A 55373-nucleotide genomic window follows, 5' to 3' on the forward strand; every position below is an offset into this window, starting at 1 on the left:
GCGGCGCGGGCTATATCAACGAGTACCCGGTGGAGCGCTTCTACCGCGACGTGCGCCTGCTGCGCCTGTACGAAGGCACGACCCAGATCCAGCAGCTGGTCATCGGTCGGCAGATGCTGCGCGCCGCGTCCTGAGTGCGGCCCGGACGCCGGGAGCCGCCGGCGCTCAGGGCTTGTTCCAGCGCGACGGTGGGCAGCCGTACTGCTGGCTGAACCAGCGCGAGAACACGCTGACCTGCGCGAAGCCGAGCAGCTCCGCGACCTGCGACACCGAGTGGACCTCCCCCGCGAGGTAGCGCACCGCCAGGTCGCGCCGCACCTCGTTCACCACCGACAGGAAGCTCACCCCTTCCTGCTCCATCTGCCGCTGCAGCGTGCGCGCGCTCAGCCCCAGCGACTGTGCGACCAGGTCGACCGTGCAACGGCCCCGGGGCAGCTGCACATGCACGGCGCGGCGCACCTCGTGCGCGACGCTGCGGGCCTTGCGCGGCTGCAGATCCACGAAGTCCTTCGCGTAGCCGGCCATGCGCGCATCGCACAGGGGGTTGACCTTGTCCAGCTCGCCGGCGGCCAGCACCAGGCCGTCGAACTCCGAGCCGAACTCGAGCTGCCCGCCGAACATGCGCCGGTGGATCTGCGTGCCCTGCGGCGCGGCATGCGTGAAGTGCACCGACCGCGGCATCCACTGCTGTCCGAGCTGGTGGCGGCACAGGGACAGCAGCACGCCCATCGCCAGCTCCATCGGCTGCCGGCCCGGGTAGGCCCGGCCGGTGACCAGCGCCAGGCGCACCACCGACACGGTGGGGAAATCGCTCACGTCCACCACCACCGAGTCGCTGAGCAGGTGGCGGTAGTGCCTGAGCTCCTGCAGGGCCTGGCGCAGGGTCGGCTGGTGCTGCAGCAGCAGGCTGATCACGCCGAAATCGGACAGCCGCCAGGACTCGCCCACCAGCAGGCCCAGCGAGGCGCAGGAGGCCGCCCGGGCCGAGGCATCCAGCACCTCGGCCAGCGAGGCCTCGGGCACCCGCAGGTCCGGCGTGACCAGGCATGACCGGTCCAGGCCCGCATGGCTGACCATGCGTACCGGGTCGATGCCCAGGCCGCGGGCAACGGCCGAGTACTTCGCGAAGGTGGCGCTTCGGACCAGGGGCGTCATGACGCAAGCGTAAGCGAATCAGCGCCCGGCTGGCGCTGGCGATCGCTGGAATCCGGTTGGTTTGTCATGGATCGTCAAGCGCTGGCGTGCAATGTCAAGCGCCCGCTCTGGCCGATCCGAAGAATGCCCCCTGCTGCATTTCAACGAGGGACACGACATGCGAGTCGAACAGCTCACCAAGACCATCGGCGCCGAGATTTCCGGCGTCCACCTGGGGGATGCCGCGCGCTCCCCGGACCTGTTTGCCGAGATCAAGGCGCTGTTGCTGAAGCACCGCGTGCTGTTCCTGCGCGACCAGGACATCACCCGCGCCGAGCATGTCGCGTTCGCGCGGCGCTTCGGCGAGCTGGAGGATCACCCCGTCGCCGGCAGCGACCCCGACCATCCGGGCCTGGTGCAGATCTACCGCAACGACAAGCGCGAGAACTACGAGAACAACTACCACTCGGACGGCCTGTGGCGCCAGACGCCGGCCATGGGCTGCGTGCTGCGCAGCATCGAGGTGCCGCCGGTGGGCGGCGACACGATCTGGGTGAACATGGTCGAGGCCTACCGCCAGCTGCCCGACGACATCAAGAAGCGCATCGACGGCCTGCGCGCCCGCAGCAGCATCGAGCATTCCTTCGGCGCCGTCATGAGCCAGGAAGCCCGCACGAAGCTGGCCCTGGAGAACCCGCCGGCCGAACACCCCGTGGTCCGCACCCACCCCGAGACCGGCGAGAAGGTGCTGAACGTGTGCAGCTTCACCACCCACTTCGTGAACTACCACACGCCCGGGAACGTGCGCTTCGGCCTCGACAAGACGCCGGGCGCCAGCCACCTGCTGAATTACCTGATCAGCCAGGCCACCATCCCCGAATACCAGGTGCGCTTCCGCTGGAAGCCCAACAGCGTGGCCATCTGGGACAACCGCAGCACCCAGCACTACGCGGTCATGGACTACTGGCCCGAGCCCCGCAAGATGGAGCGCGCCGCCATCATCGGCGACCGGCCGTACTGATCCCCTCCCCTCATCATCGCCCCCGACCATGAACTTCCTCGACGGCCACCTCTTCCCCGAAAACCAGCAGCCGCTGATCATCACCGCCGCCCCCTATGCCCCGGGCTGGCTGCCCTCCGACTTCCCCGAAGACATTCCGGTCACGATGGAGGCGCAGATCCAGAAGGCGGTGGACTGCTACAACGCCGGCGCCACCGTGCTGCACCTGCATGTGCGCGAACTCGATGGCAAGGGCAGCAAGCGCCTGTCCAAGTTCAACGAGCTGATCGCGGGCGTGCGCAAGGCGGTGCCGGAGATGATCATCCAGGTCGGCGGCTCGATCTCGTTCGCCCCGGAAAGCGAGGGCGAAGCGGCCAGGTGGCTGTCGGACGACACCCGCCACATGCTCGCCGAGCTCGACCCGGTACCCGACCAGGTGACCGTGACCGTCAATACCTCGCAGATGAACGTGACCGACCACATGGAGGACGGTGACGTGATCGGCACCTCGCGCGAGAACCCCAAGCTCTTCGACACCTACAAGGACATGGTCGTCCCGGCCAATCCCCTTTGGGTGGAGGAGCATGTGCGCCGCCTGAGCGCAGCGGGCATCCAGAGCGCCTTCCAGTGCTACAACACCAACAGCTTCGAGTCGGTCGAGCGCCTGATCCGCCGCGGCTTCTACAAGGGCCCGCTGGTGATGAACTGGGTCGCCATCGGTGGCGGCATGGACACGCCCAACGTCTACAGCCTGGGCAACTTCCTGCGCGGCGTTCCCGACGGCGCCGTGGTCACCGTGGAGAGCAACGTGCGCAACGTGCTGCCGGTCAATATGATGGGCATCGCCATGGGACTGCATGTGCGCTGCGGCACCGAGGACGTGCTCTGGAACCAGAAGCGCACCGCCCGGCAGAGCTCGGTCCGGCAGATCGAGCAGCTGGTGCGCATCTCGCACGAGTTCGGCCGCGAGATCGCCACCGCCAAGGAGGCCCGCGAGATCTGCCGCATCGGCGTGTTCTACGACACGGCCGAGGAGGCCCTGCAGGCCAACGGCTTCGCGCCGAACCGCAAGGGCGGCAACCAGGGCTACCTGCACAAGTCGCGCTGAACCCGGGCCGCCCGCGCGGCGGCCCCCCCCCGTACAAGAATCAACAGGAGACACCCCATGAACGGCTTCGGACTTGCGCTGCGGCGCCTGCGAACCTGGACAGTGGCCGCGGCGGCCGCGGTCGCCAGCCTCGGCGCCCTGGCACAGGACTGGCCCGCCCGGCCGGTACGCATCGTCGTCGGTGGCCCGGCCGGCGGCACGGCGGACGCCCTGGCCCGGCTCGTCGCGGAAGGACTCGCCCCGGCCATCGGCAAGCCGGTGATCGTCGACGCCAAGCCGGGCGCGGCGGGCGCGATCGCGGTCGCCGACCTTCTCAAGGCTCCGCACGACGGCCACACCCTGCTGCTGATTCAGGGCGGCATCGTGAGCGAGACCCCGCAGGCCTACAAGGTCGCGTTCCAGCCGTTCCGGGACCTCAAGCCGCTGGTGCAGGTCAGCCGCCAGGGCCTGATCCTGGTGGCCAACAACCAGCTGCCGGCCCGCAACCTCAAGGAGCTGGTCACGCACATCAAGTCCCAGGGAGGCCGCATGAGCTATGCCTCCTACGCGAGCGGCATGCGGGCCCATACGTCCGGCGTGCTGTTCGGCCGCCTGGCTGGGGTGGACCTCAGCCACGTCGGCTACAAGGGGTCGCCCCCGGCGCTGCAGGACGTCATGGGGGGCCATGTGCCGCTGATGTTCGACGCGCCGGCCACCTCGCTGCCCCTGATCAAGGCGGGCAAGCTGAAGGCCTACGCGGTGAACTTCCCGACGCGGCTCACGGCGCTGCCGGAGGTGCCCACGTTCACCGAGCTCGGGTTCCCGGCGCTGAACGACGTCGGCTGGATGGGCCTGTGGTCCACGCCCGACCTGCCCGCTGGCATCCAGGCCCGGGTGCGCGAGATCACGCTGCAGTACCTGAAGCAGCCGGCCGTGCGCCAGCGCATCGAGGCCATGGGCATGGAGACGGGGCTGCCCCTGACGAGCGAGGAGCTGGCGAAGGACCTGCGCGCCGCCTACGACCAGCAGGGGGAGATCCTGCGCTCGATCCAGTACAAGCCGGAATGACGCGCCGGCGGCCGGGGTCTCAGCCCTGGCCCAGCGCCCGCGCGATCCGGTCGCGCTTGACCGTCGGCTTCGGGCACAGGCCCTTGGGCAGCTCGAACCAGGCACGCACGTCCTGCTCCAGGCCGATGCCGTGCATGAAGTTGTAGATCGCCTTCTTCAGGCCGCGACCGAGCAGGTCGTGGTCGACCCCGCGGGGCATGGGCGTGGGGTCGATGAAGCCGATGTCGTTCTTCGCGAAACGGCCCTCGGGCAGCGGCACCAGGCGCACGCCATAGGCCTGCGGGTCCTGCCCCACCGGCGAGTGCACGGTGCAGGTGAAGCGGTGGAAGAAGCCGCTGTGGATGCAGCCGTTCTCGAACAGCTGGCGCACGTACTCCAGCGCGTCCACCGTGTCCTGCAGGGTCTGCGTGGGGAAGCCGTACATCAGGTAGGCGTGGACCAGGATGCCGGCATCGGCCATGCCCCGCGTGACGCGCGCCACCTGGTCCACCGTCACGCCCTTCTTCATCAGGGCCAGCAGGCGGTCGGAGGCCACCTCCAGGCCGCCCGACATCGCGATGCAGCCGCTTTGCGCGAGCAGCTCGCTCAGCTCGGGGGTGAAGGTCTTCTCGAAGCGGATGTTGCCCCACCAGGAGATCGGCAGGTCGCGGCGAATCAGCTCCTCGGCGAGCGCGCGCAGCGCCTTGGGCGGCGCGGCCTCGTCGACGAAGTGGAAGCCGGTCTGCCCAGTCTCCTCGACGATGCGCTCGATCCGGTCCGCCAGCGTGCTCGCGGCGGCGGTCTCGTAGCGGCTGATGTAGTCCAGGCTCACGTCGCAGAAGCTGCACTTCTTCCAGTAGCAGCCATGGGCCACGGTCAGCTTGTTCCAGCGCCCGTCGCTCCAGAGGCGGTGCATCGGGTTGAGCATGTCCAGCAGGCTCAGGTAGTCGTGGATCGGCAACCCGTCCCAGGTGGGCGTGCCGACCTCCTCGAAGGGCACGTCGGGCTCGGGCCAGTTGACGAAGCGCACCGCGCCATCGTCCCCGCGCACGAAGGTACGCACCAGGCGCTCGCGCCCCCGCCCGCCCCGCAGGTGTTCGATCAGCGCCAGCAGCGGACGCTCGCCGCCATCGAGGGTGACGAAGTCCACGAAGTCGAACAGGCGCGGCTCGGACAGCTCTCGCAGCTCGGTGTTGACGAAGCCGCCCCCCAGGACGATGCGCACCTGCGGATGCCGCGCGCGCAGGGCCTGCGCGATGCGCAACGCGCCGTAGACCGAGCCGGGGAACGGCACGGACAGCAGCACCAGCTGCGGCGCATGCGCGTCGAAGGCCTGCAGGGCCAGGTCCGCCAGCACCTCGTCGACCAGGTTCGGGGGCGCCGCTAGCGCCTGCGCCAGCGGGTCGAAGCTCGGCTGCGCCGCAGCCAGCGACTCGGCGTAGCGCACGAACTCGAAGCGCTCGTCCACCGCGTCGCGGATCACGTCGGCAAGGTCGTTGAGGTACAGGGTGGCCAGGTGGCGGGCGCGGTCGGTGCTGCCCAGGGCGCCGAAGGCCCAGCCCAGGGGGTCGCCGGACTCGCCGTCGTCGTAGGCATCGACCGCCGCGAAGCGCGGGCCCTCGGGCAGGAAGCCGCGGCTGGCGATGCGGTGGGCCAGCGTGTCGTCGCGCCCCTGCAGGAAGGCAACCACGCGGTCGATGGTGGCGGCGTAGCGCGGGTAGTGGTCGAGGAAGCTGTTCACCGGCGCGCTGCGCCGCGCCTCGTCCAGCGCCAGGGCGGCCTCCCGCAGGCGCGCCACGCCATCGCGCGACAGCAGCCGCAGCACCAGCCCCAGCGCCAGGTCGGCCTGCGCCGCCGCGATGCCGCGCGAGCGCAGGAAGCCGGTGAGGTAGGCGGTGGAGGGATACGGGGTGTTGAGCTGCGTCATCGGGGGGATGAGGCTCAGCACCTGGAAAGGCGTGGGATCAGGCATGCGACCGGGGCGTAGGAGCGTGCGGCCCCGCACCGGAGCCGCCGGGTGGATTATCCGCGCCGGGCGGCGCGCGCCGGCTTCAGGCCGCCGGCAGCGTCGCCTTGATCGACTCGATCTCGCGCCGCTTGACCTCGTCCAGCCCCAGCACGCGGGCGGCCGGCGTGGAGAACAGCGCCGCATGCTCCAGGAAGAACAGGCGGGCCTTGGGCGACTGCAGGTTCTTCGCTGCGACCGGGTTGGCCACCTCCCACTCCACGGCCAGCCGGTGCGTCTGGGCCTCGGCGGTCACCGGCAGGGTGCTGGCCATGATGTCGGCCTCCTCCACCATCACCGCCAGGCAGTCGCGATCGCCCAGGCTGAACGGGCGGCCCGCGATCGCCTGGTGCGAGGCCTTCACCTGCGAGGGCTCGGTGCGCAGGATGCAGTGGGTGACCGTCGCCTCGTCGCGGGCATCGAGGCCGTGCCGGCGCATCACCGGGCGCAGCGCCTCCAGGGAGCGGTTCTCCAACTCGTACGGCACGCGGTTGATCAGGCCGGTGTGCAGGTAGTCGTGCCCCGCCATCACCAGCAGCGCGATGGCCTCCTGCAGGCCCAGGCCGCGGGACTCGCGCCCGTCGACCCGGCGCTGCGCCAGCAGCAGGTGGGTCATGCACACCAGCGTATCGGCGATGTGCAGGCGGCTGTGGTACTGCGGCTCGCAACCGGCGCCATGGCGCTGGCGGCCATCCGCCTCGACCAAGGCCGCCACGTCCAGCGCGCACCGTGCCACGGGCTGCGCGCGCGCGCGCTCGGATTCCTCGATCGGGCCCAGCCGGTCCAGGCAACGCTGCAGCACCAGCGCCAGGCCCGGCCACTGCGCCGGCCAGGGCTCGCGCAGCGCGCGCAGCGTATCGTCGAGGGAGCGGGCCAGTTCGTCGCAGCGGGGATGGGCCATGGCGGTCATTTTCCGGAACGCAGTGCGTTGTGCATGTTCTGCTGCAGCATGAGCGCCTCGAACACGGGCGTGAGGATGGCCGACTGCGACTTGAGCATCGCGCGCAGCCCCTCGGCGGTGATCTCCAGGCACTTGGAGGCCTCGCGCGCCACCGCGGTCGCGCCGCGGATGCCGCCCTGCAGCATGGCCTGCTCGCCAAAGGACTCCCCGGAGCGCAGCGTCGCGAACACGGTGCCGGAGTTCTTGTCCCGCATGTCGATCGCACCGGACTGGATGAAGTACAGCTTGTCCGCCGGCGCGCCGGCCTCGAACAGCACTTCGCCCTCCTTGAGGTCCACTTCCTGGAAGGTATTCACAGCAGCAACTCCGGCGGTTTCTCGAGTTTGAGCGTGCGCATGACGGCCGATTTCAGGATGCCGCGCAGCCCCTGGGGCATCTTCTTGACCAGCTTGCCGATGGTCGACATCGGGAACACGCGCACCTGGCAGTGGCTCACCGCCACCACGGTCATGCTGTAGGGCAGCCCGCCCACGCCTTCGGCGAGGCCGATCACGCTGCCCGGCCCCATCCGGTAGATGGTCTCGCCCTGCACGCCCAGGGCATGGCCCTTGATCACGAAGTAGGCGGCGCCCACCGGCCCGCCCGCGGTGCAGATGCGTGAGCGCGCGTCGAAGAACGAGGTGCTGAGCTCCGAAGAGCCCCAGAGGGAGAAGTACAGGCGCTCGTCGCTGGTGAGCTTGCCCGACTGGTACAGCTCGATGCTCTGGGGCGAATACGGATCCACCACCCCCAGCGCGTGCAGGTGGTCGATGTCGACCGCGAAGGTGCCCGCGACGGTCGGGATCGTCGAATCTTGCATAAGCCCGTTGAACTACCCAAAGTTGGAATTGTAAGAGTCATGCGCGACCGTTTAATCCGCGCCAAAAGCGGGCGTGTACAAATTCTCCCGGCGCACACGACCCGCCCGCCCGGACGGTCGGCCCGCGCTGGCCATAATGGCGCGGTGGAGGTCTGGCACGTCCCCCTGCGAATCCCGGCTGCTGCCGTCGCCCGATGGCGACCGGCGCTCGACGCCGGCCAGCGCGCGCAGGCCCGGCGCCTGCGCCACCCCCTGCTGCGACGGCGTGCCGCCGCCGCCCAGGCCGCCCTGCACGCGCTGCTGGCACGCCGGCTCGGTTGCGAGGCGAGTGCCCTGCGCCTGGCGCGCGGCGCCTTCGGCAAGCCCCACCTCACCCACCCCGAAGCCGGGCGCGGCCTGCACTTCAACCTGTCCCACTCGGGCGACCACGCCCTGGTGGCGCTGGCTGCCGAGGGCCCGGTGGGCGTCGACATCGAGGTGCTCGACCCGCGCGTGTCGCTCGAGGACCTGCTGCCCGCCTTCACGGCGGCCGAGCGCGCCGAGATCGGCGCCGCTCCCCTAGCCGAGCGCCGCTGGCACGCCTGGCGCTGCTGGGTCCGCAAGGAGGCGGTGCTCAAGGCCCTGGGCTGCGGCCTCGCCGGCGGGCTGGACCGCTTCGTCGTGAGCACCGGCGAGGCGGCTTGCATCGTGGCCGGCGACCTGCCGGGGCTCGCCCCCGGCCGCTGGCAGCTGGCACCCCTGGACCGGCCGGGCCAGTGGGCCGCGGCGGTCGCGTGGCAGGGGCCGTCCGCCGCCCCCATGCTGCGCCCCTGGCGGTGGGACGCCGCCTGATGGTCCGCCGCCGCCCCGCCCTGCCCTGGCTCGAGCCGGGCGACGACTTCCCCGAACCGGCCCGCGCCTGGGGTCCGGAGTCGCCTGCGCCCGGCCTGCTGGCGGCCGGCGGCGCGCTTGACGTCGACACCCTGCTGCGGGCCTACCGCAGCGGCATCTTTCCCTGGTTCAGCGACGGCCAGCCGATCCTGTGGTGGAGCACCGACCCGCGCATGGTGCTCATGCCCGCCGAGTTCCGCCTCCACCGCTCGCTGCGCAAGACCCTGCAGAACTTCATCCGGCACCCCGGCTGCGAGCTGCGTATCGACGACTCCTTCGACCGCGTCATCGAGGCCTGCGCCCGCAGCCCGCGCGAGGGCCAGAACGGCACCTGGATCCTGCCGGCCATGGTCTCGGCCTACCGCGCGCTGCACCGCGCCGGCTTCGCGCACAGCGTCGAGACCTGGATCAATGGCGAGCTCGCTGGCGGGCTGTACTGCGTGGCCATCGGCCACGCCGTCTTCGGCGAATCCATGTTCGCGCGGGTGACCGACGCTTCCAAGATCGCCCTGGCCGGCCTGGTCGCGCTGTGCCGCGCGCAGGGCGTGGCCCTGGTCGACTGCCAGCAGAACACCCGCCACCTGGCCTCGCTCGGCGCCCGCGAGATCGACCGCGGCGACTTCCTCGCCGCCGTCGCCCGCGGCACCGAGGCCCCGCCGCTGCGCTGGCATTTCGATTCCGTATACTGGCGCGAACTCCTGCCGCAGACGCCCGGAAGCTAGCGTGACCCACCTCAAGGACCTACCGCTACAGACGCTGCAGTTCTACGCCACCGCGCCTTACCCCTGCAGCTACCTCCCAGGCCGCCAGGCCCGGTCCCAGGTCGCCACCCCGAGCCACCTGATCCACAACGACGCCTACTCGGAGCTGGTCACCAACGGCTTCCGCCGCAGCGGCATGTTCACCTACCGGCCGTACTGCGACGGCTGCCGCGCCTGCATCCCCCTGCGCGTGCGGGCGCACGACTTCAAGCCCGACCGCAGCCAGCGCCGCGCCTGGGCCCAGCACGCCGGCCTGCAAGCGCGCGTGCTCAAGCTGTGCTTCGTCCCGGAGCACTACCACCTGTACCTGCGCTACCAGACCGGCCGCCACAGCGGCGGCGGCATGGACCACGACAGCATCGACCAGTACACCCAGTTCCTGCTCCAGAGCCGGGTGAACTCCCGGCTGGTCGAATTCCGCGAAACCCAGGCCGACGGCTCGCCCGGCGCGCTGCGCATGGTCTCCATCCTCGACGTGCTCGGCGACGGCCTGTCCGCGGTCTACACCTTCTACGAGCCCGACCCGAAGGCCTGCTACGGCACCTACAGCGTCCTCTGGCAGATCGAGCAGGCGCGCCAGCTCGGGCTGCCCCACGTCTACCTGGGCTACTGGATCGCCGAAAGCCGGAAGATGAACTACAAGTCCCGTTTCCAGCCGTTCGAGACCCTGCAGGACGGCCGCTGGGTGCCCGGAACACCTGCCGGATAGCCAAATTCGGTTTCACCAGATAAAATCCCGCCGGTCCGGAGGGATTGCCCATGAAGAAGACCGATGGCGGCGCACCCGCCACGCCCACCATCCAGGTGATCGAGCGCATGTTCGCGCTCATCGATGTCCTGGCCTCGCGCGAGGAACCCATGCCGCTCAAGGAGATCGCCGAGCGCACCGGGCTGCACCCGTCCACCACCCACCGCATCCTGAACGACCTGGCCATCGGCCGCTTCGTCGATCGCCCGGAGGCCGGCAGCTACCGCCTGGGCATGCGCCTGCTGGAGCTGGGCAACCTGGTCAAGGGCCGCCTCAACGTGCGCGATGCCGCCCTCATGCCCATGCGCGACCTGCACAAGCAGATCCAGCAACCGGTGAACCTCTCCATGCGCCAGGGCGACGAGATCGTCTACATCGAGCGCGCCTACAGCGAGCGCTCCGGCATGCAGGTGGTGCGCGCCATCGGCGGCCGCGCGCCGCTGCACCTCACCTCGACCGGCAAGCTGTTCCTGGCGGCCGACGACCCGCAGCGCGTGCGGGCCTACGCCACCCGCACCGGCCTGGCGGGCCACACGCGCAACAGCATCACCCAGTTGCCCATCCTGGAACGCGAACTCGCCAAGGCGCGCCAGTACGGCATGGCCCGCGACAACGAGGAACTCGAGCTGGGCGTGCGCTGCATGGCGGCCGGCATCTACGACGACCAGGGCCGCCTGGTGGCCGGCCTGTCCATCTCCGCGCCGGCCGACCGGCTGGACGAGAACTGGCTGCCCAAGCTGCAGGCCACTGCCGACGAGATCTCGGCCGCCCTCGGCTTCCAGGGCGAGAAGCGCCAGGCCGCGGCCTGAGGCCGGCGCCGGCGCACGGCGCACGGCGGGCATGACGCGCACACCGTACGCGCCCCCGCCGCCTTCCAGTACCCCATGAAAAACGGCCCCTCGGGGCCGTTCGTGCTTCTGCGCCCCGCGGCGCCCCGCGTCGCGCGATCAGCTGTGGGAGTTGCGGGCCGTGGAAACGTTCGCCGGCACCAGGGCCGCCTTGCTGTTGTGCTCCACCCAGCGACGGACGCGCTCGGCGTCGGCAATACGGCTGAGCTTGCCGGCGGAATCCAGGAAAACCATCACCAGCCGACGGCCGGCGACCTTCGCCTGCATCACGAGGCACTGGCCGGCCTCGGAGATGTAGCCGGTCTTCTGCAGACCGATGTCCCAGTCGGGATGCTTCACCAGGCGGTTGGTGTTGTTGTACTGCAGCGTCTGCTTGCCCACCGCCACCTGGGCGCCGTGCGAGGTGGAGTACTCGCGCAGCATCGGGTCGTTCGAGGCGGCCGCCACCAGCACCGCGAGGTCGCGCGCGCTGGACTGGTTTCGGCTGGACAGCCCGGTCGGCTCCACGTAGGTGGTGTTGTTCATGCCGAGCTGGCGCGCCTTGCCGTTCATCAGGGAAACGAAGGCCTGCAGGCCGCCCGGGTAGGTACGGCCGAGAGCATGGGCGGCGCGGTTCTCGCTGGACATCAGCGCCAGGTGCATGGCCTCGGCACGGGTCAGCTGGGCACCCACGCGCAGGCGGGAGCCGCTGCCCTTCTCGGTGTCCACGTCGTCCTGGGTGATGGTGATGACCTCGTCCATCGGCAGCTTGGCTTCGGAGATGATCATGCCGGTCATCAGCTTGGTCAGCGAGGCGATCGGCAGCACTGCGGTGTCGTTCTTCTGCAGCAGCACCTCGCGGGTGTCCTGGTCAATCACCAGGGCCACGCTGGAGCGCAGGTCGAGGTCGTCCTGGGTGGAGTGCAGGCCGGCCATCTGGCCGTAGGACGGACGGGCCGCCACGACGGCGGCACCCGCCACGGCCGCGCCGACGACGGCACGGCGCTTGGCCTTGGACGACACCGCCTGGGCCTTGGCCTTGCGGACGGCCGGCTCCTTGGAAGGCGAGGTCGGCGCAGCAGCGGCAATGCCGGTGCCTGACAGGATCATCAGGGCTGCAACTGCGTGTACCAGGCCGTTCCAGGTTTTTTTCATCGCCATCCAATACCAAAGGATGCATTTCCCCCGCCACGCTCGGAAAACGCCATTCCAAAGCGTCAAACAACGAGGGAAAACTGCACTAATTCAACGACTTAGAAGCAATTCCTAAGTCTGTTTCCGAATTATAGGTATTGAAACTAGCCTTGTGCAGCCACCCGCTCAGATTTACTTTGCAGCTTGTTCAGGGCGGCCAGGTAGGCCTTGGCGGAAGCGACCACGATGTCGGGGTCGGCGCCGACGCCGTTGACCACGCGCCCGGCGTTCTGCAGCCGCACCGTCACCTCGCCCTGGCTCTCGGTCGAGCCGCTGATGGCATTCACCGAATACAGCACCATCTCGGCGCCGCTGCGGACATGGCTCTCGATGGCCTTGAGGGACGCGTCGACCGGGCCGTTGCCGTCCGACTCGCCGGTCACTTCCTTGCCCTCGACAGTGAACACCACCTTGGCATGGGGACGCTCGCCGGTCTCGCTGTGTTGCGCGAGCGAGACGAAGCCGTAGTGTTCCTGGTGGCTGGCCGCGCTCTCGTCGCTGACCAGGGCCAGGATGTCCTCGTCGAAAATCTCGCTCTTGCGGTCAGCCAGTTCCTTGAAGCGGGCGAAGGCGGCAATCGTCTCGGCCTCGCTCTCGAGCGCCACGCCCAGTTCCTGCAGGCGCTGCTTGAACGCGTTGCGGCCGGAGAGCTTGCCCAGCACGATCTTGTTGGCGGCCCAGCCCACGTCCTCGGCACGCATGATCTCGTAGGTGTCGCGCGCCTTGAGCACGCCATCCTGGTGGATGCCGGAGGCATGGGCGAAGGCGTTGGCGCCAACGACCGCCTTGTTCGGCTGGACCACGAAGCCGGTGGTCTGGCTGACCATGCGGCTGGCGGCGACGATGTGCGAGGCGTCGATGCCGACATCCAGGCCGAAGTAGTCGCGGCGGGTCTTCACCGCCATCACCACCTCTTCGAGCGAGCAGTTGCCGGCGCGCTCGCCCAGGCCGTTGATGGTGCACTCGACCTGGCGCGCGCCGCCGATCTTCACGCCGGCCAGGGAGTTGGCCACGGCCATGCCCAGGTCGTTGTGGCAGTGGACCGACCAGATGGCCTTGTCCGAGTTGGGCACGCGCTCGCGCAGCTCGCGGATGAAGTTGCCGTACAGCTCAGGCACCGCATAGCCCACGGTGTCCGGGATGTTGATGGTGGTCGCGCCTTCCTTGATCACCGCCTCGACCACACGGCACAGGAAGTCCAGCTCGCTGCGGTAGCCGTCCTCGGCGGAGAACTCGATGTCAGCGCAGACGTTACGGGCGAAGCGCACGGCCTGCTTGGCCTGCTCGAGCACCTGCTCGGGCGACATGCGCAGCTTCTTTTCCATGTGCAGCGGCGACGTCGCGATGAAGGTATGGATGCGCGCGCGGCTGGCGCCCTGCAGGGCCTCGGCGGCACGGGAGATGTCGCGGTCGTTGGCGCGCGAGAGCGAGCACACCGTCGAGTCCTTGATCGCGTTGGCGATGGCCTGGACGGCCTCGAAGTCCCCGTTGGAACTGGCGGCGAAGCCGGCCTCGATCACGTCGACCTTCAGGCGCTCGAGCTGGCGGGCGATGCGCAGCTTCTCGTCCTTGGTCATGGAGGCGCCGGGCGATTGCTCGCCGTCACGCAAGGTGGTGTCGAAGATGATCAGCTTGTCTGCCATGGGAGCTCCTGAAAAACGATCCGAAAGCAAAACGGCCCGCTGCGGGTGCAAACGGGCCGTGAGTGGGGTGTGCGCGCGCGCTACCGTCTCCGCCCGTGGGGGATTAGCAGCAGGGCCAGCGAGATGCGCGACATGAAATGCACTCTATCACAGACGAGCATCAATCGTGCAAGCCACGTTCGTCAGGCTCATCGGTGGAAGTACTGATGACGCTGGTGGGGTGTCCCTTCGCCTTGCGCCAGCCGTAGATCACGTAGCCGGACAGGCTGTAGGCCACGAACAGCCCGAACAGCACGATCGGCGGGTGGATGTTGATCACGGCGATGCCCAGGGCGATCAGCACGATCGCGGCGAACGGCACCGACTTCTTCATGGACACGTCCTTGAAGCTGTAGAAGGGCACGTTGGTGACCATGGTCAGACCGGCGAACAGCGCGAAGGCGAACATCAGCCAGGCCACGTCGACCGGTTGCACCACCTGCTCCTCCATGAGCCAGATGAAGCCGGTGACCAGGGCCGCGGCGGCCGGCGACGGCAGGCCCTGGAAGTAGCGCTTGTCGACCACCGCGGTGTTCACGTTGAAGCGGGCCAGGCGCAGCGCCGCGCAGGCGCAGTAGACGAAGGCGGCGATCCAGCCCCAGCGGCCCAGGCCCTTGAGCGCCCACTCGTAGGCGATGAGGGCCGGCGCGGCGCCGAAGGACACCATGTCCGACAGCGAGTCCATCTGCTCGCCGAACGCGCTCTGGGTGTTGGTCATGCGGGCCACCCGCCCGTCGAGGCTGTCCAGCACCATGGCGCTGAAGACACCCGCGGCCGCCAGGTCGAAGCGGCCGTTCATGGCCATCACGACCGCATAGAAGCCGCCGAACAAGGCGGCCAGCGTGAACAGGTTGGGAAGGACGTAAATGCCCTTGCGGGGCTTGCGCACCGGCACTCCCTCGGTCAGGGGCGCGGGTTGCGATTCGGAACCATCATGCATGCGCGCAGTGTAACCAAGCCCCCGAAAAACAAAGGCCGCCCCGGGGGGCGGCCTTGTTCGCGGCGCGGGAGCGGCTTAGTTGCGGGTCTGGTCGACCAGCTTGTTCTTGGCGATCCAGGGCATCATGGCGCGCAGCTGGGCGCCCACCACTTCGATGGAGTGGTCGGCGGTGTTGCGGCGGCGGGCGGTCATGCTCGGGTAGTTCAGGCGGCCTTCCTGGATGAACATCTTGGCGTAGTCACCGTTCTGGATGCGCTTGAGGGCGTTGCGCATGGCCTTGCGGGACTCTTCGTTGATCACCTCGGGGCCGGTCACGTACTCGCCGAACTCCGCGTTGTTGGAGATCGAGTAGTTCATGTTGGCGATGCCGCCCTCGTAGATCAGGTCCACGATCAGCTTCAGCTCGTGCAGGCACTCGAAGTAGGCCATCTCGGGGGCGTAGCCGGCCTCGACCAGGGTCTCGTAACCCATCTTGATCAGCTCGACGGCGCCACCGCACAGAACAGCCTGCTCGCCGAACAGGTCGGTCTCGGTCTCTTCCTTGAAGTTGGTCTCGATGATGCCGGCCTTGCCGCCGCCGTTGGCCATGGCGTAGGACAGGGCCAGGTCACGGGCGCGGCCGGACTTGTCCTGGTGCACGGCGACCAGGTGGGGCACGCCGCCGCCCTGGGTGTAGGTGTTGCGCACGGTGTGGCCGGGGGCCTTGGGGGCGACCATCCACACGTCCAGGTCGGCGCGGGGGACGACCTGGTTGTAGTGCACGTTGAAGCCGTGGGCGAAGGCCAGGGAAGCGCCCTGCTTGATGTTCGGCTCGACGTTGTTCTTGTACACCTCGGCGATCTGCTCGTCGGGCAGCAGGATCATGACCACGTCGGCGGCCTTGACGGCCTCGTTGACTTCCATCACGGTCAGGCCGGCCTTGCCGACCTTGTCCCAGGAGGCGCCGCCCTTGCGCAGGCCGACCACGACCTTCACGCCGCTGTCGTTCAGGTTCTGGGCGTGGGCGTGGCCCTGCGAGCCGTAGCCGATGATCGCGACGGTCTTGCCCTTGATCAGGCTCAGGTCACAGTCCTTGTCGTAGAAAACTTTCATTTTTCGTCTCTCTTAAAAAAAGGTTGTCGCCAGCAGCGGCGGGATTAAACGCGCAGGATGCGCTCGCCGCGGCCGATGCCACAGGCACCCGTACGGACCGTCTCGAGGATGGCCGTGCGGTCGATCGCCTCCAGGAAGGCGTCGTTCTTGGACTGGTCGCCGGTCAGCTCGATGGTGTAGCTTTTCTCGGTGACGTCGATGATGCGTCCGCGGAAGATGTCGGCCATGCGCTTCATCTCCTCACGTTCCTTGCCCACGGCGCGCACCTTCACGAGCATCAGCTCGCGCTCGGTGTAGGCACCCTCGGTCAGGTCGACCACCTTGACCACCTCGATGAGGCGGTTCAGGTGCTTGGTGATCTGCTCGATCACGTCGTCGGACCCGGTGGTCTGGATGGTCATGCGCGACAGCGACGGGTCTTCCGTCGGCGCCACGGTGAGCGATTCGATGTTGTAGCCGCGGGCCGAGAACAGGCCCACCACGCGGGACAGGGCGCCCGGCTCGTTCTCGAGCAGGACTGCGATGATGTGTTTCATTTTGACGAGACTCCTCTTTTCGACTTCGCGGAAGCTTGCGCTTTCGCCGCCCTCCCCCGCGCACGGTAATGCGCGGGCTCGGCGGTCAATAGATTCGCTGCAGGGGAAAGGGATGGACTTTACAGGTCTTCGGAACCGAGCAGCATCTCGGTGATGCCCTTGCCGGCCTTGACCATGGGGAACACGTTCTCCGTGGGGTCGGTGCGGAAGTCCATGAAGACCGTGCGGTCCTTGAGCCGGCGAGCCTCGCGCAGGGCCGGCTCGACGTCGCGCGGGTGCTCGATCAGCATGCCCACATGGCCATAGGCCTCCGCCAGCTTCACGAAGTTGGGCAGCGCGTCCATGTAGCTGTGGCTGTAGCGGCCTTCATAGTCCAGCTGCTGCCACTGGCGCACCATGCCCAGGTAACGGTTGTTCAGCGCCATCACCTTGATCGGGGTGTTGTACTGCAGGCAGGTCGACAGCTCCTGGATGCACATCTGCACCGAGCCTTCACCGGTCACGCAGTACACCTCGGAGTCGGGCTTGGCGAGCTTGATGCCCATGGCATAGGGAATGCCCACGCCCATCGTGCCCAGGCCGCCGGAGTTGATCCAGCGGCGCGGCTCCTCGAACTCGTAGTACTGCGCGGCCCACATCTGGTGCTGGCCGACGTCGGAAGTGATGTAGGTGTCCACGCCACGGGTGAGCTTCGAGAGGGTCTCGATCACGTACTGCGGCTTGATCACTTCCTGGTTGTCGCGGTCGTAGCGCAGGCAGTCACGCTGGCGCCAGCCCTCGATGGTCTCCCACCAGCCGGCCAGGGCGTCGGTGTCGGGCTTCAGGCCGGACTCCTTGATCATGGCGATCAGCTCGGCCAGAACCTCCTTCACGTCGCCCACGATGGGGATGTCGACCTTCACCCGCTTGGAGATGCTGGAGGGGTCGATGTCGATGTGGATGATCTTGCGCTCGTTCTGCGCGAAGTGCTTGGGGTTGCCGATCACGCGGTCGTCGAAGCGCGCGCCCACGGCCAGCAGCACGTCGCAGTGCTGCATGGCGTTGTTCGCCTCCAGGCGGCCGTGCATGCCCAGCATGCCGAGGAACTTCGGGTCGCTGGCCTTGATGGCACCCAGGCCCATCAGGGTGTTGGTGCAGGGGTAGCCGAGCATGTCGGCCAGCTCGCGCAGCTCCGCGGTCGCATTGCCCAGGACCACGCCGCCGCCGGTGTAGATGTACGGGCGCTTGGCCGACATCAGCAGTTGCAGCGCCTTGCGGATCTGGCCGCCGTGGCCCTTGCGCACCGGGTTGTAGGAGCGCATCTCCACCTTCTCGGGGTAGCCGGTCCAGGCGGTCTTGTTGAACGAGACGTCCTTGGGGATGTCCACCACCACCGGGCCGGGGCGGCCGCTGCGGGCGATGTGGAAGGCCTTGCGCATGACATCGGCCAGGTCGCGGACGTCCTTCACCAGGAAGTTGTGCTTGACGATGGGGCGCGTGATGCCGACGGTGTCGCACTCCTGGAAGGCGTCCAGGCCGATGGCGGCGGTGGGCACCTGGCCGGTGACGATCACCATCGGGATGCTGTCCATGTAGGCGGTGGCGATGCCGGTGATGGCATTGGTCACGCCCGGGCCCGAGGTCACCAGGGCCACGCCCACGTCACCGGTGGCGCGCGCATAGCCATCCGCCGCGTGCACGGCGGCCTGCTCATGGCGCACCAGGATGTGCTGCATGGTGTCCTGCTTGTACAGGGCGTCGTAGATGTGCAGGACCGCGCCGCCCGGGTAACCCCAGATGAACTTGACGCTCTCGGCCTGCAGGCACTTGACGAGGATTTCGGCGCCACGCAGCTCTTGCGAGGCGGCGCCAGCGGCAGCTGCCGAAGCGATTTCGGCCTTGGAGATTTCCATGATCAACCTTCCGATTCTTCTCTGACGAAAAACGTGGGGTGCCCCTTCGCCCGCCCTCGTGAGGCAGCGTCGGGACTTAGAGCGCCGGACCATGGGCGGGAGGGTTCATCCGCCGGATCAGGGCTCGTTTGCCTATGACGTGCAGCCGCCATTATCGCACTGCAGCACAGCCGCGCCAGCCCGGATCCCGGCCAATGCCATAATTCCGCGCCGCCGAGACCCAGCCGACTGGGCGCGGGCGGTACCCGAGAAGACACCCCGCAGCCGCCCCTTGGCCACCGAACGAGAACTATCCGACTTCCTGCGAAGCGTGGAAAAACGAGCCTACAAGCGCTCGGTCTACCACGTCCGCGACGAGGAAGCCGCCCTCGACATCGTGCAGGAAAGCATGATGAAGCTGGCCGAGCACTATGGCGACAAGCCGGCGGACGAGCTCCCCATGCTGTTTCAGCGGATCCTGTCCAACTGCACGCTGGACTGGTTCCGCCGCCAGAAGACCCGCAGCGCCCTGTTTTCCAACCTCAGCGAGTTCGAGACGGACTCCGAGGATGGCCAGGATTTCGACCTGCTGGAAACTTATTTGCCCTCCGATGCCTCCGAACGGGTGGAGAGTGCCGAAGACGCCACGCGCCGGGCCCAGATCTTGCGAGAGATCGAAACCGTCATCCAGGAATTGCCAGCACGTCAACGGGAAGCGTTCCTGATGCGTTACTGGGAGGACATGGACGTGGCCGAAACGGCGGCGGCCATGGGCTGTTCGGAAGGCAGTGTCAAGACGCACTGCTCCCGCGCGGTTCAGGCCCTCAGCAAAGCACTGAAGGCTCGGGGAATACAAGCATGACCAACTCGCCCGCACAACGCACGCAAAGACTGCACGACCAGTTCGGCCGGCGCGTTGCCGCGCGCCTGTCGGAGGGCAGCCAGTCGCTGCCGCATGACGTGTCCGAGCGCCTGCGTGCCGCCCGTGTCCGGGCCGTCGCCAGCCGCAAGCCCGAGCCGATCGTCAGCCGCGTCCGCGGTTTCGCCCTGGCCGGGTTCAACAGCGCCCAGGAGCACCTGGGCTTCTGGGGCCGCCTGGCCTCGGCCCTGCCGGTGGTGGTGCTGGCCGCCGGCCTGGTCGCGATCCACCTGGTCCAGAACGAGATCCGCGCCAGTGAAGTCGCCGAGGTCGATGCCGCCCTCCTCACGGACGACCTGCCGCCGGCCGCCTATGCCGACCCGGGCTTCGCCCAGTTCCTGAAGACCGGACAGTAAGGCCAGGGGACCCCGCGTGTTCCTGGCCCCGACCTCCCCTCGCCTGCGTCGCCTCGGGCGGCTGGCCGCACTGGCTGCTTGGCCGCTGGCCCTAGCAGCCACGGCCGTCCAGGCCCAGGCGCCCGCGCAGGCCTCGGCCGCCACGGTCGCGTCCTCGGCCCTACGGGCCGTCGCCACGCCATCGGTCCCGAACTGGAGCCAGCTCTCCCCGGACCAGCGCCAGGCCCTGTCGCCCCTGTCCCGCAGCTGGGATCAGCTGAACGAGCCCCATCGCCGCAAGTGGATCGCCCTGGCGGCCAATTTCTCCCGCCTGCCGCCGGCCGAGCAAGCCAAGATGCACAGCCGCATGGCCGAATGGGCCTCGCTGAGCCCGCAGCAGCGCTCCCAGGCACGCCTGAACTTCGGCGAGGCCCAGCAGCTGTCGGCGGACGAGAAGCGCGCCAAGTGGGAGGCCTACCAGGCGCTCCCGCCCGAGGAGCGCCGCAAGCTGGCCGAGGGCGCTACCCCGAAGCAGCCGCCGGCCACCGCCGCCGCCCTCAAGCCGGTGCCCCACAGCAAGCTGGCCAACGTGCCCCGCCCCGGCCAGGACGAACCCAAGCCCCCGCGAATCGTGGTGGTGCCGCCGGGCGAGTCGACCCCACCCACCCATTGAAGGCTTTCCCAGCGTGAGTTCCTCCCCCCGGTCCGAGGCGGTCGCCGCCGGCGCGGCCTCCCCGGTCGACGCCCTGCGCGCCCCCAGCCTGCGCCGCCGCATGGCCTGCTGGATGTACGAAGGCGTGCTCCTGTTCGCCATCGTCTTCATCTCCGGCTGGCTGTTCAGCACCCTCGGCCAGATGCGCGACGCCATGGACGCGCGCCGCCCCCTGCTCCAGGCATTCCTGTTCATCGTCTTCGGCATCTATTTCGCCTGGTTCTGGGCCAAGGGCCAGACCCTGGCCATGAAGACCTGGGGCATCCGCATCGTCGACCCGCAGGGCCGCCCCGTCAGCCAGGGCCGTGCGCTGCTGCGCTACTTCCTGGCCTGGATCTGGTTCCTGCCGCCGCTGGCGGTACTGGCCCCGATGCGCCTGCCCGCAGGCGAGGTGGCCGTGCTCACGATCGGCTGGGTCTCGGTCTGGGCGCTCCTGAGCCGCTTCCATCCGCAACGCCAGTTCTGGCACGACGCCCTGGCCGGCACCCGCTTGGTCACAGCGGCGCCCAAGGCCTGAAGCGGCGCCGTCCGGGTACGCGAGAATGGCGCGCATGCCGACGCTGCCCGACGCCGATTCCGCGCCCTCCCCCGCCAATCCCCAGAAGCTGCGCACCGGCCTGGACCGCGTCTGGCACGCCACCGGCTACTCGCTGGCCGGCCTGCGTGCGGGCTGGGGCGAGACCGCCTTCCGCCAGGAGGCCATCGCCGCCCTGGTCCTGGTGCCCGCCGCTTTCTGGCTCGGGCGTTCCTGGGTCGAAACCGCCCTGCTCGCCGGCTCGGTGCTGCTGGTGATGATCGTGGAGTTGCTCAACTCGGGCATCGAGGCCGCGATCGACCGGATCGGCCCCGAGTGGCACAGCCTGTCCAAGCGCGCCAAGGACATGGGCAGCGCGGCCGTCCTGCTGTGCCTGCTGCTGGCCGGCGGCATCTGGGCTGCCGCCCTCCACCAACGCTTCTTCGTCTGATGACCCCGAATTTTTCCATTTGCGTCTACTGCGGCTCGCGCCCCGGCAACGACCCCGTCTTCACCGAGGTGGCCCGCGAGGTCGGCCACTGGATCGGCCGCCACGGCGGCCAGCTGGTCTACGGGGGCGGCAATAACGGGCTCATGGGCCAGGTCGCCGACGCCACCCTGGCGGCAGGCGGCCGGGTGGTCGGCATCATCCCCCGCGCCCTCGTGGACAAGGAGTTCGCCAAGCGCGATTGCACCGAGCTGCACATCGTGGAAACGATGCACGAGCGCAAGCGGATGATGGCCGAGCGCGCCGACGCCTTCCTGGCGCTGCCCGGCGGCATCGGCACCTTCGAGGAGCTGTTCGAGGTCTGGACCTGGCGCCAGCTCGGCTACCACGACAAGCCGGTGGGCATCCTGGATGTGGCGGGCTACTGGGCGCCGATGATGGCGTTCATGCGGTCGGCCGTGGGCCACGGCTTCATGAACGACTGGCAGATGGGGCTGGTGCGCACCGGCGGCGACGCGCCGGAACTGCTCGCGGCGCTGGTGCAGGAAGCCGGGCTCAAGGCGCCGGCCGACCTCTCGCAGATCTGAGGCGACCCGCGCGGCGCCTGGCGCCGCGCGGCCGGGCCCGTCAGATCGCGGTTTCGTCGATCTCGCCGGTGCGGATGCGAACCACGCGTTCGACCGAGGTGATGAAGATCTTGCCGTCGCCGATCTTGCCGGTGCGGGCGGCCTTGACGATGGCGTCCACGCACTGGTCGACCACGTCGTCGCGCACCACCACTTCGACCTTCACCTTGGGCAGGAAGTCGACGACGTACTCGGCACCGCGATACAGCTCGGTGTGGCCCTTCTGGCGGCCGAAGCCCTTGACCTCGGTGACCGTCAGGCCGGTGACGCCGCATTCGGCCAGGGCCTCGCGGACTTCCTCGAGCTTGAACGGCTTGACGATGGCGGTGATCTGTTTCATGGAACTTGTCTTGCTTCTTTCGGGGAGTCAGGCGCGAAAACGCGCGGTAATAGGATAGCGCCAATCCTTGCCGAAGCTGCGGTGGGTCACGCGGATGCCCACCGGCGCCTGGCGACGCTTGTATTCGTTGATGCGGATCAGGCGGGCGATGCGTTCGACCGTGGCCCGGTCATGGCCGGCGGCGACGATTTCCTCCACCCCCTCGTCCTCCTCCATGTAGCGCTCCAGGATCGCGTCCAGCACCTCGTAGGGCGGCAGGCTGTCCTGGTCCTTCTGGTCGGGGCGCAGCTCGGCGCTGGGCGGGCGGGTGATGATGCGCTCGGGGATCGGGCTGGCGCCGGTGCCGTACGGGTCGTTGGCGTTGCGCCAGCGCGCGAGGCTGAACACGCGGGTCTTGAGCAGGTCCTTGATCACCGCGAAGCCGCCGGCCATGTCGCCATAGAGCGTGCAGTAGCCGGTGGCCATCTCGCTCTTGTTGCCGGTGGTCAGCACGATGCTGCCGAACTTGTTGGACAGCGCCATCAGCAGGGTGCCGCGGATGCGGGCCTGCAGGTTCTCCTCGGTCGTGTCCTCGGGCAGGCCGGCGAACTCGGTGGCGAGCGTGGCCTTGAAGGCCTCGAACATCGGCACGATGGACATCTCGTCATACCGCACGCCCAGGCGCCGGGCCATCTCCCGAGCGTCGATCCAGGAGATGTCGGCGGTGTAGGGCGAGGGCATCATGACCGCGCGCACCTTGTCGGCGCCGAGGGCATCGACCGCGACGGCCAGCACCAGGGCGGAGTCGATGCCGCCCGACAGCCCGAGCAGCACGCCGGGGAAGCCGTTCTTGCCGACGTAGTCGCGCACGCCGAGCACCAGCGCATCCCACAGGTCAGCCTCGTCGCTGTGCACCTGGGACAGGGCGCCGGACAGCGTGACGCCGCCCGCCCCGGCCTGCGCCTGGAGCATGAAGGCGGCCTCGCGGAAGGCCGGCGCGCGGGCCACCAGGGCGCCGGCGGCCGAGACCGCAAAGGAGGCGCCGTCGAACACCACCTCGTCCTGCCCGCCCACCAGGTGGGCATAGACCAGGGGCAGGCCCACGGCCTGGGCGCGCTCGGCCATGCGGGCGATGCGCTCGGTGCCCTTGCCCACATGGAACGGGGACGCGTTGATGACGGCGAGCACCTGGGCACCGGCATCGCGCGCGTCGCGGGCCGGCGCCTCGAACCAGGCATCCTCGCAGACCAGCAGCCCCACCCGCACGCCCTCGACCTCGAAGACGCAGCTGCCCTCGCCGGGCGCGAAGTAACGGCGCTCGTCGAAGACCTGGTAGTTCGGCAGCTCGCGCTTGGCGTAGCTGGCGACGACGCGGCCCTCGCAGACCACGCTGGCGGCATTGAGCCGGCGCTGGACCTGGACCGAGCGGCTGCGGACGTCGCCGCCCTTCGGGTGCCCCACCACCACGTGCAGCCCCTTCAACCCGGCGAGCTCGCGGGCCACCGCGTCCAGGGCATCATCGCAGGCGGCGATGAAGGCCGGGCGCAGCAGCAGGTCCTCCGCGGGATAGCCGCACAGGGACAGCTCGGGGGTGACGACCAGCCGGGCGCCCCGGGCGTAGGCCTCGCGCGCGGCGTCGATGATCTTGCGGGCATTGCCGGCCATGTCGCCCACCACGACATTGAGCTGGGCTATACAGATGTTGAGGGCCATTCCAGCAGTGAAAAACAACTCGTTCGATTATGTCACCCGCCTCTTCGCCGACCCCGCCGGGATCCCGCGCGACGCCTGGAACGCGCTGCTGGCCCACGAGGCCCAGCCGACCCCGTTCATGCGCCACGAGTACCTGGGCGCACTGCACGCCAGCGGCAGCGCCGCGCCGCGCACCGGCTGGACCCCGGCCTTCCTGACCCTGTGGCGCGGGGGCGAACTGCAGGCAGCCTGCCCGCTCTATCGCAAGGCCCACTCCTACGGCGAGTACGTGTTCGACTGGGCCTGGGCCAACGCCTACGAGCAGCACGGCCTGGCCTACTACCCCAAGGGGCTGGTCGCCGTGCCGTTCACGCCGGTGCCCGGCGCCCGGCTGCTGGCGCGCGACGCGCAAGCCCGCCGGGCGCTGGTGCGGGCCCTGGTCGCCTGGTGCCGCGAGGAAGGCCTGTCCTCCCTGCACCTGCTGTTCCTCTCCGAGGCGGACGCGGCCGCCTGCGAAGCCGAGGGCCTGATGGCCCGCAGCACCGTGCAGTTCCACTGGGACAACGCCGGCTACGCCGACTTCGACGCCTTCCTCGCCAGCCTGGCGCAGGACAAGCGCAAGAAGATCCGCCAGGAGCGGCGCAAGGTGGCCGAGGCCGGCGTGGGCTTCCGCGCGCTCGAGGGCGCGGCGATCTCGCCGGCCGACTGGGACTTCTTCTACCGGTGCTACGAGCGCACCTACCGCGAGCACGGCAACCCCCCGTACCTGACCCGGGACTTCTTTGCCCGCATGGCGACCGACATGCCGCAGCACTGGGTCATGTTCGTGGGCGAGCGCGGCGGCCGGCCGATCGCCGCCAGCCTGGTGGCCACCGGTGACGGCGTGGCCTACGGCCGCTACTGGGGTGCGCTGGAGCGGGTCGACTGCCTGCACTTCGAGGCCTGCTATTACCAGCCGCTGCAGTGGTGCATTGCCCGGGGCCTGCACCGCTTCGAGGGCGGCGCGCAGGGCGAGCACAAAATGGCAAGGGCGCTGATGCCGGTGAAGACATGCAGCGCCCATTGGCTGGCGCACCCGGCGTTCGCCGATGCGGTGGAGCGGTTCCTCGAACGGGAGGGCCAGGGCGTCGAGGCGTACCTGGAGCACCTCGAAGCCCGCAGCCCGTTCCGGGCCGCCTGAAGCCGGCCTGGCGACCAGGCCGGGGACGATCAGCCCTGCTGGGCCTTCTTGTAGTTCTCGACGCCGTCCAGGATTTCCTTCTTGGCGGCTTCGGGGCCTTCCCAGCCCAGGACCTTGACCCACTTGCCGGCCTCGAGGTCCTTGTAGTGCTCGAAGAAGTGGGCGATGGTCTTCAGGCGCAGGGGGTTCATGTCCTCCGGCTTCTGCCAGTGCGTGTAGATCGGCAGGATCTTGTCGATCGGCACGGCCAGCACCTTGCCGTCCTCGCCGGCCTCGTCCTGCATCTTCAGGATGCCGATGGCGCGGCAGGGTACGACGACGCCCGGGATCAGGGGCACGGGGGTGATGACCAGCACGTCGACCGGGTCGCCGTCACCGGAGATGGTCTTGGGCACGTAGCCGTAGTTGGTCGGGTAGTGCATCGCGGTGCTCATAAAGCGGTCCACGAAGATGGCGCCCGACTCCTTGTCGACCTCGTACTTGACGGGGTCGGCGTTCATCGGGATTTCGATGATCACGTTGAAGGAATCGGGGATGTTCTTGCCGGCGGAAACTTGGTCGAGGGACATGGTGGAAGTCTCGTGTTGTCTCGTGAATGTCTCGGGAAAAACCCTGATTTTAGTTTCTCATCCTCGCCTTTCCCGGTTCTGACGCGCCAACCCACCTGTATATTGCCCTTGTTGGCCAATCGTCTCCGGCAGTCAGGGAGCCACGAGGAAGCAACGCAGCGGAAGCCCCGCCTGCGTGGCTTCCTCCAAGTTCAACAAAGACTGTAGGAGAAGAAGATGACAGGCAACTCGGCGCTGATCCTGGCGCTCGTCTGCGGACTGGCGGCCGTGATCTACGGTTTCTGGGCCCGCGGCTGGATCCTCTCGCAGGACGCCGGCAACCCCCGCATGCAGGAGATCGCCGCGGCCATCCAGGCCGGCGCGGCGGCCTACCTGGCGCGCCAGTACACCACCATCGCCATCGTCGGCGTGGTGCTGGCCATCCTGATCGGCATCTTCCTGGACGGCCTGACCGCCACCGGGTTCGTGGTCGGCGCGGTGCTCTCTGGCGCCTGCGGCTTCATCGGCATGAACGTCTCGGTGCGCGCCAACGTGCGCACCGCCCAGGCTGCCACCCGCGGCATCGGCCCGGCGCTGGACGTGGCCTTCCGCGGCGGCGCCATCACCGGCATGCTGGTGGTGGGCCTGGGCCTGCTGGGCGTGACGGCCTTCTACTGGTTCCTGGTCGGCAACGGCGCGGCCACCCCGGATCGCAAGCTCTCGGTGGTGCTCAATCCCCTGATCGGCTTCGCCTTCGGCTCCTCGCTGATCTCCATCTTCGCCCGGCTGGGCGGCGGCATCTTCACGAAGGGCGCTGACGTCGGCGCTGACCTGGTGGGCAAGGTCGAGGCCGGCATTCCCGAGGACGACCCGCGCAACCCCGCGGTGATCGCCGACAACGTGGGCGACAACGTCGGCGACTGCGCCGGCATGGCCGCCGACCTGTTCGAGACCTACGCGGTCACGCTGATCGCCACCATGGTGCTGGGCGCCCTGCTGGTGACCGCCGCGCCGGTGGCGGCCACGCTGTACCCGCTGGCGCTGGGCGGCGTGTCCATCATCGCCTCCATCATCGGCTGCGGCTTCGTCAAGGCCACGCCCGGCATGCGCAACGTGATGCCCGCCCTGTACAAGGGCCTGGCCATCGCCGGCGTGCTCTCGCTGGTGGCCTTCTACGGCGTGACCGTGTGGCTGGTGCCCGACGACGCCGTCGCCGCCTCCGGCTCGCAGATGCGCCTGTTCGGCGCCTGCGTGGTGGGCCTGGTGCTGACCGGCGCGCTGGTCTGGATCACCGAGTTCTACACCGGGACGCAGTATTCGCCGGTGCGCCACATCGCCCAGGCCTCCACCACCGGCCACGGCACCAACATCATCGCCGGCCTCGGCGTCTCGATGCGCTCGACCGCCTGGCCGGTGCTGTTCGTCTGCGCCGCCATCATCGCGGCCTACACGCTGGCCGGCCTGTACGGCGTGGCGGTGGCCGCCATGTCCATGCTGTCCATGGCCGGCATCGTGGTCGCCCTGGACGCCTACGGCCCGATCACCGACAACGCCGGCGGCATCGCCGAGATGGCCGAGATGCCCGCCTCGGTGCGCGACATCACCGACCCGCTGGACGCCGTGGGCAACACCACCAAGGCAGTCACCAAGGGCTACGCCATCGGCTCCGCGGGCCTGGCCTCGCTGGTGCTGTTCGCCGACTACACCCACAAGCTCGAGACCTACGGCAAGGCGATCAGCTTCGACCTGTCCGACCCGATGGTGATCATCGGCCTGTTCATCGGCGGCCTGATCCCCTACCTGTTCGGCGCCATGGCCATGGAGGCCGTGGGCCGCGCGGCCGGCGCGGTGGTGGTGGAGGTGCGCCGCCAGTTCGCCGAGATCAAGGGCATCATGGACGGCAGCGGCAAGCCCGAGTACGGCAAGGCGGTGGACATGCTCACCGGCGCCGCCATCAAGGAGATGGTGATCCCCTCCCTGCTGCCCGTGGTCGTGCCGATCGTGGTCGGCCTGGCGCTGGGCCCCAAGGCCCTGGGCGGCCTGCTCATGGGAACCATCGTCACCGGCCTGTTCGTCGCCATCTCCATGTGCACCGGCGGCGGCGCCTGGGACAACGCCAAGAAGTACATCGAGGACGGCCACCACGGCGGCAAGGGATCGGAAGCCCACAAGGCCGCCGTCACCGGTGATACCGTGGGCGATCCGTACAAGGACACGGCCGGCCCGGCCGTGAACCCGCTGATCAAGATCATCAACATCGTGGCGCTCCTGATCGTGCCGCTGGTGGTGCGCTTCCACGGCGGCTGATCGCGGCGGCGCCGAGGGGGCTGCATGCAACAGCACTTCATCGCCAACGCGCCGACCCCGGGGTCGACCGGCCGCACGCTGCCGGTCGTCGACCCCTCCGACGGCCTGCCCTACGACGAGATCGCCCGGGGCAGCGCCGAGGACATCGACCGCGCGGCCCGGGCCGCGCGCCAGTGCTTCGAGGCGGTCTGGAGCCGCATGGGCGCTCCGGAGCGCGGGCGCCTGCTGATGCGGCTGTCCCAGGCGGTGGCGGCCCATGCCGAGGAACTGGCCGGGATCGAGCAGCGCGATTGCGGCAAGCCGACCCGCCAGGCGCGCGCCGATGCCGCCATGCTGGCGCGCTACTTCGAGTTCTATGCCGGCGCCTGCGACAAGCTGCACGGCCAGACCCTGCCCTATGACGAGGACTACACCGTCCTGACCTGGCGCGAGCCGTACGGCGTCACCGGGCACATCATTCCCTGGAACTACCCCATGCAGCTGCTGGGGCGCAGCGTGGCGGCGGCCCTGGCCGCGGGCAACACCTGCGTGGTCAAGCCGGCCGAGGACGCCTGCCTGTCGGTGCTGCGGGTGGCCCAGCTCGCGGCCGACTGCGGTTTTCCCGCCGGCGCGATCAACGTGGTCACCGGCCTGGGCCACGAGGCCGGCGACGCGCTGGTGCGCCACCCCGAGGTGGACCACATCAGCTTCACCGGCAGCTCGCAGACCGGCGTGCAGGTGCAGCAGGCCGCGGCCCTGCGGCATTGCCCGGTGACGCTGGAGCTCAGTGGCAAGAGCCCGCAGATCCTGTTCGCCGACTGCGACCTGGGCCTGGCCGTGCCCACGGTGCTGGCCGCCATCTCGCAGAACGGCGGCCAGGCCTGTTCCGCCGGCTCGCGCCTGCTGGTGCAGGACGGCCTGTACGAGCCCCTGATGGAGCGCCTGGGCGAGGCCTTCGCCAGGCTGCGGGTGGGGCCGGCGTCGATGGACCTGGACCTCGGCCCCCTGATCCGCCCCGGGCAGATGCAGCGGGTCTGGGACTTCCTGTCCGACGCGCAGCATGCCGGCATTCCCATCGTGGCCGAGGGCCGCATCGTCGACGAGGCGCCGGAGTCGGGCTTCTACCAGGCCCCCGCGCTGCTGCGGGACGTGCCCGCGGGCCACCGGCTGGCCCGCGAGGAGGTCTTCGGCCCGGTGCTGGCCGCCATGCGCTTCGCCGACGAGGACGAGGCGGTGCGCCTGGCCAATGCCACCGAGTTCGGCCTGGTCGCCGGCGTCTGGACCCGTGACGGCGGCCGCCAGCTGCGCATGGCCCGCCGCATCCGCAGCGGCCAGGTGTTCATCAACAACTACGGCGCGGGAGGCGGCGTCGAGCTTCCCTTCGGCGGCGTGAAGGCCTCGGGCCACGGCCGCCAGAAGGGCTTCGAGGCCCTGTACGGGTTCACCACGGTCAAGACGGTCGCGATCCGCCACGGCCAGCCCCGCTGAAAGCCCCGGCGCGGGCGGGCGCGGCGCGATGCGCCAACAATGCGGCGCATGCCGTTTTCCCCCGAGACCCTGGACCGCCTCGGCGTTCCTGCGCACCTGCGCAGCTTCGAGCCGACGCGCGAGGCCGCCCTGGCGCGGGCGGCCCGCGCCGAGCCAGGCCCCTACGCCCGCACCCGCAACCGGCTCGATGGCGCGGTCACCGGCCTGTCGCCCTACCTGACGCACGGGCTGGTGACCCTGCCCGAGGTGGCCGCCGTCGTGGACCGCCGCCACGGCCTCGGCCCGCAGGACAAGCTGGCCAGCGAATTCGGCTGGCGCGAGTTCTTCCACCACGCCTGGGCCCACGCCGGCGACGCGATCCTCGAGGACATGCGCCCCACCCTGCCCTGGCCCGGGCGCTATGCCGACGCCGTGCCGGCCGACGTGCGCGAGGGACGCACCGGCGTGCCGGCCATCGATGCCGCGGTACGCGTGCTGTACGCCACCGGCTACCTCCACAACCACGCCCGCCTCTGGCTGGCGAGCTACCTCGTCCACCTGCGCAAGGTCCGCTGGCGCGCCGGGGCCGACTGGCTGTGGGGCCACCTGCTCGATGGCGACCTCGCCAGCAACCACCTCGGCTGGCAGTGGGTGGCGGGCAGCTTTTCGGCCAAGCCCTACCTGTTCAACGCGCGGAACGTGGCAGCGTTCGCCCCGGCCGGCGCGGCCGCGGCCTGGGACAGCACCGGCACCGTGATCGACGCCGGCGACGAGGCGCTGGCGGGGCTGGCTTACCGCGCTGCGGACCTCGGCCCGCAGCGCCCCGACGCGCCAGGCGTGGCCGAGCCCTCGCTGCTGGCGGCCCCGCCGGCCGGCCTGCTCGCGGGCCTGTCCTGTCCCCTGTCCCGGGGCGAAGCCCCCGACACCGCGGGCCGCCCGCTGGAACTCGTGCACCCCTGGGCCCTGGGCCCGGGCGGCACGCCCGGCGCCTTCCGCCTCGGCGTGGTCCACCTGCCCGCCCACGTGGACTGGCCCTGGAGCGAGCGGCGCTGGCGCTTCATGCTGGGCGCGATGGCGGCGAGCTGCGACGCGATCTGGCTCGGTGACCTGCACCGACTGCACCTGGCCCGCCGGCCAGCCACCGCGACGGCCTGCGCCTTCCCGGGCTACCGGCAGGCCTGGGCCAGCCTGGGCGTGCAGGCCCGGCCGGTGCCCCGCCTGTTCGCGGCGCCTCCGGCGGCGGCGCGCTCGTTCAGCGCGTTCTGGCGCCACGCGGGCCGCCACGCCATGGGCCTCCCGGGTGAAGGACAATCACGCCATGGCTGAACGCGTGATTCCCCTGGTACCCCATCGCCCCGCCGGCCGGCCGATGGCCGTGCCCGAACAGCCCCTGCCCGCTGACGGGCGCGTCGCCGATGCCCTGGGCCGGCCGCTGCGCGACCTGCGCATCAGCGTGACCGACCGCTGCAACTTCCGCTGCAGCTACTGCATGCCCAAGGAGGTGTTCGACAAGGACTACCCCTACCTGCCGCATGCCGACCTGCTCACGTTCGAGGAGATCACCCGCGTGGCCCGCGCCTTCATGGCCCTGGGCGTGCGCAAGATCCGGCTCACCGGCGGCGAGCCCCTGCTTCGCAAGAACATCGAGGTGCTGATCGCGCAGCTGGCCCAGCTGCGCACCGTCGACGGCGCCCCGCCCGACCTGACCCTCACCACCAACGGCTCGCTGCTGGCGCGCAAGGCCGCCGCGCTCAAGGCCGCCGGCCTGAACCGCGTGACGGTGAGCCTCGACGGGCTGGACGACCTCGTCTTCCGCCGCATGAACGACGTCGACTTCCCGGTGGCCGAGGTGCTGGCCGGTATCGACGCGGCCAAGCGGGCGGGCCTGGGCCCGGTCAAGGTCAACATGGTCGTCAAGCGCGGCACCAACGACCACGAGATCGTGCCGATGGCGCGGCACTTCCGCGGCACCGGCCACGTGCTTCGCTTCATCGAGTACATGGACGTGGGCGCCACCAACGGCTGGCGCATGGACGAAGTCCTGCCCTCGGCCGAGGTCCAGCGCCTGATCCACGCCGAGATGCCCCTGGCGCCCCTGGAACACAGCGCGCCGGGCGAGACCGCGCAGCGCTGGGCCTATGCGGACGGCAGCGGCGAGGTCGGCTTCATCAGCAGCGTCACCCAGGCCTTCTGCGGCGACTGCAACCGCGCCCGCCTGTCCACCGAGGGCCAGGTCTACCTGTGCCTCTTCGCCTCGCAGGGCCACGACCTGCGCGCCCTGGTGCGCGGCGGCGCCAGCGATGCCCAACTCGCCGCGGCCGTGGGCCACCTCTGGCAGGGCCGCGCGGACCGCTATTCCCAATTGCGCAGCGAGCTGGCGCCCGACACGGGCAGCGGCCGCCGTCGCGTCGAAATGAGCTACATCGGCGGATGATCACTTCCCTCGACATCACCGGCCTGGTCCTGGCCGGCGGCCGCGGCTCCCGCATGGGCGGGGTCGACAAGGGCCTGCAGAACTTCAACGGCATCCCCCTGGCCCTGCACACCCTGATGCGGCTGCAGCCGCAGGTGGCGCAGGTCCTGGTCAATGCGAACCGCAACCTCTCGGCCTACGAGTCGTTCGGCGCGCCGGTGTGGCATGACGCCCTGCCCGACTTCGCCGGCCCGCTGGCGGGGTTCATGACCGGGCTGTCGCACTGCGAGACGCCCTACCTCGTCACCGTGCCCTGCGACACGCCGCTGTTCCCGCTGGACCTGGTCGAGCGCCTGGCCGCCGCGCTCGAGACGCAGGATGCCGAGATCGCCATGGCCGCTGCGCCCGAGGCCGACGGCCAGGTGCGCACCCAGCCCGTGTTCTGCCTGCTGCGGGCCGACCTGATCGACAGCCTGACCCGCTTCACCCAGGCCGGCGGCCGCAAGATCGACGCCTGGACCGCCCAGCACCGGCAGGTGGTCGTGCCCTTCGACGACCCGAACGCCTTCTTCAACGCCAACACCCTGGCCGAGCTGCGCCAGCTGGAGCAGCCGCGATGAAGACACTGGAGCAGATCGCCGCCGAGCTCCAGGGCTATGACCCGCAGGCCCTGCCGGCCGCCGCGGTCAACGACTTCCTGGCCCGCCTGGCCGAGCCCGTCGCCGGGTCCGAAACGGTGGGCGTGCTCGATGCCCTGGGCCGCGTGCTGGCCGAGGACCTGGTCTCCCCCATCAGCGTGCCGCCCCACGACAACTCCGCGATGGACGGCTTCGCCTTCGACGGCGCGCAGCTGCGCCCCGACGCGCCGCTGGTGCTGGAGCCGGTCGGCACCGCCCTGGCCGGCAAGGCCTGGCAGGGCGCGGTCGGACCGGGCCAGTGCGTGAAGATCATGACCGGGGCCATCATGCCGGCGGGCCTGGACACGGTGGTGCCGCAGGAGTTCACCCGCCCCGCCGGCGAGGGCCGCATCGAGGTCCCCGCCGGCGCGCTCAAGGCCGGCGACAACCGCCGCCTGTGCGGCGAGGACCTGATGGCGGGCCGCCCCGCCCTGCTGCGCGGCGAGCGCCTGGGTCCGGCGGCCTGCGGCCTGGTCGCCAGCCTGGGGCTGGCCGAGGTGAAGGTCGTGCGCCGCCTGAAGGTGGCCTACTTCTCCACCGGCGACGAGATCCTGAGCCTGGGCGAGGCGCCGCGCGAGGGCGCGGTCTACGACAGCAACCGCTACACGGTGCGCGGCCTGCTGCAGCGCCTTGGGTGCGAGGTCATCGACCTGGGTGTGGTGCGCGATGAACCGGCCCGCCTGGAGGCCGCCTTCCGGCAGGCCGCGGCGCAGGCCGACGCCATCATCACCAGCGGCGGCGTCAGCGTGGGCGAGGCCGACTTCACCAAGGCCATGATGCGCCAGCTAGGCGACGTCGCCTTCTGGAAGATCGCCATGCGCCCGGGCCGCCCGATGGCGGTGGGCCGCATCACCGAGGGCGGACGCAGCGCCGTCCTGTTCGGGCTGCCCGGCAACCCGGTGGCGGTGATGGTCACCTTCCTGGCCTTCGTGCGTCCCGCCCTGCTGCGGATGATGGGCGCGCGCGACACGGCGCCCGTGCTGCTGCGGGCGCGCAGCGCCGAGGCCCTGCGCAAGAAACCCGGCCGCACCGAGTACCAGCGCGGCATCGTTGCCCCCGGGCCGGACGGCGCCCTCACCGTGCGCACCACCGGCAACCAGGGCTCGGGCGTCCTCAGCTCGATGGTCCAGGGCAACGGCCTGGTCGTCCTGCACCATGCGCAGGGCAACGTCGCCGTCGGCGACGAGGTGGACGTGCTGATGTTCGACGGGGCGATCTGACCCCCCTGCGGCTCGTTTAAGCTCGGCGGCGAGGAGAACACGGGCATGCCCCTCGCCACCCCGCACCAGCACCGCATCATCCAGGCCTTCACCCGAAGCTCGGTCAAGGCCCGGGTGACCATCCTGGTCCTGGTCGTCATGCTGGCCAGCGCGCTGGCCACCAGCCTCTACGGCAACCGCCTCCTCGAGGACGACCTCGAGCGGCTCCTGAGCGCGCAGCAGTTCGAGGCCAGCAAGATCCTCGCGAACACCATCGACCAGCAACTGTCCGAGCGCCTGGCGGCCCTGGACGAGATCGGCCGGCTCGCCGGCCAGCGCCATGCGGACCCGGGCGACATGCAGGCGCTGCTCGCCGGTTCGGTGACGCTCCAGCAGATGTTCAATGGCGGCCTGTTCATCACCGACCCCGGCGGCACCGCGGTCGCCTCGGTCCCCACGGCGGTGCCCCGGGTCGGCCTCGACTACTCGGACCGTGACTACGTGCGCGCCGTGATGGCCACTGGCCAGCGCGTCGTCAGCCGCCCCACGGTGGGCAAGGCCCTGGGCGTGCCGGTGCTGGTACTGGCCGCGCCCGTGCGCAACATCCGCGGCGAGGTCACCGGGGTGGTCGCCGGCGTCATCGAACTGCACAGGCCCAACTTCCTCGACGCGGTGAAGGCCAGCCCGTTCGGCCAGCAGGGCACCTTCCTGCTGGTGGCGCCGGACCACCGGCTGGTGATCACCGCCTCCGACCCGAAGCGGGTGATGGACGCCATGCCGCCGCCGGGCGCCGTGCCGGCGATCGACCGCTTCGCCGAGGGCTTCGAGGGCTCCGCCATCCTCACCAACCCGCAGGGCGTGCGATCGCTGTCGTCGGCCAAGCGCATCCCCGTCGCCAACTGGTACCTGGTGACCTCCATGCCCACCGAGATCGCCTTCGCCCCGGCGCGCCAGATGCAGTTGCGCCTGCTGGCGGCCTCCGCCGTGCTGGCCCTGGCCTCGGGTCTGCTGGTCTGGTGGGTGATCCGCCGCCAGCTCGAGCCGCTGCAGGCGGCCGCCGAGGCCATCGCCGGCCTGTCCGAGGACGACCTGGCCACCGGCCGGGTGCAGCCGCTGCCGCCCGGGCGCGCCGACGAGATCGGGCAGCTGATCGAGCGGTTCAACATGCTGCTGATGAACCTGCGGCGGCAGAATGACGCGCTCGAAAAGAGCGAGCTGCTTTACAGCACCGCGTTCCGCACGATCCCCGACGCGGTCAGCCTCTCCCGCTTGGACGACGGCGTCTTCCTCGCCGCCAACGACAGCTTTGCCCGGATCTTCGGCTGGAAGGCCTCCGAGATCATCGGCCGGTCCGCGCTGGAGATATCGCTGTGGCGACGCCCCGGCGACCGGATCGCGCTCACGCGGACCCTTCAGCTCCACGGCCACTGCGACAACCAGGAGGTCGAGTTCGTCACCCGCGACGGGCGCGTGATCGTCGCCGAGATGAGTGCCACCCGGCTCGAGCTCGAAGGCGTGGAATGCCTGCTCGGCGTGGTCCACGACATCACTGCCCGCAAGCAGGCGCAGCAGCAGATCGAGGTGCTGGCCTTCACCGACGCCCAGACCGGTCTGCCCAATCGCCGCCTGTTCCTCGATCGCCTCGAGCAGGCCCTGCCCGACATGCGCCGGCGCGGGGAGCGCGGCGCCCTGGTGCTGGTGGGCCTGGAGCAGTTCGGCGCGCTGCATGCCCGCATCGGCACGATGCAGGCCGACGAACTCCTGCAGGTGATCGGCCGCCGCCTGGACATGGGCGCGCGTGACTCGGGCGTCGTCGCCCACCTGGGCAACGGCGAGTTCGCGGTGCTGGCCAAGGGCCTGTCGCCGGGGATGGACATCGCGGCCACCGAGATGCGCCGCCTGGCCGCAGTCCTCCTGGACCTGGCGCAGCAGCCGGTGCAGGTCGAGGGCCGCAACCTGCACTGCACGGCCACCGTGGGCATCGCCCGCGTCGGCGACGACGACGCCGAAACGGCCGAGGGCCTGCTGCAGCAGGCCGAACTGGCCCTGACCCACGGGCGCGCCGGCGCGCATGCGGTGACGCTGTTCGAGCCGGGCATGCAGGCCAGCGCGGTGGCGGTCGCCGAGACCGAGGCGGGCTTGCGCAAGGCGCTGGCCGACGGCGAACTCGAGCTGTTCTACCAGCCCCAGGTGGATGGCACCGGCTGGATCATCGGCGCCGAGGCCCTGCTGCGATGGCGCCACCCGGTGCGCGGGCTGGTGCCGCCGGATGAATTCATTCCGGTGGCCGAGCGCGGCGGGCTGATCACCGCGCTGGGTCAATGGGCCGTGGACAGCGCCTGCCGAAGGCTCGCCTTCTGGGCCAGCGACCCGGTGATGGCGGCGCTGACCATCGGCGTCAACGTGAGCCCCCGCCAGTTCCGCGAGCCGGCGTTCGTGGACCACATCCTGGCGCGCCTGGAGGCCACCGGCGCGCGCCCCGACCGGTTGAAGCTGGAGCTGACCGAAAGCGTGCTGCTGGACGACCCCGGCGCCACCGCCAGCCGCATGCGCACGCTCAAGTCGCACGGCGTCTCCTTCTCGCTGGACGATTTCGGCACCGGGTTCTCGTCCCTGGCCTACCTGCAGCACCTGCCGCTGGACGAACTCAAGATCGACCGGCGCTTCGTGGTGGGCATCGCCGGCAGCGGCGGGGACCGCGCCATCGCCCGCACCATCGTCGCCCTGGGCGACAGCCTGGGCCTGCAGGTGCTGGCCGAAGGGGTCGAGACCGAGGCGCAGCAGGCGGCCCTGGCCGAGGTGGGTTGCGCCCGCTTCCAGGGCTACCTGTTCGGGCGGCCCCTGCCGCTGGATGATTTCGAGGCGCTGGTGCGCAAGCAGTTCGCGCGCAGCGCCGAGGAGGCCGCGCCCGAGGAGGCCTGAGGCCCCGGGCCGACCGCGCCGCAGGAGGCGCCGGCACCGCCAGCGCTCACCAGCCCGCACCCTCACGAGGTGCGAGCGGCCAGGCTCACTTGGCGATCAGGTCGCCGTGGTGGGCCGACGCCTCGCGGGCCTCGGCCTTGATCGCGCCCGGCACGGCCTGGCGCGCGAACAGCAGGTACATGGTGGGCACGACGAAGATCGTCAGCACCGTGCCCAGTGACATGCCGCCCACGATCACCCAGCCGATCTGCTGGCGGCTCTCGGCACCAGCGCCGGTGGCGATGGCCAGGGGCACAGCGCCCAGCACCATGGCGCCGGTCGTCATGAGAATGGGGCGCAGGCGCTGCTCCGCGGCCTTGACCACGGCATCCACCAGCTCCAGCCCCTGCTCGCGCAGCTGGTTGGCGAACTCCACGATCAGGATGCCGTGCTTGGTGATCAGGCCCACCAGCGTGATGAGGCCGATCTGCGAGTACACGTTCAGCGAGCCGCCCGACCACTTCAGCGCCAGCAGCGCGCCGATCATGGACAGCGGCACCGACAGCATGATCACGAACGGGTCGACGAAGCTCTCGAACTGCGCCGCCAGCACCAGGAAGATGAACAGCAGCGCCAGCACGAACACGATGGCCAGCGCGCCCTGCGAGTTGCGGAATTCGCGCGAGGTGCCGTTCAGGTCGGTGCTGTAGCCGGGCTTGAGCACCTTGGCCGCGGTCTGGTTCATGAACTCCAGCGCCTGGCCCAGCGAGTAGTCGGGCGAGAGGTTGGCCGTGATGGTGACCGAGCGGCGCTGGCCGAAGTGATTGAGTTCGCGCGGGCTCACGCTCTCGCGGGTCTTCACCAGGGCCGACAGCGGGATCATGGTGTCGTTGCGACCGCGCACGTAGATCGAGTCGATGTCCTCCGGCACGGTGCGGTCGCTGGCGCGGTTCTGGATGATCACGTCGTACTGCTCGGCGTCGCGCTTGTAGCGGGTGACCTGGCGGCCGCCCAGCGTGGTCTCCAGCGCGCGCGCCACCACGTCGACGCCGATGCCCAGGTCGGCGGCCTTGTCGCGGTCCACGGTGATGCGCAGCTCCGGCTTGTTCAGGCGCAGGTCCACGTCGGGCTGCAGGATGCCGGGGTTCTTGGCCATCTCGTCGAGGAACTGCCGGGTCACCCGGTTCAGGTTCTCGTAGCTGTCCGAGGTCTGGATCACGAAGTTCAGCGGCCGGTCGCGGAAGCCCTGCCCCAGCGAGGGCGGCGTGATCACGAAGGCGCTCACGCCCGCCAGGCCGGCGATGCGCGGCCCCATCTCGCGGGCCACCTCCAGGGTGGTGCGGTTGCGTTCTTCCCAGGCGCGGGCGCGCATCACCACCGAGCCCTGGGACACGGTGGGGTTGCCCATGCTGGCGAAGATGCGGTCGAACTCGGGGTACTGGCTGGCGATGCGCTCGATCACCTTGGCGTAGCGGTCGGTGTATTCGAGGGTGGCGCCGTCGGGCGCGTTGACCACCGTGAGGATGGTGCCGCGGTCCTCCAGCGGCGCCAGCTCCGACTTCATCGAGGGCCAGACCCAGGCGATGGCGCCGGCGCTGGCGAGCATCACCGCCAGCACCAGCCAGCGCGCCTGCAGCAGCCAGCCGCGCGCGCCGCCGGCGCCCGAGCGCGTGAGCAGCACCCAGCGCAGGGCCCGGGCGTAGCCGGTGGACAGGGCGGTGAGCCAGCGCTCCATGCTGCGGTCGAACCAGGTCGGCTTCGGGTTGTGGCGCAGCAGCTTGGAACACATCATGGGCGTGAGCGTCAGCGCCACGAAGCCCGAGACCAGCACCGCGCCGGCCAGGGCCAGCGCGAACTCCACGAACAGGCGGCCGGTGCGCCCCGGCGTGAAGGCCAGGGGGGCATACACCGCCACCAGGGTCAGCGTCATCGCCACCACCGCGAAGCCGATCTCGCGCGCGCCCTTGATGGAGGCGGAGAACGGGTCCATGCCCTCCTCGATGTGCCGGAAGATGTTCTCCAGCATCACGATGGCGTCGTCCACCACCAGGCCGATGGCCAGCACCAGCGCCAGCAGGGTCAGCGTGTTGATGGTGAAGCCGGCCAGCGCCATCAGCGCGAAGGTGCCGATCAGGCTCACCGGGATGGTGACGATGGGAATGACCGAGGCGCGAAGCGTGCGCAGGAACACGAAGATCACCAGGGCCACCAGGATGATGGCCTCGGCGACGGTCTTGTAGACGTTCTTGACCGAGCGGTCGATGAACAGCGAGTTGTCGTTGGCGACCTCGATGTTGATGCTCTCGGGCAGGTCGGCCTTGAGCTTGGGGATCATGTCGCGCACGCCCGCCGACAGCGTCAGCGGGTTGGCGGTGGCCTGGCGGATCACCCCCGCGGAGATGGCCTGGCGGCCATTGAGGCGCACCGCGCTGCGCTCGTCGGCGGGCCCTTCCTCGATGCGCGCCACGTCACGCAGCTTCACCGGGAAGCCGTTGACGGTACGGATCACGATGTCGCCGAACTGGCCGGCGCGCACCAGGTCGGTCTGCGAGGTCACGCTGAACTCGCGCTGGCTCGACTCGATGCGGCCGGCCGGCACGTCCAGGTTGTTGCGGCGCACCGCGTCCTCGATGTCCTGCGGGGTCAGGCGGTAGCCGGCCATGCGGTCCGGGTCCAGCCACACGCGCATCGCGTACTTGCGCTCGCCGAAGATGCGCACGTCGGCCACGCCGGTGACGGTCTGCAGGCGCGGCTTGACGACCCGGTTCACCAGGTCGTTGATCTGCAGCGGGTTGAGGGTGTCGCTGCTGAAGGCCAGCCAGATCACCGGGAAGGCGTCGGCCTCCACCTTGGCGATCACCGGCTCGTCGATGGTGGCCGGCAGGCGGTTTCGCACGCGCGAGGTGCGGTCACGCACCTCGGCGGCGGCGGCATCGGCATCTTTCTCGAGGCGGAAGCGCACCGAGATCTGGCTCTGCTCGGCCCGGCTGATCGAGGTGATCACGTCGACCGCGTCGATGCCGGCGATGGAGTCCTCCAGCGGCTTGGAGATCTGCGACTCGACCACCTCGGCAGAGGCGCCGGGGTACTTCACGCTGACGGTGACGACCGGCTCGTCGATCTTGGGGTACTCGCGCACCGACAGCCGATTGAAGCTGACTGCGCCGATCAGGAGCACCAGCAGGGACAGCACGGTCGCGAAGACCGGCCGGCGGATGGAGATTTCGGGCAGTTGCATGGTGGCCTCCCTGCGCGATCAGGAGCGCTTGTCGCGGCCGGCGCCGGTGCCCGGCCCGCCGCCCAGCAGCGCCAGGCACGGATCGACGCCCTCGGGCTTGGGTTCGGGCCTGCCGGCGGCGCGGGCAGACGCCGCGGCGGCGGGAGCCGGTGTGGCGGCAACCGCGGCGGCCGGTGCGGAGGCCGCGGTCGCATTCGGCGCCGCAGCGCCCGAGGCCGCGCCAGCCGGCGCCGACGCGCCCGGTGCCGCGCCATTGCCCGGGCCGCGGCCCGGTTCGACCACGCGCACCGCCATGCCATCGCGCTGCACGCGCTGCTGGCCGGCGACCACCACCGTGTCACCCGGCTCGAGCCCCTCGAGGATCTCGACCTTACCGGGCAGCCGCAGGCCCACCTTGACCTCGACGCGCTGGGCGACCTTGCCGTCCGCGCCGTCGGCCACCTTGATCACGAACTGCCTGCCGCCCTGGGGCACGATGGCCTCCTCGGGCACCACGCGGGCCTCGCTGCGCTCGCCGAAGACGGCGGTCACGCGGGCGAACATGCCGGGACGCAGCTGCTGCAGGCGGTTGTCGATGCAACCGCGCACGCCGACCGAGCGGCCGTTGGCGTCCACCAGCGGGTCGATGGCCAGGATGCGGGCGTTGAAGCTGCGGCCCGGGAGCGCGTCGATGCCGACCTTGGCCACCTGGCCCGGGCGCAGCTTGGTCTGGAAGCGTTCCGGCAGGCGGTAGTCGACGAGGATCGCGTCCAGGTCCTCGAGGTTGACGATGTCGGCACCGTCCTTGAGGTAGTCGCCCACGTTCACCGAGCGGATGCCGGCGATGCCGTCGAACGGCGCGAGGATGCGCAGGCGGTTGGCGGTGGCCTCGGCCAGGGCCAGCTTGGCCTGGGCCACCTGGAGCGCCGCGCCGCTCTCGTCGACCGAGCGCTGGCTGATGAAGTTCTGGGCCACCAGCTCCTGGTTCCGCTTGTGGTTCGCCTGCGCGATGGACAACTCGGCGCGGGCCTGGGCCACCTGGGCGCGGGGCAGCTCGTCGTCGAGCTGCACCATCACCTGGCCGCGCTTCACGCGCTGGCCGTCACGGAAATTGATCTGCGCGATGCGCCCGCTCACCTCGGGGCGCACCACCACGTTCTGCCGGGAGCGCAGCGTGCCCACGGCCTGGGCGTCATCCACCAGCCGGGCCACCTCCACCTTCGCCACCTCCACGGACGGCGCGCGCGCCGGGCCGGAGGCCGCCCCCGAAGCGGCCGGGGCCGCCGCGCCGGCAACCGCATCGGCCGGGCGCTGGGGCTTGTTCTGGTACCACCAGGCAGCGCCGGAAGCGGCAGCGATGCCGACGGCGGCCACCACGGTGTAAAGGGGTCTGGTTGCCATTGACGCGAACTTTCTTTTGATTCTCTGGTGGGGAGGAAGGTGCCCGCAGCACTTGTCTCGATGCGTAACAGGCCAATGTATCAGCGCCGTGTGAACGGCGCGTCAAGCCCGCGACAGCCCACCCCGAAAGGGGTAGGTCGAAAGGTCGTGGCGCCTCAGCGCTTGAGGGCCAGCTCGACGCCGCGATTGGCGAGGGCGTCGGCGCGCTCGTTGCCGGGGTCACCGTTGTGGCCCCGCACCCAGCGCCAGTCGATCTTGTGCTCGCCCTCGTTGACCAGCTTGTCCAGCTGCTGCCACAGCTCGACGTTCTTCACCGGGGTCTTGCCCGCGGTGCGCCAGCCCTTGGCCTTCCAGCCGGGGAGCCACTCGGTGATGCCCTTGAGGACGTACTGGCTGTCCAGGTAGAGGGTGACGTGGCAGGGGCGCTTGAGGGCGAGCAGCGCCTGGATCACGGCCATGAGCTCCATGCGGTTGTTGGTGGTGCCGAGTTCGCCGCCGAACAGCTCCTTCTCATTGGGGCCGGACTTGAGCAGGACGCCCCAGCCGCCCGGGCCCGGGTTGCCCTTGCAGGCGCCGTCGGTGTAGATGACGATGGAATTCACGAAGCGATGTCTTGTGTGGAGTCTTGTCGATGGTGCCGCACCCGGTGCCCCCGATTGGCCAGGGGCATCGGCGCGGACGCGATTGTCGCCGGGCGCCTCCAGGCCGGGCCGATCAGCCGGGCCCCGCGCACGCGCTTGACCGCCACCATGAAATACGCCGCGCCGAAGATCGGCCACCAGCGCTGGCCCACCGCGTCCATCCACTCGAAACGCTGCAGCCACTGCTCGGTGCCCAGGGCCGGGCGCCAGCAGCCGAAATGCGCGGCCTCCACCTCGAAATTGAGCAGCCGCAGCCAGTCCCGCAGCCGGTGCCAGCCGATGAACTCGCCCGCGGCCGGCAGGTACAGCTCTCCCAGGCCCAGGCGCCGGTACAGGTGCGCCCGGCGCTGGCGCAGGCCCCACAGGCTGGCGGGGTTGAAGCCGGAGATCACCACCTTGCCCTCGGGCACCAGCACCCGCTCGACCTCGCGCAGCGTGGCGTGCGGGTCCTGGCTCCTCTCCAGGGAGTGCGGCAGGGCCACCAGGTCCAGGCTGGCGGCGTCGAAGGGCAAGGCATGCAGGCCGGTGCGCAGGGCGGGGGCCGGGCCTGGCGGGCAGTCCTCGCCGGGCTCCAGGCCCAGCCAGCGGTGGGGCATGCGGTTGGTGCGCAGGGCGTCGAGCGGGCCCAGGCCCAGTTGCAGCGCGTGGTAGCCGAAGATGTCGGCCACGGCCTCGTCGAAGGCCGCCTGCTCCCAGGCCCGCAGGTAGCGGCCGGGGGGCGTGTCGAACCAGGACTGCATTCCTATAATCCGCTCGCTCATGAACTTGACACCCCTGCCGGCCTTCCAGGACAACTATCTCTGGCTGCTGCATGACGGACAACGGGCCGTGGTGGTGGACCCGGGCGATGCCGCCCCCGTCCTCGCCGGGCTGCAGCGGGCCGGGGCGCGGCTCGAGGCGATTCTAGTCACGCACCACCACGCGGACCACACGGGCGGCGTGCAGGCGTTGCGCGAGGCCACCGGTGCCGCCGTCTACGGCCCGGCCCGCGAGCCCATTCCCGAGCCCTGCACCCGCGTGAGCGGCGACGACACCGTCGACGTGCTGGGCCTGCGGTTCCAGGTGATCGACGTGCCCGGCCACACCGCCGGCCATGTCGCCTACTACTGCGACGACGCCGGCGGCGCGCCGCTGCTGTTTTGCGGCGACACCCTGTTCTCGGGCGGCTGCGGCCGCCTGTTCGAGGGCACGCCGGCGCAGATGCTGGCCTCGCTGGGCCGGCTGGCGGCGCTGCCGGGGCACACCCGGGTGTGCTGCGCGCACGAATACACCCTGTCCAACCTGAAGTTCGGCCTGGCCGTGGAACCCGGCAACGAAAAGCTGCTCCATCACCTGCACGCCTGCGAACAGCTGCGTGCGCGTGGCGAACCCACCCTGCCCTCCACGATCTCGCTCGAACGCGAGGTCAACCCGTTCCTGCGCACCCGGCTGCCCGCGGTGCGCGAGGCGGCCCGCGGCTTCGATGCCGCGGCCGGCGGCGGCGACGAGGCCGCGGTCTTCGCCGCCCTGCGCGAATGGAAGAACCAATTCAGATGAAGAAACTGCTGCACCTCGCCGCGCTGGCCCTGCTCCTGGGGCTGGCCGGCTGCGCCACCGGACCGGGCCAGGTCCCGCCCGAACCCGCCGGGAACGCCCCCCAGGCCGCCGTCCCGACACCCACCGCTGCTGCCGCCGCCACCACCCCGGCGCCGCGCACCTACCGCGGGACCCTCAAGCCGATCACGCCGGGCGACGCCCATGGCAGCGGCGTCATGGCGCTGGAAACCCCACCGGACCTGTGGGACCGCATCCGCCGCGGCTTCGCCATGCCGGACCTGGACGGCGAGCTGGTGCGCCGGCACGAGCAGTGGTATGCCACCCGGCCGGACTACATCCAGCGCATGACCGAGCGCTCGCGCAAGTACCTGTTCCACATCGTCGAGGAGCTGGAGCGGCGCAACATGCCCCTGGAGCTGGCGCTGCTGCCCTACATCGAGAGCGCCTTCAACCCGCAAGCCGTCTCCAGCGCGCGCGCCGCCGGCATGTGGCAGTTCATGCCCGCGACCGGGCAGGACTTCGAGCTTCGCCAGAACATCTTCCGCGACGACCGCCGCGACGTGCTGGCCTCCACCCGCGCCGCCCTCGACTACCTGCAGAAGCTGCATGGCATGTTCGGCGACTGGCACCTGGCGCTGGCCGCCTACAACTGGGGCCAGGGCAACGTCTCGCGCGCCATCCAGCGCAACCAGCGCGCCGGCCTGGGCACCTCTTACGCGGACCTGAACATGCCCGACGAGACCCGCAACTACGTGCCCAAGCTGCAGGCGGTGAAGAACATCGTCGCCAGCCCCGAATCGCTGCGCGTCGAGCTCCCCCTGATCGAGAACCATCCCTACTTCCAGACCGTCACCCTCACCCGCGACATCGACGTGGAGCTGGCAGCCCGCCTGGCCGACATCCGCCTGGAGGACTTCAAGGCGCTCAACCCCTCGTTCAAGCAGCCGGTGATCCTGGCCGCCGGCACGCCGCAGATCCTGCTGCCCTGGGACAACGCCAAGGTGTTCCAGCGCAACCTCGACGGCTACACCGCGGGCCGCTATGCCAGCTGGACGGCCTGGACCGCGCCGGCCACCATGTCGGTCGCCGATGCTGCCCGCCGCGTGGGCATGAGCGAGTCCGAATTCCGCGGGATCAACAACATCCCGCCGCGCATGCTGATTCGCGCGGGCTCCACCGTCCTGGCGCCGCGCGGCGCGGGCGTGGTCGAGGACGTGGCCGGCCATGTCGCCGACAACGCGCAGCTGAGCCTCGCGCCCGAGATCCTGACCCGCCGCACCACGGTCAAGGCCGGCAAGAACGACACCGTGGCCAGCCTGGCCGCGCGCCTGCGCCTGAAGCCCACCGACGTGGCGCAGTGGAACGATGTCGCGCCCACGGCCCGCTTCAAGCCGGGCCAGGCGGTGGTGGTCGAACTGCCGGTGCGCGTGGCCGCTGCCGGCGCTGGCGGCAAGGCCCGGGGCAAGGCGACGGCCAAGGCCACCGGCCCGGCGCGCGCCGTGGCCCAGAAGGCGGCGCCCAAGGCCGCCGCGGCGACCAAGGTCGCCCGGGCCCGCTGAACGCTGAACGCTGAACGCTGAACGCTGAACGCTGAACGCTGAACGCTGAACGCTGAACGCTGAACGCGGGGCGCGCGGGCCGCGTCTCCCGGCAGCCCGGCCCCTCAGGGCGCGGGCGTGTCCTCGATCACCATCGGTGCGCGCTTGACGAAGGCATCGAGCATGTGGGCGCGGGTGGCACTGGACATCGGGTGGCCCGGGTCCATCAGGAACGCATGCAGCGCGCCGCGGGTGCCCTCGCGCATGCACTCCCCGCCCAGCTGGGCGCACAGCTCGAACATCAGGCTCCACGCGAGTTCCGGCCGGCAGCGCGCGATGGCCGTCAGCAGCACCTCGCGCACGACGGGCGCCGGGTCGGCGTGCCGGACCAGGAACTCCACCAGCGCCGAGAAGGCGAACAGCGTGGGCCCCTCGCGCATCGGCCCCGGGTCCCGCGTGACCGCGGCCACCACCGGCGCCAGCCGGTGCGGCTGGCCCGCGAAGTCCTGACGGGCCAGGTGGTCGCGCAAGGCGGCGAGCAGACCCGGCATGTCGCCGGCATGCTCGGCGAAGAGTGCGTCGATGGCCACCTGGTCCGGGTCCGGGTCCGGGTCCGGCGCCTGGGAAGCCGGGGCCGTCGCCGCCGACCGAACGGCCTCGGGAGGCTCGGGTGCCGGCAGCCGGGCAGGCGCCGCGGACGGGCCGACCCGCAGCACCGGGGCGACCGGCGCCAGCGTGAGGCGGCCTGCGCGGGCCGGGGCTGGCCGGGCGGGCGGGTCGATGCGATCGAGGACGCGCCGCAGGGCGCGCACCAGCCGCAGGGGCAGCGGCACGGGCGGCGCGCCCGCCGCGCGGCGTACGAGGGCCTGCGCCGGCCTGAGGGCCACGGACTCGACGCCAGGCCGGGACCGGGCGCCCGCCGCGCCGTCGACGCCGCGGGCCGGGAGGGGGGACAGGGGGCCCGCAGGCAAGGGGGCGGGCGCCTCGGTGGCCAGGGGCATGCGGCCGGCCCAGCGCCGGGCCGCGTCACGCAGGCGGCGCAGCCAGCGAACCAGTCGGGTACGCAGGGACGGCAGGCTCATGGCGGGCTCCTCCGGGATGGTCCGTCAGTGGCTGCTCATCCGTAATGGTTCCACCCGGCTACAGCTTCGGCGCGGCGCGCCGAAGAAGGCGTCATGCACGCCGCACCTGCCGCCACGACCGACCGCTGGGCCGACCGCCTCGCCGGCCGACCCGCGCCGGTCCTCGCCGCCACCCGCGAGGCCCTGGAGGCCTGGCGCGCGCGGCCCGACCGGGTGGACGCCAACGCCCTGGCCGACGTGGTCCTGCGCGACCCGCTGATGACGCTGCGGCTGCTGGCCCTGGTGTCGCAGCGGCTCGGGCCGCGGCTGTCGCGGCCGGTGGAAACGGTGACGGCCGGCCTGGTGCTGCTCGGGATCGAGCCCTTCTTCCATGCGCTCGACGGCCCGCCGCCGCTGGAGACGCTGGAGGAGCGCCTGGACGGAAACCCGACGGCGCTGGCGGGCGCGCTGGACCTGGTCCAGCGGGCCCACCGCGCGGCGCGCCTGGCCGCGGCCTTCGCGGTGCACCGCCAGGACGAGGACGCCGAGGTGCTGCACCAGGCCGCCCTCCTCACCCAGTTCGGCGGCTTGCTGCTCTGGTGCGAGGCGCCGCAGGAGGCGGCCGCCATCGCCGCCCGGCTGGCGCAGGACCCGCAGATGCGCCAGACGCAGGCGCAGCGTGCGGAGCTGGGCGTGGAGCTGGCAGTGATCGAGCACCGACTCCTGCAGGCCTGGGGGCTGCCCCCCTCGCTGCGCGCCCACCTGCTGCCCACCGGGCTGGCGGCGCCGGGCGAGCAGTGCGTGGCGCTGGCCGTGCGCATCGCCCGCCACCTGGAGCGCGGCTGGGACAACCCGGCGCTGGCCGAGGATTTCGCGCAGCTCGGGACCCTGCTGCACCTGCCGGCGCCGGCGGCGGCGGCCCTGGTGCGGGAGGTGGAGGGCTGAGGCGCCCCCCGCGCAGGAGCCGGGAATGAAGGCGGCCCGCCCGGGCGTGATGGATTCGCTCGCAGCGTCTCAGAGGAAGGCGTAGGCCCGGTCGAGGCGCTCGGCGCAGGCCTCGTTGAATTGCGCCAGCGCCTGCGCCAGGGCCTCGGGCTCGCAGCGGGCGGCGAGATGGACGCAGACCTCCCGGCCGAAGGCCTCGCCGGCCGGGGCCGCCTCGCTCACCGCCTGGCCCAGGGCCTGCGCCAGGATCCCGGCGATGCGCGGGCCGTAGCGGGGATCGTTGAACAGGACGTCCGCCGACCTGCCGCCGCTCGCCAGCGCGAGCACCGCCCGCAGCGCCCGCGGGTCGGCCTCGCGCTCGAGGAGCGCGTCGGCCATGCCGGCCAGGATGTGGGCCTTGTCCGCGGCGGTGAGCGACGACCTGCAGGCCACGATGTCGGCGCCGACCTTGCGGACGATGGCCTCGCCGCTGGCGCCGGCCGGCAGGGTCCGCAGCTGCCGCCGCAGGCCGCAGGCGACGGCGCTGCGATTGGCCTGTGGATGGCCCGCGCGCAGCAGGACGACTTCGTGGCGCGCCGGGGCCGGCCGGTCCTCCGTCCCGCCGCGAGGAGGCCGGCCCGCGGCGGCAAGCCGGGCCCGCAGCCATGCCAGCAGCCCCGTACCCGCCGCCTGGCGGGGCTCGCGGGCACGCAGCGTGGGGGATGGCGCCGGCGTCGGCCGGGGGGCCCCGCGGCTGCTGGCGACGGGGTCCAGCGGCGAGACCGCCCGGCCGTGGAACGATGCCCCGGAGCTGGCCGGGGGACGGGAGCGCGGGCGGCCGCCGAAGCAGCGGGCCAGGGCCTGGAGCGAAAGCGAGAGGGAGATCATGGCGGGCCCTTCCGGAACGTTCGACCCCGAATGCGTGGACGCCGCCACGCGGGAGTTCCTAGCCTTGCAGTAGCTGGAACAGCGTGGTCCGGCCGACGCTGGAGTACGCCTTGAGGGCGGCCTCCAGCGCGGTCTGGTTGTTCTGCATGTCGGAGATGGCCGAGGCGTAGTCGAGGTCACGCAGGGTGCTGCGGCGGGTCTCGGCGGCCAGGGCCTGGTCCTCGCCGGCGAGCGCGGCGTCCTCCACCTGGCGCAGCGCCTGGCCGACCTGGCTGCGCGTGAGCGTCATGCCGTCGAGGGCGCGGTCGATGCCGGCCTGCACCCGCGCCAGGCGCTCGGCATAGGCGGGGTTGGACATCGGCGTCTCCAGCGTGGCGATGGCCTCGTCCAGCGTCTGGAACACGCTCTGGCGGCCGGCCGGCGACACGTTGAAGGCATCGGCCGGCGCGGGCGTGCCGGAGACCTTCACGCGCTGGCCCTGCAGGGTCAGCGTGCCATCGGCCGGCAGCGGCTGCGCGCTGACCAGGGTGATCCCGGCGTCGAGGTCCTGCACGCTGTAGGTCAGCGCGCCCGGCGCGCCGCCGATGTCGATGCGCAGCGAGTGGCCGGTGAGCTGGGTGGCGTCGGCCACCGCGCCGGGCTCGATCCAGCCGGCCCCGGTGTTGCCCGCGGCCGAGGCGGTGACGAAGACGCCGTTGCCCTGCGGGATGGTCATGAAGCTGCTGCGCCCGTCCACGCTGGCGGCGTAGCGGCCGTCCTCGCCGATGCGCTGCACGCCCGAGGGCGCGGACCACACCGGCATGTCGCCGGCCAGCGGGTCGGCGTTGGTGCCCTGGCCGCCGAAGACCGCACCGCCTGCGCCGTCACGGGTGTTGGCCAGGGCCAGCAGCTGCTCGCGGGCGCCGCGCAGCACCAGCGCCAGGGCCTGGCGCTCACCCGGGCTGTAGGCGCCGTTGCCGGCCGCCACCAGCGACTCACGCGCCGACTGCAGCAGGTTCACGCCCTGGGCCAGGGCGTCGTCGGCGCTGGCGAGCACGCCCTGGCCCAGGTCGGTGGCGCGCTTGTCCTGCGCGAGCCGGGCCAGGTGCGAGCGGGCCATCTCGGCCTGCGCCGCGGCCACCGGGTCGTCACCGGGGCGGGTGACACGCAGGCCCGTGCCCAGCTGCTGCTGCAGCTGCGACTGGCGGGTCTGGCGCGCCTCGATGCCGGCAAAGGCGGTCTGGGAGGTGTGGAGCGTGGTGGGTCGCATGGCGGGTCCTTCGCTGGGCGCTTATCCGCGCGTGGCCGACAGCAGCGTGTCGAACAGCAGCTGGCTGGCCTGGATGATCTTGGCGGAGGCCTGGTAGGCCTGCTGGAACCGCAGCAGGTTGGCAGCCTCCTCGTCGAGGTTCACGCCCGCGGCGCTGGCCTGGCGGGCGAGCGCCTCGTCCTTCATGGCGGCGGAGACATTGGCCATCTCGCGCGCCCCCTGGACCCGGTTGCCGACATCGGCCAGCAGCCCGGCATAGGCCTCGTTGAAGGTCCCGTTGGCACCGGCCAGGCGCGCGAGCTGGCCGAGGGCCAGCGCGTTGCGGTTGTCCGAGCGCGGGTAGGCAGTGGCCTGCAGGCCGAAGCTGTCGCCCGCGGCGGGCGCGCCCTCCAGCGTCAGGCGCCAGCCGTTGTAGTCGGCCGGCGCGGGCGGGATGGCCTGGCCCGGCGTGTACGGCACGTTGCTCAGGTTGCCGCCGGCCAGGCCGGTGATGTTGAAGGTGGTCGGCGGGTTGTTGAAGGTGATGGAGACCGCCAGCGCGCTGTCCGGCGTGGTGCGGGTGACCGAGAAGGCCGCCACGCGCGCGCCGCCGGTGTTGGCGGCGCCGGCCTCGACCATCGAGGCCTGGCCGGTGGCCACCTGGGCGGCGGACAGCGCCAGCGCCTTCAGCCCGTTGGCCACGCCGTCGGTGGCCAGGGCCACGGCGAACAGCGGCTGCCCCGGCGCGCCATTGGCGTCGGTGCCGAGCTGGTGCTGGGCGTTGAAGGCGTCGGCCAGGCCCTGCACGAGGCTGCCCAGGCGGGTGCGGGCGGCCTGCAGGTCCTGGTCGCGGAACTGCATCAGGCCGGCCAGGCTGCCGCCGCCGAGGTCGGGGCCCTCGAGCCACTGGCTGGTGCCGGTGCCGATGTCCAGGCGCAGGCCGGTGGTGCCGGGGCTGGACGGGTCGGGCGCCGCCACCAGCACGCTGCGCTGGGTGCCCACGATCAGGGGCGAGCCGCCGGGGGTGAAGAGGTTGATGCTGCCGTCGGCGCCGGTGACGGTGCGCACCGCCATCAGGCCGCCGAGCTGGGCGATGGCCTGCTCGCGCTGGTCCAGCAGGTCGTTGGGCGGCTGGCCGCCGGCGGCCAGGCTGGCGATGCGCTCGTTCAGGCGCTGGATCTCGGCGAGCCGGTCGTTGACCTGGGTGGCGGTCTGGGCGAGCTGGGCATCGGCCTGGGTGGCCAGGTCCTGCAGCTGCGTGCCCAGGCTGGTGGCGCGCTGCGCGAGGTCCGCGGCGCGGGCCAGGAAGGCCTGGCGGGTGGCGGTGTCGCCGGGGCGGTTGGCGAGGTCGCCGGTCGCGGCGAACAGCTGGTCGATGGAGGCGCCCACGCCGAGGTCGCCGTTGGCGAACAGCGCGTCGAGCTGGGACAGGGCCTCGGAGCGCGAGGCGTCGGCCGCGGCCTGCGAGGTGGAGGCCAGCACCGAGGCGGCGGCGAACTGGTCGTAGCGCCGCTGCACGGTGGCCATGTCGACGCCGCGGCCGAAGAAGCCGGCGCCGGTCATCAGCCCGCCGGCGGTGGCCTGCTGCGCCTCCTGGCGCGAGTAGCCCACCGTGTTGGCGTTGGCGATGTTGTGGGAGATCGTGGTCAGCTGCCCCTGGGCCGCGGCCAGGCTGCTGGTGCCGATGTTCAGGAGCGAGGTCATGCGGCGTTCCTCAGGCCAGCGCGCGCTGCAGCGCCAGCGTGTGGTTGATGGTGCGCGCCAGCTTGGCGGCGTACTGCGGGTCGGTGGCGTAGCCGGCGCGCTGCATCGCGCCGGCGAAGCCCTCGGCGCTGTCGCTGCGCACCGCCTGCGCGTAGCGCGGGCTGGTGGACAGCAGGCGGGCGTAGTCGGTGAAGGCCTCGGCGTAGGAGCCGTAGCTGCGGAACCGGGCGGACTGGCGCACCGGCTGGCCGCCCTCGTACTCGGTGGTGCTCACCGTGGCCACCTCGCCCTGCCAGCCCCGCGTGGCCTTGATGCCGAACAGGTTGAACGAGCCGCTGCCGTCGGCGTTGCGGATCTCGCCCTTGCCCCAGCCGGACTCCAGGGCCGCCTGGCCCAGGATGAAGGAGGCGGGCACGCCGGTGGCGCGCTCGGCGGCCTGGGCGTGGGGGAGCATGCGCTCCAGGAAGGCCTGCTGCTTCGCGTTCGCGGCGCGCGGCGCGGCGGGGCCGGCCGGTGCAGCCGCCGCCGCCGGGGCGCCGGCGTCCTGCGCGGGCCCGGCCGGCGCGGCCTGTGCCGCCGCGGAAGCCGGCGGCGACAGCGCCTTCATCTGCGCATTCAGCTGCTTCTCGATCAGGTCGGCCAGCCCGCCCGGGCGGCCCGAGAACTGGCGCGCGAACTGCTGGTCCAGCATCTGGGTGAAGGTGTCGTTGCCGGCGCTGCCGTCGGCCTTGGGCGTGGCCTCGCGCATGCTTTGCAGCACCATCTGCATGAAGTGCGACTCCATCTGCACCGCCGCCTGGCGGCTGGCCGCCTTCGGGTCCTTGGCGGCCTGGCCGCGCAGGCCGTCGAGCGAACGGGCGTCGACCCCGAGGACGTTGGACGCCTGCATCAGATGATCTCCAGTTCGGCCTTGAGCGCGCCGGCAGCCTTGATCGCCTGGAGGATGCCGATCAGGTCCTGCGCGGTCGCGCCCAGGGTGTTGAGGGCCTTGACGATGTCGGCCAGCTCGGCGCCGGCGGGCAGGTTGAACAGGATGCCGGGGTCCTGCTGCACGCGGATGTCGACCTTCTCGGCCTGCACCGTCTGCCCGCCGCTGAAGGCATTGGGCTGGCTGATCACGGGCGTGCTGGAGACGGTGACCGACAGGCTGCCGTGCGCCACGGCGACGGGACCCAGGCGTACCGACTGGTTCATCACCACCGAGCCGGTGCGGGCGTTGACGATCACCCGCGCCTGCGGCGGCGCGAGCAGCACCTCGAGGTTCTCGATCTCGGCGATGAAGTCCACCCGCGAGCCCTGGGTCGGCAGGCGCACCTGCACGACCCGCGCGTCGAGGGCCTCGGCCGTGCCGGCGCCCTGGCTGCGGTTGATGGCCGCGGCCACCCGGCGCGCGGTGCTGAAGTCGGTGGCATTGAGCTCGAGCTGCAGGGTCTCGGCCTGCAGCGCGCCATTGGGCACGGCGCGTTCGACGGTGGCGCCGCCCGGCACGCGGCCGGCCAGCATGTGGTTGATGGCGACCTTGCTGCCGCCGGCCTGCGCGCCCGCGCCGCCGATGACGAGGTTGCCCTGGGCCATGGCGTAGATCTGGCCGTCGGCGCCCTTCAGGGGCGTGAGCAGCAGCGTGCCACCGCGCAGGCTCTTGGCGTTGCCCAGGGAGGAGACGGTGATGTCGATCTGCTGCCCGGGCTGGGCGAAGGCGGGCAAGGCGGCGGTCACCATGACGGCGGCCACGTTGCGCATCTGCGGCGTCACGCCCGGGGGCAGCGCCACGCCGAACTGCTGCAGCAGCGACTGCACGCTCTGGCCGGTGAACTGCACCTGGTTGGTGGCGTCGCCGCTGCCGTCCAGGCCGACGACCACGCCGTACCCGATCAACTGGTTCATGCGCACGCCGGAGACGCTGGCGAGGTCGCGGATGCGCTCGCTGCCGCCACTGGCGGCGCCGGCGGCCTGGGCGGCCGCTGCCAGGACGAGGGCCAGGCCGCAGAGGAAGTGCCGGGCGATCGGGAACATGGGGGGCCTCCAGACTTGCATGACGTGACCGAGTATGGAAGCCGGCGCCGGAAACTTAAGCGCGGATAAGGCGGGGGTTCGGGGGCGATTTGGAACCGCCCTGCCCGCCCCGGTCAGACCGGCGCGACGCTGAGGAAGAAGCGCGTGAGCCAGCCCATGCCCTGGACCCGGCCGACGTCGCCGCGGCCCCGCTGCTCGAGGCGCGCCTCGGCCACGTGCATCGAGCTGACCAGGTTGCCGCCGCGGATGCGGGCGGGGTCGACGATGCCCGAGAAGCGCAGCACGTCCACGTTCTGGTTCACGCCGATCTGCTTCTCGCCGGTGACCAGCAGGTAGCCGTTGGGGAGCACCTCGCGCACGAGGACGGTGATGGTGCCGGAGAAGCTGTTGTTGCTGCCGGTCTTGCCGTCCGCGTCGTGGGTGGCGGCGGAGTTCGCGTCCACGCCCAGGCGCCCGAGCAGGCGGGCCGATCCGAAGGGGATGGCCGAGACGCCGGCCGAGACCGAGCCGCTGCGGTCCATCTTGCTGGTGGACTGCTGGCTGGCGCTGACCTGCTCCTCGATGACGATGATCAGCGAGTCGCCCACCATGCGGGCGCGCCGGTCCTCGAACAGCGGGCGGTGGCCGGCGGCCTGAAAGATGGCGCCGTGGGGCGCCGGCGGCAGCGGCGCGGCCTGCGGCGCGGGGCTGCCGGCGTGCATGTCGACCGGGGGCACGGTGACCGTGGCGCAGCCGGCCGCCAGGGCCGCGGCGGCGGGAACGAGCAGGCGGGCGAGCCGGGCGAAGCGGGCGAATCGGGCGATGCGGGCGCGCATGGCGGGGCCCCCTTCACAGCTGCGCCAGCCGGGCCAGCATCTGGTCCGAGGTCTGGATCGCCTTGGAGTTGACCTCGTAGGCGCGCTGGGTCTGGATCATGGCCACCAGCTCCTCGACGATGTTCACGTTGGAGCCTTCCACCGCCGCCTGGTGGATCACGCCCAGGCCCGGCGAGCCGGGGTTGCCGGTCTGCGGGTTGCCCGAGGCAGCAGTCTCGGCATAGAGGTTGCCGCCGCGCGGGTCCAGGCCGGCGGGGTTGGTGAAGTAGGCCAGCTGGATCTGCCCGATCTGCTGCGGCGCGGTGGCGCCGGGCATCTGCGCGGTGACGATGCCGTCGCGGCCGATGGTCACGCCGGTGGCGGTCGCCGGGATGGTGATGCCGGGGCTCACCGCCAGGCCGTTGGAGTTCACCAGCTGGCCCTGCGCGTCGACCTGGAACGAGCCGTCGCGGGTGTAGGCAAGGGAGCCGTCGGGCTGCTGCACCTGGAAGAAGCCGGCGCCGTTGATGGCGAGGTCCAGCGGGTTGCCGGTGGAATTGATCGCGCCCTGGCTGAAGTTGCGTGCGGTGGCCACGGCCCGCACGCCGGTGCCCAGTTGCAGGCCGGTGGGCAGCTGGGTCTGCTGCGTGTCGGGCGCGCCGGCCTGGCGGATGCTCTGGTACATCAGGTCCTCGAAGACGACATGCGCGCGCTTGTAGCCGTGCGTGCTGCCGTTGGCGAGGTTGTGGGTGATGGCATCCAGCTGGGTCTGCTGGGCCTCCAGGCCGGTCTTGGCGGTGGCAAGGGAACGCATCATGGCGGCTCTCCGTTCGGGTTCGGGTTATCGCTGGGACAGCAGCTGCGCGGCGTGCTGGTCGTTCTGCTCGGCGTTGCGAAGCAGCTGCATCTGCACCTCGTACTGGCGGGCGGCGGCGATCATCCCCACCATCGACTCGACGACGTTGACGTTGCTGCCCTCGAGCGCGCCGGACGACACCCGCACCGCGGGGTCGGCCTCGGCGGGGTCGCCGGAGGTGGTGCGCATGAGGCCGTCGGCCCCCTTGCGCAGCTCGCCCGGCGCGGGGTTCACCAGCTTGAGGCGGCCGACCACCTGGGCCGGGCCGCTGCCGGCCTGCGCGGTGACGGTGCCGTCGGCGCCGATGGACACCTTGGTGCCGGGCGGGATGTTGACGGTGCCGCCCTCGCCCACCACCGGCATGCCGTTGTAGACGACGAGGGTGCCGTCGGCGCTGACCTCCAGCCCGCCGTGGCGGGTGTAGGCCTCGCCGCCGTCGGGCGTCTGCACCGCGAGCCAGCCGGTGCCCTTGACGGCGACGTCGAGATCGCGGCCGGTGGACTGCACCGCGCCGGCCTTGGCGTCGAAGCCGGCGGTGGCCTCGAGCGAGACCACGCGGGTGCTGGCGCCGTCGCCGCGCACGGGCACCGCGCGGAAGGCCACCTCGTCGGCGCGGAAGCCGGGCGTGTTGGCGTTGGCCAGGTTGTGCGTGAGGCCGTCCTGCCGCTGCATCAGGGCGCGGGCACCGGAGGCGGCGGTGTAGATCAGGCGGTCCATCGCTCAGGCCTTGGCGTTGCGGGGATCAGCGCAGGTTGACCAGCGTGGACATCATCTGGTCCTGG

At 70.9% G+C, this 55373-nt stretch carries 53 protein-coding genes (1 of these 53 running past the window's edge); 25 read left to right on the forward strand and 28 right to left on the reverse strand.

What is annotated here, in order from left to right; all coding sequences use genetic code 11:
- Nucleotides 1-134 (forward strand): acyl-CoA dehydrogenase family protein (locus tag ACT80S_RS17445; protein WP_377418418.1); only part of this gene is annotated, 134 nt, incomplete at its 5' end.
- 31 nt (nt 135-165) lie between these two features.
- Here ACT80S_RS17445 and ACT80S_RS17450 read toward each other — a convergent pair.
- Complete coding sequence (locus ACT80S_RS17450) at nt 166-1155, reverse strand: AraC family transcriptional regulator (RefSeq protein WP_377418196.1); 990 nt, start codon at nt 1153-1155, stop codon at nt 166-168.
- 157 nt (nt 1156-1312) lie between these two features.
- Here ACT80S_RS17450 and ACT80S_RS17455 point away from each other — a divergent pair, with 157 nt between their 5' ends.
- The 3 genes from ACT80S_RS17455 to ACT80S_RS17465 are packed head-to-tail and all read left to right on the forward strand — an operon-like array spanning nt 1313 to nt 4289.
- The gene (locus ACT80S_RS17455) at nt 1313-2155 is read left to right on the forward strand and encodes a TauD/TfdA dioxygenase family protein (RefSeq protein ID WP_377418198.1); all 843 of its coding nucleotides are present in this window, start codon (nt 1313-1315) and stop codon (nt 2153-2155) included.
- Between the two features lie 28 nt (nt 2156-2183).
- Nucleotides 2184-3242, forward strand: a complete 1059-nt coding sequence (locus ACT80S_RS17460) for a BKACE family enzyme (protein ID WP_377418200.1) — start codon at nt 2184-2186, stop codon at nt 3240-3242.
- A 57-nt stretch (nt 3243-3299) separates the two neighbouring features.
- Nucleotides 3300-4289 (forward strand): tripartite tricarboxylate transporter substrate binding protein, encoded by a 990-nt coding sequence (locus ACT80S_RS17465; protein WP_377418202.1) that lies wholly within the window; start codon nt 3300-3302, stop codon nt 4287-4289.
- Nucleotides 4290-4308: 19 nt separating this feature from the next.
- Here the strand turns inward: ACT80S_RS17465 and ACT80S_RS17470 are convergent, their stop codons facing one another.
- The 4 genes from ACT80S_RS17470 to ACT80S_RS17485 all read right to left on the reverse strand — a co-directional run bounded on the left by ACT80S_RS17470 (nt 4309) and on the right by ACT80S_RS17485 (nt 8033).
- Nucleotides 4309-6240 carry a B12-binding domain-containing radical SAM protein gene (locus ACT80S_RS17470; RefSeq protein WP_377418204.1) on the reverse strand — a complete coding sequence of 644 codons (1932 nt, stop codon included), beginning with the start codon at nt 6238-6240 and terminating at the stop codon, nt 4309-4311.
- Nucleotides 6241-6319: 79 nt separating this feature from the next.
- On the reverse strand, nt 6320-7174 hold the full coding sequence (locus ACT80S_RS17475) for a hypothetical protein (RefSeq protein ID WP_377418206.1): 855 nt from the start codon (nt 7172-7174) through the stop codon (nt 6320-6322).
- Between the two features lie 5 nt (nt 7175-7179).
- The gene (locus tag ACT80S_RS17480; RefSeq protein WP_377418208.1) at nt 7180-7530 is read right to left on the reverse strand and encodes a cyclic nucleotide-binding domain-containing protein; all 351 of its coding nucleotides are present in this window, start codon (nt 7528-7530) and stop codon (nt 7180-7182) included.
- Complete coding sequence (locus ACT80S_RS17485) at nt 7527-8033, reverse strand: Crp/Fnr family transcriptional regulator (RefSeq protein WP_377418211.1); 507 nt, start codon at nt 8031-8033, stop codon at nt 7527-7529. The genes ACT80S_RS17480 and ACT80S_RS17485 overlap by 4 nt, the downstream gene beginning before the upstream one ends.
- A gap of 144 nt (nt 8034-8177) precedes the next feature.
- On the opposite strand from ACT80S_RS17485, the gene ACT80S_RS17490 reads away from it, so the two are divergent.
- Genes ACT80S_RS17490 through ACT80S_RS17505 form a run of 4 tightly spaced genes read left to right on the forward strand, consistent with a single transcriptional unit; the run spans nt 8178 to nt 11221 of the window.
- Nucleotides 8178-8864 (forward strand): 4'-phosphopantetheinyl transferase family protein, encoded by a 687-nt coding sequence (locus tag ACT80S_RS17490; RefSeq protein ID WP_377418214.1) that lies wholly within the window; start codon nt 8178-8180, stop codon nt 8862-8864.
- Nucleotides 8864-9625: a leucyl/phenylalanyl-tRNA--protein transferase gene (gene aat, locus ACT80S_RS17495; RefSeq protein WP_377418217.1), complete on the forward strand. Its 762-nt coding sequence runs from the start codon at nt 8864-8866 to the stop codon at nt 9623-9625. The genes ACT80S_RS17490 and aat overlap by 1 nt, the downstream gene beginning before the upstream one ends.
- A gap of 1 nt (nt 9626) precedes the next feature.
- Nucleotides 9627-10373, forward strand: coding sequence for an arginyltransferase (locus ACT80S_RS17500; RefSeq protein WP_377418220.1), 747 nt, complete (start codon nt 9627-9629; stop codon nt 10371-10373).
- Between the two features lie 50 nt (nt 10374-10423).
- Nucleotides 10424-11221, forward strand: a complete 798-nt coding sequence (locus ACT80S_RS17505) for an IclR family transcriptional regulator (RefSeq protein WP_377418223.1) — start codon at nt 10424-10426, stop codon at nt 11219-11221.
- Between the two features lie 138 nt (nt 11222-11359).
- On the opposite strand, the gene pbpG is transcribed toward ACT80S_RS17505, so the two are convergent.
- From pbpG to ACT80S_RS17535, 6 genes are all read right to left on the reverse strand, one after another.
- Nucleotides 11360-12349, reverse strand: coding sequence for a D-alanyl-D-alanine endopeptidase (pbpG, locus tag ACT80S_RS17510; protein WP_377418421.1), 990 nt, complete (start codon nt 12347-12349; stop codon nt 11360-11362).
- Between the two features lie 188 nt (nt 12350-12537).
- Complete coding sequence (locus tag ACT80S_RS17515; protein WP_377418226.1) at nt 12538-14076, reverse strand: 2-isopropylmalate synthase; 1539 nt, start codon at nt 14074-14076, stop codon at nt 12538-12540.
- A 160-nt stretch (nt 14077-14236) separates the two neighbouring features.
- Nucleotides 14237-15055: a CDP-diacylglycerol--serine O-phosphatidyltransferase gene (gene pssA / locus ACT80S_RS17520; protein ID WP_377418228.1), complete on the reverse strand. Its 819-nt coding sequence runs from the start codon at nt 15053-15055 to the stop codon at nt 14237-14239.
- A 75-nt stretch (nt 15056-15130) separates the two neighbouring features.
- A complete protein-coding gene (gene ilvC / locus ACT80S_RS17525; RefSeq protein ID WP_377418231.1) occupies nt 15131-16147 on the reverse strand; it encodes a ketol-acid reductoisomerase in 1017 nt (338 codons plus the stop codon).
- A gap of 44 nt (nt 16148-16191) precedes the next feature.
- Complete coding sequence (ilvN, locus tag ACT80S_RS17530) at nt 16192-16683, reverse strand: acetolactate synthase small subunit (RefSeq protein WP_377418234.1); 492 nt, start codon at nt 16681-16683, stop codon at nt 16192-16194.
- Between the two features lie 119 nt (nt 16684-16802).
- Entirely contained in the window at nt 16803-18575 is a 1773-nt protein-coding gene (locus tag ACT80S_RS17535) for an acetolactate synthase 3 catalytic subunit (protein WP_377418236.1), read from the reverse strand.
- Nucleotides 18576-18846: 271 nt separating this feature from the next.
- Between ACT80S_RS17535 and ACT80S_RS17540 the strand changes: the two genes are divergently transcribed.
- The 6 genes from ACT80S_RS17540 to ACT80S_RS17565 all read left to right on the forward strand — a co-directional run bounded on the left by ACT80S_RS17540 (nt 18847) and on the right by ACT80S_RS17565 (nt 22069).
- Complete coding sequence (locus ACT80S_RS17540; RefSeq protein ID WP_377418239.1) at nt 18847-19416, forward strand: RNA polymerase sigma factor; 570 nt, start codon at nt 18847-18849, stop codon at nt 19414-19416.
- Nucleotides 19413-19829, forward strand: coding sequence for a DUF3619 family protein (locus ACT80S_RS17545; RefSeq protein WP_377418242.1), 417 nt, complete (start codon nt 19413-19415; stop codon nt 19827-19829). The genes ACT80S_RS17540 and ACT80S_RS17545 overlap by 4 nt, the downstream gene beginning before the upstream one ends.
- 16 nt (nt 19830-19845) lie before the next feature.
- Nucleotides 19846-20481, forward strand: coding sequence for a DUF3106 domain-containing protein (locus ACT80S_RS17550; protein WP_377418244.1), 636 nt, complete (start codon nt 19846-19848; stop codon nt 20479-20481).
- A 100-nt stretch (nt 20482-20581) separates the two neighbouring features.
- Nucleotides 20582-21037 carry an RDD family protein gene (locus tag ACT80S_RS17555; RefSeq protein WP_377418424.1) on the forward strand — a complete coding sequence of 152 codons (456 nt, stop codon included), beginning with the start codon at nt 20582-20584 and terminating at the stop codon, nt 21035-21037.
- A 34-nt stretch (nt 21038-21071) separates the two neighbouring features.
- The gene (locus ACT80S_RS17560) at nt 21072-21485 is read left to right on the forward strand and encodes a diacylglycerol kinase (protein ID WP_377418246.1); all 414 of its coding nucleotides are present in this window, start codon (nt 21072-21074) and stop codon (nt 21483-21485) included.
- Nucleotides 21485-22069, forward strand: a complete 585-nt coding sequence (locus tag ACT80S_RS17565) for an LOG family protein (RefSeq protein WP_377418249.1) — start codon at nt 21485-21487, stop codon at nt 22067-22069. The genes ACT80S_RS17560 and ACT80S_RS17565 overlap by 1 nt, the downstream gene beginning before the upstream one ends.
- 40 nt (nt 22070-22109) lie before the next feature.
- On the opposite strand, the gene ACT80S_RS17570 is transcribed toward ACT80S_RS17565, so the two are convergent.
- Both ACT80S_RS17570 and ACT80S_RS17575 read right to left on the reverse strand, forming a co-directional pair.
- On the reverse strand, nt 22110-22448 hold the full coding sequence (locus ACT80S_RS17570) for a P-II family nitrogen regulator (RefSeq protein WP_377418251.1): 339 nt from the start codon (nt 22446-22448) through the stop codon (nt 22110-22112).
- 27 nt (nt 22449-22475) lie between these two features.
- Complete coding sequence (locus ACT80S_RS17575; protein ID WP_377418254.1) at nt 22476-24140, reverse strand: NAD+ synthase; 1665 nt, start codon at nt 24138-24140, stop codon at nt 22476-22478.
- Here ACT80S_RS17575 and ACT80S_RS17580 point away from each other — a divergent pair.
- Complete coding sequence (locus tag ACT80S_RS17580) at nt 24127-25299, forward strand: GNAT family N-acetyltransferase (protein ID WP_377418257.1); 1173 nt, start codon at nt 24127-24129, stop codon at nt 25297-25299. The two genes, ACT80S_RS17575 and ACT80S_RS17580, sit on opposite strands and share 14 nt — an antisense overlap.
- 29 nt (nt 25300-25328) lie before the next feature.
- Here ACT80S_RS17580 and ppa read toward each other — a convergent pair whose 3' ends face one another.
- On the reverse strand, nt 25329-25868 hold the full coding sequence (ppa, locus tag ACT80S_RS17585) for an inorganic diphosphatase (protein ID WP_377418259.1): 540 nt from the start codon (nt 25866-25868) through the stop codon (nt 25329-25331).
- Between the two features lie 216 nt (nt 25869-26084).
- Between ppa and ACT80S_RS17590 the strand changes: the two genes are divergently transcribed.
- The 7 genes from ACT80S_RS17590 to ACT80S_RS17620 are packed head-to-tail and all read left to right on the forward strand — an operon-like array spanning nt 26085 to nt 36811.
- Nucleotides 26085-28154 (forward strand): sodium-translocating pyrophosphatase, encoded by a 2070-nt coding sequence (locus ACT80S_RS17590; protein WP_377418262.1) that lies wholly within the window; start codon nt 26085-26087, stop codon nt 28152-28154.
- A gap of 24 nt (nt 28155-28178) precedes the next feature.
- Nucleotides 28179-29621: an aldehyde dehydrogenase family protein gene (locus ACT80S_RS17595; RefSeq protein ID WP_377418265.1), complete on the forward strand. Its 1443-nt coding sequence runs from the start codon at nt 28179-28181 to the stop codon at nt 29619-29621.
- A gap of 48 nt (nt 29622-29669) precedes the next feature.
- Nucleotides 29670-30926: an FAD-binding domain-containing protein gene (locus ACT80S_RS17600; RefSeq protein WP_377418268.1), complete on the forward strand. Its 1257-nt coding sequence runs from the start codon at nt 29670-29672 to the stop codon at nt 30924-30926.
- Nucleotides 30919-32034, forward strand: coding sequence for a GTP 3',8-cyclase MoaA (gene moaA, locus ACT80S_RS17605; protein ID WP_377418271.1), 1116 nt, complete (start codon nt 30919-30921; stop codon nt 32032-32034). The genes ACT80S_RS17600 and moaA overlap by 8 nt, the downstream gene beginning before the upstream one ends.
- Nucleotides 32031-32633 (forward strand): molybdenum cofactor guanylyltransferase MobA, encoded by a 603-nt coding sequence (mobA, locus tag ACT80S_RS17610; protein WP_377418274.1) that lies wholly within the window; start codon nt 32031-32033, stop codon nt 32631-32633. Before moaA ends, mobA begins: the two co-directional genes overlap by 4 nt.
- Nucleotides 32630-33910, forward strand: coding sequence for a molybdopterin molybdotransferase MoeA (moeA, locus tag ACT80S_RS17615; RefSeq protein ID WP_377418277.1), 1281 nt, complete (start codon nt 32630-32632; stop codon nt 33908-33910). The genes mobA and moeA overlap by 4 nt, the downstream gene beginning before the upstream one ends.
- 45 nt (nt 33911-33955) lie before the next feature.
- Nucleotides 33956-36811 carry a bifunctional diguanylate cyclase/phosphodiesterase gene (locus ACT80S_RS17620; RefSeq protein WP_377418280.1) on the forward strand — a complete coding sequence of 952 codons (2856 nt, stop codon included), beginning with the start codon at nt 33956-33958 and terminating at the stop codon, nt 36809-36811.
- A gap of 85 nt (nt 36812-36896) precedes the next feature.
- On the opposite strand, the gene ACT80S_RS17625 is transcribed toward ACT80S_RS17620, so the two are convergent.
- From ACT80S_RS17625 to ACT80S_RS17640, 4 genes are all read right to left on the reverse strand, one after another.
- A complete protein-coding gene (locus ACT80S_RS17625; RefSeq protein ID WP_377418283.1) occupies nt 36897-40028 on the reverse strand; it encodes an efflux RND transporter permease subunit in 3132 nt (1043 codons plus the stop codon).
- Nucleotides 40029-40046: 18 nt separating this feature from the next.
- Entirely contained in the window at nt 40047-41408 is a 1362-nt protein-coding gene (locus ACT80S_RS17630) for an efflux RND transporter periplasmic adaptor subunit (RefSeq protein WP_377418286.1), read from the reverse strand.
- 155 nt (nt 41409-41563) lie between these two features.
- Nucleotides 41564-42010, reverse strand: a complete 447-nt coding sequence (gene rnhA / locus ACT80S_RS17635) for a ribonuclease HI (RefSeq protein ID WP_377418289.1) — start codon at nt 42008-42010, stop codon at nt 41564-41566.
- Nucleotides 42007-42789 (reverse strand): class I SAM-dependent methyltransferase, encoded by a 783-nt coding sequence (locus tag ACT80S_RS17640; RefSeq protein WP_377418291.1) that lies wholly within the window; start codon nt 42787-42789, stop codon nt 42007-42009. The genes rnhA and ACT80S_RS17640 overlap by 4 nt, the downstream gene beginning before the upstream one ends.
- Nucleotides 42790-42808: 19 nt before the next feature.
- Between ACT80S_RS17640 and gloB the strand changes: the two genes are divergently transcribed.
- Both gloB and ACT80S_RS17650 read left to right on the forward strand, forming a co-directional pair.
- Nucleotides 42809-43585 carry a hydroxyacylglutathione hydrolase gene (gene gloB, locus ACT80S_RS17645; RefSeq protein WP_377418294.1) on the forward strand — a complete coding sequence of 259 codons (777 nt, stop codon included), beginning with the start codon at nt 42809-42811 and terminating at the stop codon, nt 43583-43585.
- Complete coding sequence (locus ACT80S_RS17650; protein WP_377418298.1) at nt 43582-45144, forward strand: transglycosylase SLT domain-containing protein; 1563 nt, start codon at nt 43582-43584, stop codon at nt 45142-45144. Before gloB ends, ACT80S_RS17650 begins: the two co-directional genes overlap by 4 nt.
- Nucleotides 45145-45248: 104 nt before the next feature.
- Here ACT80S_RS17650 and ACT80S_RS17655 read toward each other — a convergent pair whose 3' ends face one another.
- A complete protein-coding gene (locus ACT80S_RS17655; RefSeq protein ID WP_377418301.1) occupies nt 45249-46205 on the reverse strand; it encodes a hypothetical protein in 957 nt (318 codons plus the stop codon).
- Between the two features lie 93 nt (nt 46206-46298).
- Between ACT80S_RS17655 and ACT80S_RS17660 the strand changes: the two genes are divergently transcribed.
- Nucleotides 46299-47129, forward strand: a complete 831-nt coding sequence (locus ACT80S_RS17660) for an HDOD domain-containing protein (protein WP_377418304.1) — start codon at nt 46299-46301, stop codon at nt 47127-47129.
- Nucleotides 47130-47198: 69 nt separating this feature from the next.
- Here ACT80S_RS17660 and ACT80S_RS17665 read toward each other — a convergent pair whose 3' ends face one another.
- The 9 genes from ACT80S_RS17665 to flgE all read right to left on the reverse strand — a co-directional run.
- Entirely contained in the window at nt 47199-47996 is a 798-nt protein-coding gene (locus tag ACT80S_RS17665) for a hypothetical protein (RefSeq protein WP_377418307.1), read from the reverse strand.
- A gap of 58 nt (nt 47997-48054) precedes the next feature.
- Complete coding sequence (gene flgL / locus ACT80S_RS17670; RefSeq protein WP_377418310.1) at nt 48055-49245, reverse strand: flagellar hook-associated protein FlgL; 1191 nt, start codon at nt 49243-49245, stop codon at nt 48055-48057.
- A gap of 21 nt (nt 49246-49266) precedes the next feature.
- Nucleotides 49267-50928: a flagellar hook-associated protein FlgK gene (flgK, locus tag ACT80S_RS17675; protein WP_377418313.1), complete on the reverse strand. Its 1662-nt coding sequence runs from the start codon at nt 50926-50928 to the stop codon at nt 49267-49269.
- Nucleotides 50929-50938: 10 nt separating this feature from the next.
- Nucleotides 50939-51817 (reverse strand): flagellar assembly peptidoglycan hydrolase FlgJ, encoded by an 879-nt coding sequence (gene flgJ, locus ACT80S_RS17680; RefSeq protein ID WP_377418316.1) that lies wholly within the window; start codon nt 51815-51817, stop codon nt 50939-50941.
- The gene (locus ACT80S_RS17685; protein ID WP_377418319.1) at nt 51817-52941 is read right to left on the reverse strand and encodes a flagellar basal body P-ring protein FlgI; all 1125 of its coding nucleotides are present in this window, start codon (nt 52939-52941) and stop codon (nt 51817-51819) included. The genes flgJ and ACT80S_RS17685 overlap by 1 nt, the downstream gene beginning before the upstream one ends.
- 113 nt (nt 52942-53054) lie before the next feature.
- The gene (locus tag ACT80S_RS17690) at nt 53055-53756 is read right to left on the reverse strand and encodes a flagellar basal body L-ring protein FlgH (RefSeq protein WP_377418322.1); all 702 of its coding nucleotides are present in this window, start codon (nt 53754-53756) and stop codon (nt 53055-53057) included.
- 13 nt (nt 53757-53769) lie between these two features.
- Complete coding sequence (gene flgG, locus ACT80S_RS17695; RefSeq protein WP_377418325.1) at nt 53770-54552, reverse strand: flagellar basal-body rod protein FlgG; 783 nt, start codon at nt 54550-54552, stop codon at nt 53770-53772.
- Between the two features lie 24 nt (nt 54553-54576).
- Nucleotides 54577-55308: a flagellar basal-body rod protein FlgF gene (flgF, locus tag ACT80S_RS17700; protein WP_377418328.1), complete on the reverse strand. Its 732-nt coding sequence runs from the start codon at nt 55306-55308 to the stop codon at nt 54577-54579.
- Between the two features lie 25 nt (nt 55309-55333).
- On the reverse strand, nt 55334-55373 hold the 3' end of the coding sequence (gene flgE / locus ACT80S_RS17705) for a flagellar hook protein FlgE (RefSeq protein ID WP_377418332.1). Its footprint extends 1259 nt past the window's final position; only the last 40 of its 1299 coding nucleotides appear in the window; its start codon lies beyond the right edge, outside the window — the gene reads right to left on this strand; its stop codon occupies nt 55334-55336.

It is taken from the genome of Ramlibacter sp. MAHUQ-53 (assembly GCF_052600055.1).

Excerpts from the sequence above, each read along its gene's own strand:
- ACT80S_RS17620 (WP_377418280.1), top strand. The coding sequence starts at position 33,956 with ATGCCCCTCGCCACCCCGCACCAGCACCGCATCATCCAGGCCTTCACC.
- ACT80S_RS17660 (WP_377418304.1), top strand. The coding sequence starts at position 46,299 with ATGCACGCCGCACCTGCCGCCACGACCGACCGCTGGGCCGACCGCCTC.
- flgL (WP_377418310.1), bottom strand. The coding sequence starts at position 49,245 with ATGCGACCCACCACGCTCCACACCTCCCAGACCGCCTTTGCCGGCATC.
- ACT80S_RS17570 (WP_377418251.1), bottom strand. The coding sequence starts at position 22,448 with ATGAAACAGATCACCGCCATCGTCAAGCCGTTCAAGCTCGAGGAAGTC.
- ACT80S_RS17460 (WP_377418200.1), top strand. The coding sequence starts at position 2,184 with ATGAACTTCCTCGACGGCCACCTCTTCCCCGAAAACCAGCAGCCGCTG.
- ACT80S_RS17600 (WP_377418268.1), top strand. The coding sequence starts at position 29,670 with ATGCCGTTTTCCCCCGAGACCCTGGACCGCCTCGGCGTTCCTGCGCAC.
- flgJ (WP_377418316.1), bottom strand. The coding sequence starts at position 51,817 with ATGCAGGCGTCCAACGTCCTCGGGGTCGACGCCCGTTCGCTCGACGGC.
- ACT80S_RS17655 (WP_377418301.1), bottom strand. The coding sequence starts at position 46,205 with ATGAGCCTGCCGTCCCTGCGTACCCGACTGGTTCGCTGGCTGCGCCGC.
- ACT80S_RS17625 (WP_377418283.1), bottom strand. The coding sequence starts at position 40,028 with ATGCAACTGCCCGAAATCTCCATCCGCCGGCCGGTCTTCGCGACCGTG.
- ACT80S_RS17575 (WP_377418254.1), bottom strand. The coding sequence starts at position 24,140 with ATGGCCCTCAACATCTGTATAGCCCAGCTCAATGTCGTGGTGGGCGAC.
- ACT80S_RS17555 (WP_377418424.1), top strand. The coding sequence starts at position 20,582 with ATGGCCTGCTGGATGTACGAAGGCGTGCTCCTGTTCGCCATCGTCTTC.
- ACT80S_RS17685 (WP_377418319.1), bottom strand. The coding sequence starts at position 52,941 with ATGTTCCCGATCGCCCGGCACTTCCTCTGCGGCCTGGCCCTCGTCCTG.
- moeA (WP_377418277.1), top strand. The coding sequence starts at position 32,630 with ATGAAGACACTGGAGCAGATCGCCGCCGAGCTCCAGGGCTATGACCCG.
- ACT80S_RS17565 (WP_377418249.1), top strand. The coding sequence starts at position 21,485 with ATGACCCCGAATTTTTCCATTTGCGTCTACTGCGGCTCGCGCCCCGGC.
- ilvC (WP_377418231.1), bottom strand. The coding sequence starts at position 16,147 with ATGAAAGTTTTCTACGACAAGGACTGTGACCTGAGCCTGATCAAGGGC.
- ACT80S_RS17545 (WP_377418242.1), top strand. The coding sequence starts at position 19,413 with ATGACCAACTCGCCCGCACAACGCACGCAAAGACTGCACGACCAGTTC.
- flgK (WP_377418313.1), bottom strand. The coding sequence starts at position 50,928 with ATGACCTCGCTCCTGAACATCGGCACCAGCAGCCTGGCCGCGGCCCAG.
- ACT80S_RS17595 (WP_377418265.1), top strand. The coding sequence starts at position 28,179 with ATGCAACAGCACTTCATCGCCAACGCGCCGACCCCGGGGTCGACCGGC.
- ACT80S_RS17650 (WP_377418298.1), top strand. The coding sequence starts at position 43,582 with ATGAAGAAACTGCTGCACCTCGCCGCGCTGGCCCTGCTCCTGGGGCTG.
- flgF (WP_377418328.1), bottom strand. The coding sequence starts at position 55,308 with ATGGACCGCCTGATCTACACCGCCGCCTCCGGTGCCCGCGCCCTGATG.
- ACT80S_RS17560 (WP_377418246.1), top strand. The coding sequence starts at position 21,072 with ATGCCGACGCTGCCCGACGCCGATTCCGCGCCCTCCCCCGCCAATCCC.
- flgG (WP_377418325.1), bottom strand. The coding sequence starts at position 54,552 with ATGATGCGTTCCCTTGCCACCGCCAAGACCGGCCTGGAGGCCCAGCAG.
- mobA (WP_377418274.1), top strand. The coding sequence starts at position 32,031 with ATGATCACTTCCCTCGACATCACCGGCCTGGTCCTGGCCGGCGGCCGC.
- ilvN (WP_377418234.1), bottom strand. The coding sequence starts at position 16,683 with ATGAAACACATCATCGCAGTCCTGCTCGAGAACGAGCCGGGCGCCCTG.
- ACT80S_RS17455 (WP_377418198.1), top strand. The coding sequence starts at position 1,313 with ATGCGAGTCGAACAGCTCACCAAGACCATCGGCGCCGAGATTTCCGGC.
- ACT80S_RS17665 (WP_377418307.1), bottom strand. The coding sequence starts at position 47,996 with ATGATCTCCCTCTCGCTTTCGCTCCAGGCCCTGGCCCGCTGCTTCGGC.
- ACT80S_RS17640 (WP_377418291.1), bottom strand. The coding sequence starts at position 42,789 with ATGCAGTCCTGGTTCGACACGCCCCCCGGCCGCTACCTGCGGGCCTGG.
- gloB (WP_377418294.1), top strand. The coding sequence starts at position 42,809 with ATGAACTTGACACCCCTGCCGGCCTTCCAGGACAACTATCTCTGGCTG.
- ACT80S_RS17475 (WP_377418206.1), bottom strand. The coding sequence starts at position 7,174 with ATGGCCCATCCCCGCTGCGACGAACTGGCCCGCTCCCTCGACGATACG.
- ACT80S_RS17485 (WP_377418211.1), bottom strand. The coding sequence starts at position 8,033 with ATGCAAGATTCGACGATCCCGACCGTCGCGGGCACCTTCGCGGTCGAC.
- ACT80S_RS17630 (WP_377418286.1), bottom strand. The coding sequence starts at position 41,408 with ATGGCAACCAGACCCCTTTACACCGTGGTGGCCGCCGTCGGCATCGCT.
- ppa (WP_377418259.1), bottom strand. The coding sequence starts at position 25,868 with ATGTCCCTCGACCAAGTTTCCGCCGGCAAGAACATCCCCGATTCCTTC.
- aat (WP_377418217.1), top strand. The coding sequence starts at position 8,864 with ATGGTCCGCCGCCGCCCCGCCCTGCCCTGGCTCGAGCCGGGCGACGAC.
- moaA (WP_377418271.1), top strand. The coding sequence starts at position 30,919 with ATGGCTGAACGCGTGATTCCCCTGGTACCCCATCGCCCCGCCGGCCGG.
- ACT80S_RS17465 (WP_377418202.1), top strand. The coding sequence starts at position 3,300 with ATGAACGGCTTCGGACTTGCGCTGCGGCGCCTGCGAACCTGGACAGTG.
- ACT80S_RS17580 (WP_377418257.1), top strand. The coding sequence starts at position 24,127 with ATGTTGAGGGCCATTCCAGCAGTGAAAAACAACTCGTTCGATTATGTC.
- ACT80S_RS17690 (WP_377418322.1), bottom strand. The coding sequence starts at position 53,756 with ATGCGCGCCCGCATCGCCCGATTCGCCCGCTTCGCCCGGCTCGCCCGC.
- pbpG (WP_377418421.1), bottom strand. The coding sequence starts at position 12,349 with ATGATCCTGTCAGGCACCGGCATTGCCGCTGCTGCGCCGACCTCGCCT.
- ACT80S_RS17590 (WP_377418262.1), top strand. The coding sequence starts at position 26,085 with ATGACAGGCAACTCGGCGCTGATCCTGGCGCTCGTCTGCGGACTGGCG.
- pssA (WP_377418228.1), bottom strand. The coding sequence starts at position 15,055 with ATGCATGATGGTTCCGAATCGCAACCCGCGCCCCTGACCGAGGGAGTG.
- ACT80S_RS17450 (WP_377418196.1), bottom strand. The coding sequence starts at position 1,155 with ATGACGCCCCTGGTCCGAAGCGCCACCTTCGCGAAGTACTCGGCCGTT.
- ACT80S_RS17505 (WP_377418223.1), top strand. The coding sequence starts at position 10,424 with ATGAAGAAGACCGATGGCGGCGCACCCGCCACGCCCACCATCCAGGTG.
- ACT80S_RS17515 (WP_377418226.1), bottom strand. The coding sequence starts at position 14,076 with ATGGCAGACAAGCTGATCATCTTCGACACCACCTTGCGTGACGGCGAG.
- ACT80S_RS17470 (WP_377418204.1), bottom strand. The coding sequence starts at position 6,240 with ATGCCTGATCCCACGCCTTTCCAGGTGCTGAGCCTCATCCCCCCGATG.
- ACT80S_RS17535 (WP_377418236.1), bottom strand. The coding sequence starts at position 18,575 with ATGGAAATCTCCAAGGCCGAAATCGCTTCGGCAGCTGCCGCTGGCGCC.